The organism is Kitasatospora sp. NPDC058170 (genome assembly GCF_042883905.1).
GTDB lineage: Bacteria > Actinomycetota > Actinomycetes > Streptomycetales > Streptomycetaceae > Kitasatospora.
On the sequence record NZ_JBHVUV010000005.1, the window covers coordinates 31,949 to 89,619 of the forward strand.

Annotated in this window: 18 protein-coding genes (1 of these 18 cut by a window edge); 11 read left to right on the plus strand and 7 right to left on the minus strand. The window is 74.3% G+C overall.

Annotated features, from left to right (window positions below; genetic code table 11):
* Positions 1 to 74 precede the first annotated feature (74 nt).
* Positions 75 to 200: a hypothetical protein gene (locus ACFVVX_RS07820; RefSeq protein ID WP_387942589.1), complete on the minus strand. Its 126-nt coding sequence runs from the start codon at positions 198 to 200 to the stop codon at positions 75 to 77.
* Positions 201 to 309: 109 nt separating this feature from the next.
* On the opposite strand from ACFVVX_RS07820, the gene ACFVVX_RS07825 reads away from it, so the two are divergent.
* The 5 genes from ACFVVX_RS07825 (at position 310) to ACFVVX_RS07845 (ending at position 36,631) form a co-directional block, all read left to right on the plus strand.
* Complete coding sequence (locus ACFVVX_RS07825) at positions 310 to 29,289, plus strand: toxin glutamine deamidase domain-containing protein (protein WP_387942591.1); 28,980 nt, start codon at positions 310 to 312, stop codon at positions 29,287 to 29,289.
* Positions 29,290 to 29,382: 93 nt separating this feature from the next.
* Positions 29,383 to 30,048 (plus strand): type VII secretion system-associated protein, encoded by a 666-nt coding sequence (locus ACFVVX_RS07830; RefSeq protein ID WP_387942593.1) that lies wholly within the window; start codon positions 29,383 to 29,385, stop codon positions 30,046 to 30,048.
* 171 nt (positions 30,049 to 30,219) lie between these two features.
* Positions 30,220 to 31,830 carry a hypothetical protein gene (locus ACFVVX_RS07835; protein ID WP_387942595.1) on the plus strand — a complete coding sequence of 537 codons (1,611 nt, stop codon included), beginning with the start codon at positions 30,220 to 30,222 and terminating at the stop codon, positions 31,828 to 31,830.
* Positions 31,831 to 31,901: 71 nt separating this feature from the next.
* Positions 31,902 to 35,282 (plus strand): right-handed parallel beta-helix repeat-containing protein, encoded by a 3,381-nt coding sequence (locus ACFVVX_RS07840; protein WP_387942597.1) that lies wholly within the window; start codon positions 31,902 to 31,904, stop codon positions 35,280 to 35,282.
* Positions 35,279 to 36,631, plus strand: coding sequence for a S8 family serine peptidase (locus ACFVVX_RS07845; RefSeq protein WP_387942599.1), 1,353 nt, complete (start codon positions 35,279 to 35,281; stop codon positions 36,629 to 36,631). The genes ACFVVX_RS07840 and ACFVVX_RS07845 overlap by 4 nt, the downstream gene beginning before the upstream one ends.
* A gap of 62 nt (positions 36,632 to 36,693) precedes the next feature.
* On the opposite strand, the gene ACFVVX_RS07850 is transcribed toward ACFVVX_RS07845, so the two are convergent.
* On the minus strand, positions 36,694 to 38,337 hold the full coding sequence (locus tag ACFVVX_RS07850) for an AAA family ATPase (protein WP_387942601.1): 1,644 nt from the start codon (positions 38,335 to 38,337) through the stop codon (positions 36,694 to 36,696).
* A gap of 434 nt (positions 38,338 to 38,771) precedes the next feature.
* On the opposite strand from ACFVVX_RS07850, the gene ACFVVX_RS07855 reads away from it, so the two are divergent.
* Both ACFVVX_RS07855 and ACFVVX_RS07860 read left to right on the plus strand, forming a co-directional pair.
* Positions 38,772 to 39,080 (plus strand): hypothetical protein, encoded by a 309-nt coding sequence (locus tag ACFVVX_RS07855; RefSeq protein ID WP_387942603.1) that lies wholly within the window; start codon positions 38,772 to 38,774, stop codon positions 39,078 to 39,080.
* A gap of 241 nt (positions 39,081 to 39,321) precedes the next feature.
* Positions 39,322 to 39,966, plus strand: a complete 645-nt coding sequence (locus ACFVVX_RS07860; protein ID WP_387942605.1) for a sigma-70 family RNA polymerase sigma factor — start codon at positions 39,322 to 39,324, stop codon at positions 39,964 to 39,966.
* Here the strand turns inward: ACFVVX_RS07860 and ACFVVX_RS07865 are convergent.
* Positions 39,855 to 43,004, minus strand: coding sequence for a BTAD domain-containing putative transcriptional regulator (locus tag ACFVVX_RS07865; protein WP_387942607.1), 3,150 nt, complete (start codon positions 43,002 to 43,004; stop codon positions 39,855 to 39,857). The two genes, ACFVVX_RS07860 and ACFVVX_RS07865, sit on opposite strands and share 112 nt — an antisense overlap.
* Positions 43,005 to 43,207: 203 nt before the next feature.
* On the opposite strand from ACFVVX_RS07865, the gene ACFVVX_RS07870 reads away from it, so the two are divergent.
* Positions 43,208 to 46,111: a BTAD domain-containing putative transcriptional regulator gene (locus ACFVVX_RS07870; protein WP_387942609.1), complete on the plus strand. Its 2,904-nt coding sequence runs from the start codon at positions 43,208 to 43,210 to the stop codon at positions 46,109 to 46,111.
* A 365-nt stretch (positions 46,112 to 46,476) separates the two neighbouring features.
* On the plus strand, positions 46,477 to 48,867 hold the full coding sequence (locus tag ACFVVX_RS07875; protein ID WP_387942611.1) for an ATP-binding protein: 2,391 nt from the start codon (positions 46,477 to 46,479) through the stop codon (positions 48,865 to 48,867).
* Positions 48,868 to 48,929: 62 nt separating this feature from the next.
* Here ACFVVX_RS07875 and ACFVVX_RS07880 read toward each other — a convergent pair whose 3' ends face one another.
* The 4 genes from ACFVVX_RS07880 to ACFVVX_RS07895 all read right to left on the minus strand — a co-directional run bounded on the left by ACFVVX_RS07880 (position 48,930) and on the right by ACFVVX_RS07895 (position 53,533).
* Positions 48,930 to 50,273, minus strand: a complete 1,344-nt coding sequence (locus tag ACFVVX_RS07880) for a GH1 family beta-glucosidase (RefSeq protein ID WP_387942613.1) — start codon at positions 50,271 to 50,273, stop codon at positions 48,930 to 48,932.
* 98 nt (positions 50,274 to 50,371) lie between these two features.
* Positions 50,372 to 51,214, minus strand: a complete 843-nt coding sequence (locus ACFVVX_RS07885; RefSeq protein WP_387942615.1) for a carbohydrate ABC transporter permease — start codon at positions 51,212 to 51,214, stop codon at positions 50,372 to 50,374.
* Positions 51,211 to 52,221, minus strand: coding sequence for a carbohydrate ABC transporter permease (locus ACFVVX_RS07890; protein ID WP_387942617.1), 1,011 nt, complete (start codon positions 52,219 to 52,221; stop codon positions 51,211 to 51,213). Before ACFVVX_RS07890 ends, ACFVVX_RS07885 begins: the two co-directional genes overlap by 4 nt.
* Before the next feature lies 1 nt (position 52,222).
* A complete protein-coding gene (locus tag ACFVVX_RS07895) occupies positions 52,223 to 53,533 on the minus strand; it encodes an ABC transporter substrate-binding protein (protein ID WP_387942619.1) in 1,311 nt (436 codons plus the stop codon).
* A gap of 156 nt (positions 53,534 to 53,689) precedes the next feature.
* On the opposite strand from ACFVVX_RS07895, the gene ACFVVX_RS07900 reads away from it, so the two are divergent.
* On the plus strand, positions 53,690 to 54,946 hold the full coding sequence (locus ACFVVX_RS07900; RefSeq protein ID WP_387942621.1) for an ROK family protein: 1,257 nt from the start codon (positions 53,690 to 53,692) through the stop codon (positions 54,944 to 54,946).
* 338 nt (positions 54,947 to 55,284) lie between these two features.
* Positions 55,285 to 57,671 carry the 5' portion of a discoidin domain-containing protein gene (locus tag ACFVVX_RS07905; RefSeq protein WP_387942623.1) on the plus strand. The gene runs 181 nt beyond the window's last position, so 2,387 of the gene's 2,568 nt are visible here — the first part of the coding sequence; its start codon is at positions 55,285 to 55,287; the stop codon falls past the right edge of the window.

Consider the following 57,671-nt stretch of genomic DNA (forward strand, 5'->3'; position numbering starts at 1 on the left):
AAGCCGGAGCCGTTCCCGAACAAGGGTTATGGCCTGGGTGCGGGGGACAAGGCGGCGCGTTCGGACACCGCGAATCAGTTCCTGGAGTCGCAGGCACGGCAGCGGGCGGCGGGTGGTCCGACGGCGGATACGCCTGCTCCGCCGAAGCCCGAGAGCGCGGCGAAGGCGCCGAAGCCGGACTCGAACATCGTCACGCTCACGGATGTCGACGGCAGGGGTGCTGCGGCGCCGAAGCCGGAGCCGTTCCCTGGCAAGGGACATGACCTCGGCGCGGGGGACAAGGCGGCGCGTTCGGACATCGCGAAGTCGATGCTGCAGCGGCAGGAGCAGCTGCGGGCGGCCGGTGGCCCGACCGCGGACACGCCTGCCCCCCCGCCGAAGCCCGAGAACGCGGCGAAGGCCCCGAAGCAGCCGTCGAACATCGTCACCTTCGCGGATGTCGAGCGGAGGAACGCGCAGGATTCCTCCGGCGCCGACTCCAACGGCTCCGCGCGGCGCGATGGCGGCGGTTCGGGGAGCGGTGCCTCCGGGGCGAAGTCCCGCGACGGGTCCACCGGCAGCCACACGCAGGTGGAGTCGGCGCCGACGGGTGACAAGCCGTCTGCCGACACGGCGGCGCCCAAGCCGGAGGCGGAGCACTTCCCCGGCGAGGGGCACCTGGTGACCGACAGCGCTGCCGAGACCCAGCGGAAGACCGACCAGGCCGCGCGGGACGCGCAGGCGAAGAAGCCCTCGACGGCGGAGCAGGCGCCCGCCGTCCCGCCCGGCGGCGATCGCCTCGGCGGGAAGGACGGTACGAAGGCCGGCGACACACCCGACGCGGGCGCCCGGGACCGCCGGAACGAGCACGCCGAACAGCGCCGGAAGGACTACGAGGCGTCCCCGGAGGGCCAGGCCAAGGCCGAGGAGCGGGCTCGGCAGGCCCGGGAGGCCCAGGAGGCCCGGGAGGCCGCAGCGAAGGAGGCCGAGCAGCGGGCGGCGAGGGCGGAGGCCCGGAAGCTGCTGCTGCAGGACCTCCGGGACAAGTCGGGCAGAGAGACCGTCGGCCTGGTCGCGAAGGCCGAGAACGCGGCGCCCAAGCCTCCGACGCTGGTCCTCCGCCCCGGGGCCGCCGACAGCAGCAGCCCCGGCAGGTCTGGGGACGCGGACTCCGGTCCGTTCTCGGGTCCGGGTCGTGAGTTGGGTGCGGGGGGTGAGGCGGCGCGTTCGGACATTGCGAAGCAGTTCCTGGAGTCGCAGGCGCGGAAGCGGGCGGCCGGTGGGCCGACGGCGGATACGCCTGCGCCGTTGAGGCCGGAGGGTGCGGGGAGTCCTGAGTCCGGTGAGGGGCCGGTTCCGTTCTCGGGTCCGGGTCGTGATCTGGGTGCGGGGGGTGAGGCGGCGCGTTCGGATGTGGCGAAGTCGGTCCTGGAGTCGCAGGCGCGGAAGCGGGCGACGGGTGCTCCGACGGCGGATACGCCTGCGCCGTTGAGGCCGGAGGGTGCGGGGAGTCCCGAGTCCGGTGAGGGGCCGGTTCCGTTCCCGGGTCTGGGTCGTGATCTGGGTGCGGGGGGTGAGGCGGCGCGTTCGGATGTGGCGAAGCAGTTCCTGGAGTCGCAGGCGCGGCGGCGGGCGGCGGGTGTGCCGACGGCGGATACGCCTGCGCCGTTGAGGCCTGAGGGTGCGGGGAGTCCCGAGTCCGGTGAGGGGCCGGTTCCGTTCTCGGGTCTGGGCCATGACCTGGGTGCGGGGGGTGAGGCGGCGCGTTCGGACATTGCGAAGTCCATCCTGGAGCGGCAGGCGCAGCTGCGGGCGGCCGGCGGTCCGACGGCGGATACGCCTGCCCCGATGAAGCCCGAAGGCGCGGGGAAGACCCCGAAGCGGTCGAGCATCGTCACCTTCGACGAGGTCAAGCGCAGGGAGCAGGACGCGGCGGACTCCGCCGCGGAGTCCAACGGCGCCCCGCGGCGGGACGGCGGCGGTGTCGGGGCGGGCACCGGCGGTCTGTCGACCCGAGGCCGGTCCACGGGCAGTGAGACGCAGGTGGAGCCCGCACCGACCGATGACGAGCAGTCGGGGGACGAGCGTTCGGGGGACGGCCCGGACCGGACACCGGAGTCGAAGAGCTTCTCCGACGAGGGCTACCAGCTGACGGACGGCGCCGACGAGATCCAGCGGAAGGCCGATCAGGCCGCGCAGGAGGCGCAGGCGAGGAGGCGGCCGGCCGCGGAGCAGCCGCCCGCCGTCCTGTCCGGCGGCGAGCGCCTGGGAGGGAAGGACGGCACGCGGGGCGCCGTCACGCCCGACAAGGCCGCCCGGGAGCGGCAGTACGCCCTGGCCGATCAGCGGCGGGCGGAGTACGAGGCGTCCCCGGAGGGCCTGGCCAAGGTCGAGGAGCGGGCCCGGGAGGTCCGGGAGGCCCAGGAGGCCGCGGCGAAGATCGCCGAGCGGCAGGCGAAGGCCGAGGAGCAGAAGGCGGCGCGGGAGGAGGCCTGGCAGCTGCTGCTGCAGGACCTCCGGGACAAGTCGGGTGGTGGCTCGGGCGAGTCCGGGAACCCGACGCTGCGTGAGGCGAGGAGCCGGGTCGCCCGTCGTGCCAGGGAGATCGAGGCGCAGGACGACGGCGGGGTCCAGACCGTCGGCGGGCGTGGCTCCCGGATGTCCGCCGATGCGGCGGCCACCCGGGCCTGGCACGAGCTGGCGTCCGAACTCGGCATTCAGGTCGCGTCGTTGCGCGACCGCAAGCTGATGCCGGACGCCGCGGACACGCCGCTCGCCCCCGCGGTGCGGCCCGTCCCCGTGCTGCCGCTCAGGGAACCCCCGGTCGCCGACGCCGGGAAGGCCGCGGCTGCACCCGCCAAGGACAAGGCCAAGGACAAGGCCAAGAGCAAGGCCAAGGACAAGAACGAATCATCGGTTGCGCGGGATGAGGCGGCCCAGGAGGAGGCCTGGAAGCTGCTGTTGCAGGAGGGCAGGGACAAGCAGGTCGATGCGTCGGGCGAATCGGAGCATCTGACGCTGCGTGAGGCTCAGGCGTGGGTGTCCCGTCGTGCCGAGGAGATCGTGGCGCAGGGCGAGGGGACCGCCGGACCGGGCTCCCGGATGTCCGGCAACCTGGCGACCGCGAGGGCCTGGCGTGAGCTGATGGCCCAACTCGGCGTCCCCGTCAAGCCGAGTGCCGTCGAGTCGTCGAGCCGCGGTACCCGGACGCAGCAGCTCCGCGACCCGGCGGTCCCGACCGCTCCGGTCCAGGGCACCGTCGCCACGTCCGGCACGACCTCCCACCCCGAGGTGGAGGAATCGGATGCCAGGTGGTCGGCGTCGCAGGCACCGCCGTTCCTGCCGGTGCCGCCGGGCATGCGGCAGAAGTCGGACAGCGACGCCGAGGACGAGAGCGACGGCTGGGGTTCCGAGCCGGAGGGTGCGGGCACGTCGGCTCCGGTGGCGCAGCCTCCCGCGAGGCTGGTCGCGCCGTTCCTGCCGGTGCCGCCGGGCATGCGGCAGAAGTCGGACAGCGACGCCGAGGACGAGAGCGACGGCTGGGGTTCCGATTCAGGTGGCCAGGGGTCGTCGGCCCCGGCGGCACGGTCGACCGCGCAGCCTCCCGCGAGGCCGGTCGTGCAGACGGCCGTCCAGCCTGCCGTGACGCAGGCCGCGCCGGCACTGGTGCAGCTGCCCGCTGTCGACACCCTGGACCTCGGCGGGCAGACGCAGTCCTCGGAGTCGTCCTCTCCGGTGGACGAGCCGCCCCTGCTGGACCTTCCGGAGCTGCGGGACGAGCCGCCGATCGAGGGTCCGTTCACGGCCGGTGAGCTGTGGCGCGAAGGGGACCACCTGCCGGAGTTCATCCTGTACAACGGTGCTGAGGGGATGGTGTGGGACGACCGGGTGACGGACGAGCCCACCGATGCCCAACTGGACCGGATGGCCGCGGTCTTCGACCGGGCGGCCGAGCAGGTCGCCCAGCGGTTGGGGCGGATCGTCGAGCGCGCCCAGCAGGTCCTGGCGGACGGCGGGGCCGGGCGGGAGGCAGCCGAAACGCTGCTGGCCACGCACGAGCTGCTCACCGGTGACGGCTGGGCGCCCGCCTACGTCAGCGAGTTCCTGCGGTTGCAGATGCTGTTCCGGGCCAGTGACGTGCCCGAGCGGTTCCCGCAGGAGCTCGTCGCCTGGCCCAACGGCGACGAGTTCGCCCTCGCCGACTCCGCCACACTGCCGGCTCCCGGCGAGCTGTGGGGCGAGGGCGGAACGCTGCGCGGTCGGGACGGCGCCTCCATGCGGTTCTACGACTGGCTCGACACGGCGGAGGTGGGCGGGAACAGGAGCCACCTCTACGGCTGGGGTGAGGGGCAGGCGGGCGCTTCGGTCTCACGGGACTCGATGCAGGCGAAGCTCCTGCTGGGCTACTCCCGTGTTCCGGCCGGCCGGCACATCGGTGACGAGTACTTCTGGCTGAACGGGTTCGCGTGGCGGTTGGAGGAGGCCCACGGCTTCAGGATCGAGGTCAACGGGAATAGCGTCTACGGCTTCTTCTACGATCCCGGCTATCTGCGCAGCGTGGTCGCCCAGCACGTCTTCACCTACGAGCTGCTGCGCACCGTCCGGATGCCCCGGGTCGACCAGGCGACGGGGACGATCCAGCTGATCCGGCTGGAGCAGCGCGAGGTGCTGGCGAACCTGGACGAGCCCTACGCCCCCGACGAGACCAGGCGGAACCACCAGACGGTCAGCATCCAGCGTGGTCCGGCCGAGTCCTTCAGCATCCTGAACCCCTACAAGGACCCCACGAACGGCGTCTTCTGGCTGACGACGCAGACCGTCCCGATCCAACGGGTGTTCGGAACCTACCTCCAGACCAGGATGGACGGCACTCGCGAGACGTCGCTCTACCTCGGCGAGGACGAGTTCCTCACCATGGTCACCGACCGGGAGGTGGAGTGCTGGGGCGAGGGCCGGCCCCCGGTCACCGAGGAGGAGCTCCGGGTCCACCGCGCCACACTGGCGGCGCAGTCGGCCGCACCGCCCGTCACCGTCGGAGGGGTGGCGGGCCAGGCCGGGGCGACGGTGCCGGCCGCGGAGACCGGACAGGTCTGGTCGGAGTCGCAGGCTCCGCCGACGGATTCGGAGGACGAGTGGAGCACCGGGTCGACCCCCGGTTCGCCGGTCGTCGCACCGCAGCAGGCGCAGGACCAGACGGAGGTCCAGCCGGCTCCGCTGCCGGTCGCGCAGGAGGTGGTGCCGCAGGGGCGGGCGTTCCACGCCGATCTGCTGTGGCGTCCCGAGGACCGGCTGCCGGATGTCGTGCTGTTCGACGGCAACTACTGGATGGTGTGGGGCGACCAGCCCTGGGAAGAACCGGACGACGACCGGCTGGGGGTCGCGGCGGACGAGTACGCGCAGGCCGCCGAGGAGATCGCCGCCCGGTTGGAGCAGATCGTCGCGCAGGCCGAACAGGTCGTCGCGCAGGCCGAACAGGCCGGGCCGGTCGTTCCGGCCGAGCCGGTCGTGCAGGGCGGCGGGGCCCAACCGGCGCCCGGAGCGGCCGACCTGGCGGCCGCCCGGACGCTGCTGGCCACGCACCAGCTGCTCACGGACGACGGCTGGTCGCCCGTGTACGTCAGCGAGTTCCTGTACCTGCAGATGTCCCTGCGGGACAGCAACGTGCCCGAGAGCTTCCCGCCGCGGCTGGTCGAGATGCCGCCGCGGATGGAGAACGGTGCCCAGGTGGGGCACCGGAGCCTGGTCGCTCCCGGTGCGGGGCAGGACGCGGTCCACGGCGGGTCGCTGCGCGGTCCGGACGGTGCCTCCGGCCGCTTCTACACGTGGTTGGGCGCGGCGCCGCGGAACGGGGAGCCGGCCCACGTCGAGAGCTGGGGGGCCGCCCAGGCCTATGGTTCGTGGACCGCCGAACCGGCCGTGGCGAAGCTGATGTTCGGCCGGTTCCGCTCCGAGAACCTGACGGCCGGCTACTACTGGGCGCCCACCCTGAGCGAGTTCCTGGCGAAGATCGCCCACCGCGACGAACCCGACATCATCCGCTACCCCCAGTCCCTGCTGCGCAGCCTGGTCGCCCAGCACGTCTTCACCTACGAGATGCTGAAGGCCGTCGAGCTGCCGAACGTGGACCGCGAGCGCGGCACGGTCAAGCTGATCCGGCTGGAGAACCGGCTGCACGTCGACCCGGAGAACCCGGACCTCCCGCACCCCGACGACTTCACGGACCCGGAGTCCGTGCCGAACCCCGGCCCCGAGATCCCCTTGGTCCTCCAGCGCGGGGCGGCCGAGTCGTTCAGCCTGCTGGAGGCGTTCAAGGACCCGAAGCAGCCTCAGGGCGACGGCAGGGAGTTCTATGTGACGGTCCAGGAGGTCCCGATCCACCGGGTCTTCGGGACCTATGTGCAGGGCCGGTTCACCGAGCCCGACCGGACGCTGTTCTACGGCGAGGACGAGTTCGTGGTGATGGCGGCCGGGACCCAGGCCCTGTACCGCGGTACGGACGTGCCGCTCACACCGGCACAGCGGGTCGAGGCGCTGGCCGAGCAGCTCGCGGGGCAGGGTCTGGAGGGTGGGCAGAATCCGCCTCTTGCTCCGCCGTTGGTGGAGGCGGTGGGGGGTCCGGTGTCGGTGGTGGCGCCGGGTGCGGGTGCGGGTTCGGTGTTGTTGCCGGCGGAGGCGTGGGCGGGGGTGCGGTCGTTCGCGGAGCCTGCGCGGATGTCGACGACGCGTTTCGATCCGTTGGTGGCGGGTCAGGCGAATGGTGGGGTGATTGCGGGTCCGGGGCTTCCCGGGCAGTTCGAGGGCAGGACGCCGGGTGGGTCGCGGCCGTTGGGTGATCTGACGGGTGCGATGACGCGGATCGATTATGACGTGCGGCATTTCGAGGTGCGGCCGGGTCAGTGGGTGCGGGAGTTCACGCTGCGGTTGGACGTGGGGGCGCAGGACGGTTCGGTGGTGTCCGCGGAGCAGGTGGACGCGGTGTGGGCCGGTGCGGTGGCCGCGGTGGATCAGCATGTGAACGGGCGGTTCAGGCTGTCGGACGGGTCGCAGTTCCATCTGCGGTTGGAGCGGGCCGAAAGTGCTGCGGATGCGCATCAGAGTGTGAAGGTGGCTCCGGGCAGGGGTCGGAGCAACCAGCTGCTGTGGCACGCGGAGAGCGCCCCCGGCGTTCTGGTGCACGAGGTGATGCACTTCCTCGGTCTGCCGGACGAGTACGCGGAGCGGACGATGGCGCTGCGGCGCCGGGACCGGTTCGCGGGTGAGCCGGGCGTGATGGGTTCGGCCGCGTACCGGGACGACTTCGAGGTGCTGCCGCGGCACATCCAGCGCATCGAGGACGTCCTGGCCTCGGGTCCGGTGGTCCGTGACCTGACGTTCGGCCGGTACCAGGCCCTCGCGGCGAACCCCGGTGCCATCACAACCCCGGTGCCCTCCCGCTCCGGGGTCGAGAACCCGGACGCCAGGCGGCCGGCACCGCAGGCTCCGTCGTTCCTGCCGATGCCGAAGGGCATGCGGCAGGATTCGGACGACGAGGATGCGGGCGACGGTTGGAGTTCCGAGTCGGACGGCGAGGGGTCGTCGGCCCCGGTGACACAGCCGACCACGCAGCCGGCCGTACAGCCCGCCGTGCAGCCTTCCGTGACGCAGGCCGCGCCGACAGCGGTGGTGCTGCCGCCGATCGGCACCCTGGACCTCGGCGCGCAGACGCCTCCCTCGGAGCCGGCCTCTCCGGTGGACGAGCCGCCCCTGCTGGACCTTCCGGAGCTGCGGGACGAGCCGCCGATCACGGAGGACTTCACGGCCGGTGAGCTGTGGCGCGACGGGGACCACCTGCCGCACTTCATCCTGTACAACGGGTTCGAGGGGATGGTGTGGGACGACCGGGTGACGGGCGAGCCCACCGTGGCCCAGCTGGACCGGATGGCCGCGGTCTTCGACCGGGCGGCCGAGCAGGTCGCCCGTCGGCTGGAGCGGATCGTCGAGCGCGCCCAGGCGGTCCCGGCGGGCGCCGGGGCCGCGCGGGAGGCGGCCGAAACGCTGCTGGCCACGCACCAGCTGCTCAGCGATGACGGTTGGGCGCCCGCCTACATCAGCGAGTTCCTGCGGCTGCAGATGCTGTTCCGTACCAGCGGCGTGCCGGCGAAGTTCCCGCCGGAGCTCGTCGCCTGGCCCGCCGGACGGGAGTTCGCCCTCGTCGATCCCGCCAGCCCCCCGGTACCGGGAGCCCGGATCAACCAAGGGGGGTCGATGTTCGGCCGGGAGGGCGCCTCCATGGCGTTCTACGACTGGCTCGACACGGCGGCGGTGGGCGGCAACAGGCAGCGCCTCTACAACTGGGGTGTGGCACAGGCGGGCACCTCGTCCTCGCGGGAGTCGCTGGGGGCGAAGGCCCTGTTGGCGCACTTCCGCAACCCGGACAGGCTGCACCCGGACGACGCGTACTTCTGGCTGCACGGCCTGAACGACCGGGTGCGGGAGACCCACGACTTCAGGATCGAGGGCAAGAAGTTCGACTCCTACCTGCTGGGCTACGACCCCGGCTACCTGCGCAGCGTGGCCGCCCAGCACGTCTTCACCTACGAGATGCTGCGGACCGTCCCGATGCCCCGGGTGGACCGGGAGGCGGGGACGATCCGGCTGATCCGGCTGGAGCGGCGCGAGGTCCTGGAGGACAGGTACACCCCCGACGAGACCGGGACGAACCACGAGATGATCGCGATCCAGCGCGGTCCGGCCGAGTCCTTCAGCCTGCTGAACCCCTACGCGGACCTCGCGGGCGGCCAGTTCTGGCTCACCACGCAGACCGTCCCGATCCAGCGGGTGTTCGGGACCCACCTCCAGACCAGGATGGAGGACGGTCGCGAGACGTCGCTCTACCTCGGCGAGGACGAGTTCCTCACCATGGTCACGGACCGGGAGGTGGAGTGCTGGGGTACGGACCAGCCTCCCGTCACCCCTCAGGAGCTCCAGGCCCACGGCGCCGTGCTCGCGGCGCAGGCGGTCGTGCCGCCCGCCGTGGTGGAGGAGCCGGCGGAGGAGGCCGCGGAGCCCGCACCCCCGTGGGTGGCCCCGCAGGCTCCGCCCTCGGCCACGGACGACGATTCGGACGACAACTGGAGCACCGGGTCGACCCCCGGTTCGCCGGTCGTCACCGCGAGCGGGCCGGTGGCCCAGCAGGCTCCGGCGCCGACCGAGCAGGAGTCGGCGTCTGAGCCGTCCTCTCCCGTGCTCCTGCCGCTCGTGCTGGACCTTCCGGCGTTCGTGGTCGAGCCGCTGCCCGCGGATTCGTTCCGGGCCGACGAGCTGTGGCGCGCAGGCGACCACCTGCCGTCGCTCACGCTGTTCGACGGCGTCAGCCCACTGGTCTGGGACGACCGGCTGGCGGGCCGGGACGGCGACGAACTGATGACCGGGATGGCAGCGGTCCACCAGCACGCAGTCGACGGGATCACCGGTCGGCTGGCACAGATCGTCGAGCGGGCCCAGCAGGACGCGGCCACCAACCCCGCCGCCCGAAGGCTGGTGGACACGCACCAGCTGCTCACGGACGACGGCTGGTCGCCCGTGTACGTCAGCGAGTTCCTTTTCCTGCAGATGGCCCTGCGGGAGAGCGGTGTGGTCCGGAGCTTCCCGGAGCGCCTGGTCGAGAGGCCGCCGACGATGGAGAACGGCGCCCAGCGGGGCCGCCGCAACCTGGTCGCCGTCGACGCACCGGAGGAGGCGGTCGAGGGCGGGCCGCTGAGGGGTACGGGCGGGTCGTCCGACCTCTTCTACCAGTGGCTGGACGGGCGGGAGGGGGCGTCGGGCTTCATCGACGGCTGGGGGGACCAGCAGGCCAGCAGTTCCTGGACCGCCCAGTCGGCCCTGGCGAAGCTGCTGTACGCCTACTTCCGGTCCGGCGGGGACCTGGAGTCGACCTACCGCTGGGGCAACCTCGGGCTGGGCGGCGTCCTCCAGGGCATCACAGACGTGCGCGGGGGTCCCCACTACGTCAACTACGGCCCGGCCGACCTGCGCGCCGTGGTCGCCCAGCACGTGTTCACCTACGAGCTGCTGACGTCCGTCGAGCTGCCGAACGTGGACCAGGCGAACGGCACGGTCCGGCTGATCCGGTTGGAGAACCGGCGGCACGTGGACGACGACAACCCGGGGCTTCCGGACCCCGGGACCCACCCCGTCCCCGCCACCGGCCCCGCCCCCGGCAGCGGGATCGTGCTGGACCTCAGGCGCGGGGCGGCCGAGTCGTTCAGCCTGCTGGTGCCCTACAAGGACCCGCAGGATCCCCAGGCCAACGGCGGGCCGTTCTACGTGACGGTCCAGGACGTCCCGATCCACCGGGTCTTCGGGACCCACCTGCAGAGCCGTCCCAGCAGCCTCGACCGGTCGCTGTACCACGGCGAGGACGAGTTCCTGGTGATGTCGGCCGGTTTCCCGGCGGTCTACTGGGGCACGACGGTGCCGCGCACGCCTGCCGAGCAGGAGCTTGCGGCCTTGGCCGAGCAGCTCGCGGGACAGGATTTGACGGAGAGTCAGAATCCTTCTTCCGCTCCGCCGTTGGTGGAGGCGGTGGGGGGTCCGGTGTCGGTGGTGGCGCCGGGTGAGGGTCCGGGTGCGGGTTCGGTGTTGTTGCCGGCGGAGGCGTGGGCGGGGGTGCGGTCGTTCGCGGAGCCTGCGCGGATGTCGACGACGCGTTTCGATCCGTTGGTGGCGGGTCAGGCGAATGGTGGGGTGATTGCGGGCCCGGGGCTTCCCGGGCAGTTCGAGGGCAGGACGCCGGGTGGGTCGCGGCCGTTGGGTGATCTGACGGGTGCGATGACGCGGATCGACTATGACGTGCGGCATTTCGAGGTGCGGCCGGGGCAGTGGGTGCGGGAGTTCACGCTGCGGTTGGATCTGCGGGCGCAGGACGGTTCGGTGGTGTCCGCGGAGCAGGTGGACGCGGTGTGGGCCGGTGCGGTGGCCGCGGTGGATCAGCATGTGAACGGCCGGTTCAGGCTGTCGGACGGGTCGCAGTTCCATCTGCGGTTGGAGCGGGCCGAAAGTGCTGCGGATGCGCATCAGAGTGTGAAGGTGGCTCCGGGCAGGGGTCGGAGCAACCAGCTGCTGTGGCACGCGGAGAGCGCCCCCGGCGTTCTGGTGCACGAGGTGATGCACTTCCTCGGTCTGCCGGACGAGTACGCGGAGCGGACGATGGCGCTGCGGCGCCGGGAGCGGTTCGCGGGTGAGTCGGGTGTGATGGGTTCGGCCGCGTACCGCGACGACTTCGAGGTGCTGCCGCGGCACATCCAGCGCATCGAGGACGTCCTGGCCTCGGGTCCGGTGGTCCGTGACCTGACGTTCGGCCGGTACCAGGCCCTCGCGGCGAACCCCGGTGCCACCACAACCCCGGTGCCCTCCCGATCCGGGGTCGAGAACCCGGACGCCAGGCGGCCGGCACCGCAGGCTCCGTCGTTCCTGCCGATGCCGAAGGGCATGCGGCAGGATTCGGACGACGAGGAGGCGGGCGACGGTTGGAGTTCCGAGTCGGACGGCGAGGGGTCGTCGGCCCCGGTCGTGCAGGCGCCCGCGACCCAGGCGCCCGCGACCCAGACTCCCGTCACCCAGACGCCCGCTACTCAGACTCCCGCTACCGTGTGGACTCCCGCCGCTCAGGCCGGGCAGCTGCCGCAGGTCGAGACCCTGGACATCGGGGCTCAGACGCCGCCTTCGGAGCAGTCGTCCCCCGTTCTCCCGCCGGTGCTGCTGCTGGACCTTCCACCACTCGTACACGAACCGTCGATCGCGGAACCGTTCACGGCCGCCGAGCTGTGGCGGGACGGCGACCGCCTGCCGACGTTCATCCTGTTCGACGGCGTCGAGGGGATGGTGTGGGACGACCGCCTGGAGGGTGAACCCGACGACGTCCAGCTGAACCGGATGGCGGAGGTGTACAACCGGGCGGCCGAGCAGGCCGCGCTTCGGTTGGGCCTGATCGTCGAGCGTGCCCGGCAGGTCGTGGCGGACGGCGGCGACCGGCGGGAGGCCGCCGAAACGCTGCTGGCCACGCACCAGCTGCTCAGCGACGACGGTTGGACGCCCGCCTACATCAGCGAGTTCCTGCGGCAGCAGATGCTGTTCCGCGACAGCGCCGTGCCGAGGAACTTCCCGCGGGAACTCGTCGCCTGGCCCGTCGGTGAGACGTACTTCCTCGTCGATCCCACCGCGCCTCCGGCGCTTGGAGCCGACGTCGTCCAGGGGGGATCGATGGTCGGCCCGCAGGGCGCCTCCATGACGTTCTACGACTGGCTCGACACGGCGGCGGTGGGCGGCAACAGGCAGTACCTCTACAACTGGGGTGTGGCGCAGTCAGGCACCTCGGCCTCGCGGGAGTCGCTGGAGGCGAAGGTCCTGCTCGCCCACTTCCGCAATCCGGAGCACCGGCACATCGGTGACGAGTACTTCTGGCTGAACGGCTTCGAGCACCGGCTGAAGGCGACCCCCGGCTTCCAGGTGGAGATCGGCAGGCGCGACGTCTTCGGGTTCACCTACCAACCCGCCTATCTGCGCACCGTGGCCGCCCAGCACGTCTTCACCTACGAGATGCTGCGCACCGTCCCGATGCCCCGGGTGAACCGGGACGCGGGGACGATCGACCTGATCCGGCTGGAGCAGCGCAGCGTGCTGCGGGAACTGCCCGAGCCCTATCACCCCGGCGATGCCGGGACGAACCGCCAGCCGATCAACATCCAGCGTGGTGCGGCCGAGTCCTACAGTCTCCTGAACCCCTACAAGGATCTTGTGGGCGGCGACTTCTGGCTCACCACGCAGACCGTCCCGATCCACCGGGTGTTCGGGACCCACCTCCAGACCAGGATGGACGAGGTGGAGGGCGAGACCTCGCTCTACCTCGGCGAGGACGAGTTCCTCACCATGGTCACCGACCGGGACGTGGAGTGCTGGGGCGAGGACCGGCCCGCGGTCACCGAGCAGGAGCTCCAGACCTACCGTGACACGCTCGCAGCGCAGCAGGCCGCGGCCGACGCCGCCGAACAGGCGGCCGGCCACGCCGCGGAGAACGAGGCGGCGCAGACCCCGGAAGCCTGGTCGGAGTCGCAGGCGCCGCCCAGTGATTCGGACGACGACTGGAGCACCGGGTCGACCCCCGCTTCGCCGGTCCTCACCTCGCAGCAGTACGTGCCCCAGGTGCTGACGACCGGGGCCTCGAACGCCGACGCGCAGACGGCGCACTCGCAGCCGTCCTCCCCGGTGCTCCCGCCGCTCGTGCTGGACCTTCCGGCGTTCGTGGTCGAGCCGCTGCCCGCGGATTCGTTCCGGGCCGACGAGCTGTGGCGCGAGGGGGACCACCTGCCGTCGCTCACACTGCTCAACGGCGTCGAGGCACTGGTCTGGGACGACCTGTTGTCCGACCTCGCGGAGGGCCACGTGGTGGACGGCATGGTGATGGTCCACGACCACGTGGCCGACGGGATCGCCCGCCGACTGGCGCAGATCGTCGAGCGCGCCGGGCAGGAGGCGGACGGCAACGCCGCCGCCCGGAGGCTGGTGGACACGTACGAGCTGCTCAGTGCGGACGGCTGGTCACCCGTGTACATCAGCGAGTTCCTGTACCTGCAGATGTCCATGCGGGCCGACGGCGTGTTCGCGGACCTCCCGGAGCGCCTGGTCGAGCGGCCGCCGACCTTCGACAACGGCGTCGAGGTGACGCGCCGCAGCCTGGTCGCCCCCGGCGGGGGGCTGGTGGAGGGCGGGCCGCTGCGGGGCGAGAACGGGGTGTCCGACACCTTCTACCAGTGGCTGGACCAGCAACCGGGGACGTCGGGCTTCATCGACGGCTGGGGAGCCTCGCAGGCCAGCAGCTCCTGGAAGGCCCATCCGGCTCTCGCGAAGCTGCTCTACGCCCACTTCCGCTCCGGAGGGAACCTGGACTCGACCTACTACTGGGGCTTCTCCGAGCTGAGCGGCGTCCTGCAGAACATCACAGACGTGCGCGGGGGTCCCCACTACGTCAACTACGGCCCGACCGACCTGCGCGCCGTGGTCGCCCAGCACGTGTTCACCTACGAGCTGCTGACGACCGTCGAACTGCCGAACGTGGACCAGGCGAACGGCACGGTCCGGCTGATCCGGTTGGAGAACCGGCGGCACGTGGACGACGACAACCCGGGGCTTCCGAACCCCGGGACCCACCCCGTCCCCGCCACCGGCCCCGCCCCCGGCAACGGGATCGTGCTGGACCTCAGGCGCGGGGCGGCCGAGTCGTTCAGCCTGCTGGTGCCCTACAAGGACCCGCAGGACCCCCAGGCCAACGGCGGGCCGTTCTACGTGACGGTCCAGGACGTCCCGATCCAGCGGGTCTTCGGGACCCACCTGCAGAGCCGTCCCACCGCCCTCGACGAGTCGCTGTACCACGGCGAGGACGAGTTCCTGGTGATGTCGGCCGGTTTCCCGGCGGTCTACTGGGGCACGACGGTGCCGCGCACGCCTGCCGAGCAGGAGCTTGCGGCCTTGGCCGAGCAGCTCGCGGGACAGGGTCTGGAGGGTGGGCAGAACCCGCCGTTCGCTCCGCCGTTGGTGGAGGCGGTGGGAGGTCCGGTGTCGGTGGTGGCGCCGGGTGCGGGTGCGGGTGCCGGTGTGGTGTTGTTGCCGGCGGAGGCGTGGGCGGGGGTGCGGTCGTTCGCGGAGCCTGCGCGGATGTCGACGACGCGTTTCGATCCGTTGGTGGCGGGTCAGGCGGGTGGTGGGGTGGTTGCGGGTCCGGGGCTGCCCGGGCAGTTCGAGGGCAGGACGCCGGGTGGGTCGCGGCCGTTGGGTGATCTGACGGGGGCGATGACGCGGATCGATTATGACGTGCGGCATTTCGAGGTGCGGCCGGGTCGGTGGGTGCGGGAGTTCACGCTGCGGTTGGATGTGGGGGCGCAGGACGGTTCGGTGGTGTCCGCGGAGCAGGTGGACGCGGTCTGGGCCGGTGCGGTGGCCGCGGTGGATCAGCATGTGAACGGGCGGTTCAGGCTGTCGGACGGGTCGCAGTTCCATCTGCGGTTGGAGCGGGCCGAGGGTGTGGCGGATGCGCATCAGAGTGTGAAGGTGGCTCCGGGTAAGGGGCGGAGCAACCAGCTGCTGTGGCATGCGGAGAGTGCGCCGGGTGTGCTGGTGCACGAGGTGATGCACTTCCTCGGTCTGCCGGACGAGTACGCGGAGCAGGCGATGGCGCTGCGGCGCCGGGACCGGTTCGCGGGTGAGCCGGGTGTGATGGGTTCGGCCGCGTACCGGGATGACTTCGAGGTGCTGCCCCGGCACATCCAGCGCATCGAGGACGTGCTCCGCTCCGGACCGGTCGTTCGCGAACTCTCCTTCGACCAGTACCGGAACGCCTCGGCGAACCCCGCCCCCACGACCACCACGCCACGTGCCGTCGACGCCGTGTCCACGCCGAATCCCGCTCACCACGCATCGCAGGCACCAACCGTGACGGTGTATCAGACAGAGCTGCAACAGCAGCCGAAGCCGCACCCGGAGCCGCTGCCGTCGCAGGCCGCCGTGCCGCTGCCGGTCGCGGAGATCGCGGCCCGCGAGCGCACCGTCCTCCAGGACGGGCTGACCATCGAGGGGCAGCCCTTCGAGGCCCTCACCGTGCCCGGTGACGGCGACTGCCTCTTCACGTCCCTGCTGGTCAGCGTGAACCGCCAGTTCGGCGAGTGGGAGTACCAGCACCTGGACACCGCCGGGCTGCGCGATGCCGTCCTGCAGTGGTACCGGGGACCGGACGGCGCCGCCCAGCGGGAGCTCATCGACGAGTGGGGGCAGTCGGTCCTGGACATGCTGATCGCGGACCTGACGCCGCAGGCGCTCTGGCGCGTGATGGGTCAGACGGGAGAGCTGCCCGCCGGCCTGGACGCGTCCGCCCTGATCGAGAACTTCGGCAGCCCCGTGCTGACCGACCTCGCGAACGGGTCCTGGGAACGCCTTCTCTGGGAGCGTCCGGGACTGGCCCAGCCGGTGGTGCTGGACCCGAGCCCGCATCCGCAGTTCCTGGACCCGCAGCGACTGGCAGGCATGCGGCCGAGCGAGGCGGTCGATCTGGCCATCCGCAACCGGGTGCTCTGGAACACGCCCCTCTTCGACGAGGTGCCCCGGATCGCGGCCGGTGCGCTGGGCTTCAACCTCGGTGTCCTCAACGGTGCCGGGCAGTTCTCCAGCTACCTGGCGGACTCCGACCGCCGCACGGTGATGCTCTATCGCCAGGGCTACGAGGGGGCGCACTTCTCGGCGCTGCGGCCCGTCCCGCAGGCGACCCAGACGATCCAGGCGACCCAGGCGGAACTGCCGCCGCTGCCCGAGCCGCCGGCACCGGTACCGGTACCGACGCAGGCACAGGTGCCTGCACCCACGCAGCAACCGACACCGGAACCGACGCCTGAACTGGCACCGGCGCCGACGCAGACACCGACACCGACACCGGCACCGGCAGCGGCCCAGGGGGCCGTGCCGGCGGCGGAGGTCCCGCTCGTCGAGAAGGCGAAGGAAGCGCCGCTGCCCGCGCCGCCGACGCGGCTCACCGACCCCGCCGTCGGCCAACTCAGCGGAGGCGACCGGGTCCTGCCGATACCGGGCCACGCCGATCGGGTGGTGGAGGAGGTCGTCACCGCCCTCACCGCCCTCCCCGCGCTGCTCCCCGCGGACCTGCTGGAGAAGCACGGCAAGGCCCGGGACGAGGCGGCCGCGGCCAAGCAGGGGCACCGGGCGGAGCCGCAGTCGGCGCAGGCCAAGGAGCGGTCGGACAAGGCCGAGGAGCGGTTCGGCAAGGCCGAGGAGCAGCTGGCCGCGGCCCGCGAGCAGCTGGCCCGGTCGGTCAGGGAACAGCTCTCCGGCGCGCTGAACCTCGACGCCCTGCAGCCCGTGCTGTCGGCGATGACCCAGGGCGAGCGCCTCGCACTGCCGTTCGAGCTCGTCGGCTGGAAGGGCGACATCCAGGTCTCCGCCCGGGTCACCAGCGCCACGACCACCGGGGCGTACAAGAAGTTCGAGTTCGAGGACGGCAGCGACTCCTTCGCCACCGCCGGGTCCTTCAGCGAGGGCCGCCGACGGCTCGGCGCAGGCCTGCTGATGGGGGGCAAGTTCGCCCCGAACGCCCCCGACACCAGCATGACCGGACAGGTCGGGGTGGTGAGCGACCGCAGCAAGGCCGGTTCCTCGGACAGCAGGGGCCGGACGTTCTCCCGCAGCAAGACGCCGGAGCCCGCGCTGCGGATCTCCGCCGACGTCCGGTTGGAACTCGACTTCTCCGATGTCCGCAAGGGCGACCGGGAACTGCCGATCGGGGGCGAGCAGCACCAGCTGCCCGTCGACCTGCCGGTTCCGGTCGTCGTGCCGGCCGCCGAGGCCGCCGACGCGGTCCCGCCGGCCGGTCAGAAGCACTACCGTCCGCCGCTGCGCGTCGAGGAGTCGCTGGCGCTCGGCGGGCTGGACGTCGTCAAGAGCGTCCACGTGGTCGACGGGGCCGGGAACCGGGTGGCCGGCGGCGTCCCCGCGCTGCTCGCCGCCGCGGCCCCCGCGGCCTCGCTGCCGGTCGGCGCCACCCGGCAGTCGCTGGAGGCGTTCGGCCAGGCGACCTTCGGCGACGACTGGGCGGCGCTGCGCGCCGAGGTCCTCGGCCGGCTGGACCTGCGGACCCTGCGCACCGAACTGAAGTCCATGATGAGCGGCGAGCCCGTGGAGATCCCGCTCTCCGACGGTCGGGGGAGCATCCTGCTCTCCGCGCGGGTCTCGCAGATGTCGCACCTGCGCAACACCGATCAGACGGAGTTCAACACGGGCACCGACGTGACCCGGACCGTCGTCTCGTCCGTCACCGGCAGTCTGAACGTGGCCGGGGCGCCCTCCGCCAAGCACACGGGCATCGGCCCGGTGCCGATCGGTGTCACGGCCGCCGCGCCGTCCGGTCAGCTCGGCCGCGACCGCAGCGCGATCGACCGGGTCACGGTGCGGGCCGGCAACGCCGTCAAGGTGAAGGCCGCCGGGGTGATCTTCGACGGCAGGGCCGTGCTCACCTTCGAGTACCGGCCGGACGGCACGACCCCCGCTCCCGACGGCCCCCAGGCCACCGGGCAGATCGGCTTCCAGGTGATCTCCGAGGCCCTCGAATCGGTGGCCGTCGACCGGCCGGAGGCCTTCGAACCCGGCCGCAGGGCGCCGGGCGCGGTCCAGGCGCCCCAGCTGGATCCGGGCTCGACCGCCTGGCGGCCCAAGCCCGGGTTCTGGCAGACCGGGCTGCCGGAGAGCGCCGTCGTCCTGGACGTGTTCGCGCAGGCGCACCCGTCCGGGGCCGGTGCGAAGGGCAAGGACCTGCACACCGTCCTCGACGAGCTGGGTGTGAGCGCGTTCGAGGCCGAGGGGTGGGAGGGCTTCCGCGACGCGGTCCGGCACTCCTTCCAGCTGGAGCGGCTGGCCGCCTCGCTGTCCGCGATGAGCCGGGACATCCCGCTCCGGGGCCCGATGCTCAGCCGACCGAGGCACGCGGACACGACGGTGCAGGCCACCGCGCGGGTGGACCGGCTGGACTTCCTGCGGACCATCGACAAGGCCGAGCTGAACGTCCTCAACGAGACGGCGGTGGGCGATGCCGCACGGGACACCACCGGGCTGACGCTCGGCGGACAGGCGCAGGGCGGGGCCCACTACGGCTTCCCCGGCGGCGAGTGGGTGTCGCTCTCGATCGGTGGCGGGCTGGCGTTCCGGCGCCGTACCGGCGACCGCGCGGGGACCGGGTCCAGCACGGTGTCCAGCGCCAAGTTCTCCGAGCCGATGGCGGTCTACCTCGCCACCGCCAAGGTGAACGTCCGGCTGGCCGACAAGGGCGGTCTGGACGCCACCGGCGATGGGTCCGACCCCGCGGTCCGGTTCATGGTGGCGATCCCGCAGTCCCAGGTCGAGAAGTACGTGACGGCGGGCGAGCAGCCGGAGCGGGCGACGTTCGTCCGGCCGCCGACCCCCGTCGCGCCGGCCAAGCCCGTCGCGCCCGTCGCGCCGGTGGTGCCGCCCAAGCCGGTGGTGCCCGCCAAGCCCGTGGTGCCGCCCAAGCCCGTGGTGCCCGGCGGGGACACCGCCAAGCCCTCGTCCGACACCGCGAAGGACACCGAGACCCTCACCCACCAGCCGCCGGAGCGGGTGACCCGGGACAGGCAGCTCGGTTCGTCCGACGCCGTTCTCGGGATCACCGACGGCCTGGCCGTGATGAACGAGCTCCGCCAGGTGCTGAAGCCGGTCTTCGGCGCCAAGTGGGACCAGGTCTCCGCGGACCTGGTGCCGTTCTTCGACCCGGTGGCGCTCCGGCCGATGGCGGCCGCGCTGACCACCGGCCGCACCTGGGGGACGTCGGTCTCCGCCAAGGGGGTCCGGGCCGACATCCGGATCACCGCCGCGGAGGCGAGTGCCAAGGAGTACCTGAAGTCCTACACGGACTTCGAGTTCGAGGTCGGCACCGAGTCCTCGACGTCCACCGGCGCGATGCACGACGACCGGACGAGGACGACCGAGACCGTCGTCCTCGCCGGAAAGCTCCCGAACGTGGCGGGGGCGCTGAGCCACGCCTGGAACTCCGACAACGTCGTCGGCGGCACCCAGGACGTCGGCAGCAACGCCGTGACCAAGGGGAAGACCGTCGAGCCGGCCGCGGTCTTCCGCGGCGACCTGAGGTTCACGATCGAGGTGGACCTCTCCCCCCGGTTCGGGCTCCCGAAGACCCTGAAGCCCCTGCACGCCACGACCGGGGCCGAATTCGCCTTCCCGGTCCGCGAGCTGCCGACCGCCCCGGGGGAGCGCCGGCCGGTCCCCGCGACGCCGCGGCAGGTGCCGCGGCGGATCATGCGGTCGCTGGTGCTCAGCGCCACCGACATCGTCCTGCACGTCTCCCCTCCGCCCGGGGCCGAGCAGACCGCGGTGCCGCCCACCGGTACGCCCAGGGCCGGTGCCGACGCGCACCGGCCGGAGCAGCCGAAGCAGCCGGAGCAGCGGGAACGGTCGGAGCAGCCGGAGCAGCCGGGGGACATCCCGCTCGCGCCGCTGCCCGGCGGCCCGGCCAAGTCCGTTGCGGTCGAAGGGAACGGGGCGGCCCCGAGGCGCCAGCCGGGCGCCGAGGAGGTGCTGAGCCAGCTGGACGCCACCGGCCGGGCCGTGTTCGGCTCCGACCGGAACTGGCAGCGGGTGAAGCGGGAGCTCGCGCCGAGGTTCACCGCCGAGGCGCTCCAGCAGCGGCTGCGGTCGCTGATGGCCGGCCAGGGCTGGACCGTCGGCGTGCCCGGCGGCACCGTGACCGTCCGGGCCAGCGTGCAGGCGATGGAGCACGTCGCCGACACCAAGGCGACCGAGTTCAACAGCGGAAACACCGTCGGCCACTCCAGCGGTGGCACGGACGGTCTGACCGCCTACACCCGGAGCACCAGTCAGGCCACCGCCCTGCGGCTGGTCGGCACCTCCGACCCGATCGGGGCGCTCCCGGCCGCGGTGGTGGCCGGCGGCACGCTGAGCCACGTCAGCGGGCACGACCAGATCGCGGAGACCGCCAGTGCCGTGGGCACGGGCGTCGGCACCAAGAGCAAGGTGGGCGGCAGCGTGTTCGAGGGCACCGCCCTCCTCCACCTGGAGTTCCGCCGCAACCTGCGCCTGTGGGGCCGGACGGTGGACCGGTCCGTCTCCCGGGAGGCGCGGGAGGAGCAGCGGCGGGTCGACGCGGTCCAGCAGTCGTTCGCGGCACGCCAGAAGGCGCTGGCGCAGCGCGAGGCCGAACTCGGCCCCGAGGCCTTCGAGGCCGCGAACAGGAGGCTGGACGACGAGCACCGGGCGGCGCTCAAGCCCCTGCTGGACGAGCAGCAGCGGCGGATCGACGAGTCCGTCGTCCGGAGGTGGACGTCGGACCTGGAGCAGTTGGACAGGCGGATCCGGGAGCTGGGCGACCGGCCCGCGACGAAGGAGCTGCGCGACCGGTACCTGGCCGAGCGGGAGCGCCACCAGCAGCAGATCGACCAGCTCAGGGCCGCCCCCGGGCTGAAGCCCGGGACCGGGCCCGGCAGCGACCGGACCCCCGAGCAGATCGCCCCGATGACGAAGACCTCGTTCGCCGTCCGCCGGAACGCCTTCGGCTACGCGAAGGTCGGGTTCCAGGTGCTGGTCGAGGCCGCCGAGGCCCACCCGGTCACCGGCGGGGCCGCCGCCCGGTTCGAGGCGCCCGGGCCGGTCACCACCAGGGCCGGCAGCGCCGCGCCCGTGCGGGACACCGAGCCGAGGACGCACGCCGTGCCGCCGGCCGCGGTCTGGACCGGCGGCCTCGCCGCGACCCATGTGATCCGCGACCTCACCGACGTCGGCTCGCTGCACAGCCTGCTCGACACCGAGGGGCGGCGGCACTACCCGGGGGTCTGGGACAGCCGGGTGGCGGGCGGCGGGCGACGCTCCGAGCGCGTGATGAACGAGTTCGGACGTGAGCGGCTGATGGCCGCCCTGCCGCGGCTGACCGCGGGCGGGACGCTCACCGGCACGCCGTTCCGGGTGAACGGCCGCCGCTCCTGGGTGTCCGTGACGGCCGAGCTGCTCGACCTCGCCCACGACCGGGAGGAGGCGGGCGCGGAGCTCGCACTGGTCGGCGAGTCCTCGGCGCGGTACAGCGAGCGCGCGCTCAACTCCCGGCACGGCCAGTTCATGGGCCAGCTCGGCGCCGAGTTCTCCAAGCTGAAGAGCAAGTTCTCGGTGTCCGCCACCTTCGGCGGCGGATACCGCCGGCGCCAGGGCGGGGAGCGGTCCGCCGGTGGGCGGACCATCGCCAACTCGAAGGTCCCGGTGCCGCTGGAGCACTTCGACGGCCATGTGGCCTTCCGGTTCACCTTCCACCACGGGGAGGAGCGACCGGGAGCGACCCCGGCCGTCGGCGGGGTGGTCCCGTTCGCGGTCTCCGTCCCGAAGGAGGAGATCACCGAGAAGGTGACCGCTCCCGCGGACACCTACTTCACGGCCGACCACCCGGCAGGCCGGCAGTGGAACCCGCAGCCGAAGCAGCCCGCGGAGACCCTGCCGACCCCGCCGGCCCCGCCGCAGGCCGGGGGAGAGCCGTCGGTGCCGGCGATCGTGGTGACGCCTCCCCCGGTGCCGCAGGCGCCGGCCGGGCCGAAGAAGGCTGAGGGCGCGCCCGAGGCTGAGGCTGGGGTCGTTCCCGGGTTGCCGGTGATCGTGGTGACGCCTCCGTCGGTGGAGGAGTCGGTTGTTGAGGTGCCCGTGGCGGGGGGTGGGCCTGTGCCGGGGTATCTGTCGGTGCCGGAGGTGGAGGTTGCTCCTGCGTCGGCGTTGTTCGTCGGGGGTCCTTCGTCGGGGCCTGCGTCGAAGAAGGCCGAGGGCGGGGTCGTTCCCGGGTTGCCGGTGATCGTGGTGACGCCTCCGTCGGTGGAGGAGTCGGTTGTTGAGATGCCTGCTTCGGGAGACACGCCTCTGCCGGGGGCGGATGCCGGGCGGTACCTGTCGGTGCCGGAGGCCGAGGGCGGCGGGCTCAGGGCGGTCCTGAACGCCGACGAGGACCAGGCGCCCACCGCCCCCGGCCTCCACACGCCGGCACCGGCGGCCGCCGGAGCCGGCCAGGAGTCCGCCTCCGTACCGCCGTTCGTCCCCGCCGCGGGGGTCGACGGCCGGGACCTGCACACGGTGCCCGGTGGTCCGCGCGTGCAGAGCCGACCGCTCCAGGGCGGGGACGGCTCACGCGCGGTGGGGCGTGCCTACCTGCGGCCGGAGGACTTCGTGGCCCTCGACGCCGCGTACGAGCCCGGCAGCTCGGAGCTGGCCGGGTTCCGACCGGGGGCCGGGGACTTCCGGCACGCCCTGGTGGATCCGGGCCGGTCCGCCCGCGAGCCGGGCTACCTGCGCCGGGACCTCGGGCGCTTCGACCTCCCCTGGGCGAGCGGTCCCCAGCCGTACTTCGTGATGGCCTCGTCGCTCGGCCGGGAGCTGCGCCTGACCGGTGAACACGGCCAGGCCGTCGGCCTCGACCAGGCGAGGTTCGCCGCCCTGGTGGCGGCGGACCCGGTGCTGGCCGGGCTGCCCGAGGGCGTCCCCGTGGTGCTGATGATGCCGCGCGGCGGCGCCGGGACGCTGGAACTCCCGCGTCTGATCGCCTCCTTGACGGACCGCACGGTCTTCACGCCGACCGGCGACACCGAGCGCGTCCCCCACGCCGAAGGCGGTTGGGAGCTGGGTCTGCGGGCTCCGGCGGTCCTCACCGATCCGGACCCGGAGGCGAACGGCCTGGCCGATCCGCGCGGCGGGTTCATCCGGGTCGAGCCGCCGACCCGGGGCGGAGCCGTGCCGGTGTCCGAGGGAGCGCCCGGCAGCGTGCGGACGATGGACGGCCGGACCGTGCCCGACGCGCTCGTCCACACCCAGACCGTCACCTCGCTGAGCGGACAGCGGCCCATCGGGCGCGCCTCGTTCAGCACCCGGGAGTGGGGTCTTCGCGAGGGTCCGTACCGGCAGCTGGACACGCTGGCGTCGTTCGAGCACCGGTCGGGCGACCTGCTGGACCCCGGTCCGAGCGAGCCCCTTCCGTACGACCCGGCCCACGCCTACTTCTTCGCGGCCCACGCGAACGCGCGGGGCATCGTGCTGAACCGGCTGCCCGATCCCACCGCCCCCCACGCGACGGACGCCCCGGCTGCTCCGGCCGCGACGACGGTGCGGGTCAGCGGGGCGGAGGCGGGCCGGTTCCTGGGCCGCCGGCCCAGCATGCAGGCCCTGCAGCGGTCGGCCGCCGAGGGCAACCCGGCCTCGGTGGTGCTGCTGGGCTGCAAGTCGGTCGGGCACGCCCAGGACATGGCGAACGAGCTCGGGCTCCCGGTGCACGCGCCGACCAACTCGGTCGGCGTGGTCGCGGGCGGCGACCCGTTCCAGCCGTACGACGTCTCGGCGCCGGCGACCCTGCTCATGCAGTTGTCTCCCGGCGATACCCAAGGTGCCTTCCGGACGTTCCGCCCGAAGCGGGCCGCCGATGTCGACTCCGACGTCGAGATGACGACCCCGGCGCCGAACACCCGGACCGGGGGAACCGGCCCCGCCGGGCAGCCGGTCGCCCAGCAGGCCCAGCAGGCCCAGCAGGCCCAGCAGGCCCAGCAGGCCCAGCAAGCGCCGCAGGCCCCCGCCTCCGGCTTCGGCCACCTGTTGAACGCGGACGACGACAGCGCCTCCGCACTACCGACCGGCCTGGCCGGTGCGGTGGCCGGAGCGGTGGCCGGTGACCCGGCGGTGGTGCGGGTGGGCACCGTCCCCTCCGGCCGCGGGCGGGTGCGCCACGTGGCCGAGGACGTGCGGTTCGTGGAGGTGTCCCCGCAGTACGCGGAGACGGCTCTCGGGGTCCCCGTCCGCAACCAGGAGAAGTTCCAGCGGATGGCGGACGAGCGGGGGATCGTCATCGAGCTCCGGCCGACGAACCCGGACTCGGTGCCGCACCTGGACGCGGGCGCGCTGCCGAAGCCCAAGGCGATCAAGGCCAAGACGGTCAACGCGGAGGACATCTGGCTCGGGGCCAGGCCCGAGGACAAGGGCCTGGTCGGCTTCTTCCGGCCGGAGCTGTCCGAGCGTCCGGAGGGGATGGGGGACGACCAGTGGAACCGGGTCCTCGACCGCTTCGAGCAGCGGACCAAGGAGTACGCCGAACTCCTGCCGGTCATGGAGTCGTTGGCCGGGCAGTTCCGCGTGGTGCGCGGTGTGGTCGAGGGGTTGGACCGGCAGGGCGTCTGGAAGCCGATCACCGGCGATCACGACATCTTCGACATGCAGGACGCCGAGGGCTACCGGATCGGGACCGACGAGTACGGCGAGGCCGTCGAGGAGATGATCGGGCAGGACATGGGCGTCCAGCACGGTGCCCACATGTTCTGGCAGCCGGAGTCGGCCTTCGACAGGTCGATCTTCGAGAAGATCGTGCGGAGCCACGAGGCGGGCGGCGAGGCGCTGATCCGCTTCGTGCCGGGGCTGCTGCGGCCCATCCTCGGGACGGCCGAGCCCGAGGCGCCGGTGACGACGCAGCCGGGGCGGGTCCATCTCGGCAGCTTCGCCGGCGACCCGCGGCGCCACGCGCCCGAGGCCGTCGGGAACGCCTGGGCCGGCGTCGTCGGCGAGCCCGGTTGGGAGAGCCTCCAGGGTGACCTGGTGGAGGGCACCCCCCACGGCGATCCGGCGGAGGTGACCGCCCCGGTCGAACCCCGGGTCGAGCCCCTGGTGGACGCCCCGGTGGTGGCCCCGGCCGGGAAGCCGCTGCCGCCGCTGCCGGTGGGCGAGGAGCCGTGGACGGAGGACGCCCCGGTGGCGGCCCCGGCCGAGAAGCCCCTGCCGCCGCTGCCGGTGGGCGAGGAGCCGTGGACGGAGGACGCCCCGGTGGCGGCCCCGGCCGAGAAGCCCCTGCCGCCCCTCCCGGTGGGCGAGCAGCCCAGGGCCGAGCAGCCGCCGGCCAGGCGGCGGGAGCCGGCCGCAGGCCCCTCCCGCCGGTCCGTCGGCGACGACATCTTCAGCGTGCTGGTGCCCGCCCCCAAGCGGCGCGCGGAGGAGGAGGACGACGACACGGTCCCGGAGCTGCCGGAGCCCAAGCGCCCGCACACCATGGACCGCCACGTGACCCCGGCCGCCGACCGCCACCTGGTCGCGCTCACCGAGGAGCAGGAGCAGGCCTGGCGCGACAGCGCGCCCGGGGGTCCGCTGGTGCCGGGTACCGCCCCCCGGCTGAGCGAGGCCCTGCTCGGCCACATCAACCCCGACCGCTCGACCGTCAACTGTGTCGACGCCAACCTGGCGTTGTGGGACACCATGGACGGCGACCCGCACCCCGCGGGGACCAGCACCGACGGCCGACCCGAGCGCGACGCGGTCTGGGAGGTGACCAGGCGCCTCGGCCCCCCGTGGCACTACGGCTCGGGCACCGCGGCCCTGGACAGGGTCGTCGCCCTGGTCCGGGACGGCGGCGCGGGAGCTCGGGCGCTGGTCCTGTTCGCCGAACAGGGGCAGGTCGGCCATGCCCGGACCCTGCTGCACACCGGCAGCGGCGGGCTGCTGTGGATCGACCCGCAGCGGGGCGAGTTCCCGGAGCACGCGCCGGAGCTCTCCGACGGCGCGGGCGTCTGGGCGTACGCGGAGAACGCCGGGTCCGACCCGATCCGCGGCGACGGGGAGCGCGACGGATCGCTCTTCCACGACCCGGCCACGGGAGAGCCCGGCCGGACCTTCGGCATGGCCGGCCCGGAGCGGCTGTTCAACCGGCACCCCATCGCCGACCAGCCGGGCTGGATGGAACGCGCCGAGGCCTTCGAGCGGCGGGTCGGCGAGCTGGCCGTCGCCGTCGTGGCGCGCGAGGGCTCCGCCATCGACCGCGCCCTCAACCGCCTGGTCGCCGTCCTCGTCGCCGACCACGGACCGAACTGGAACGAGGAGGTACACCTCAGGGAGGTCTTCACCCGGGACGACGTGACCAGCGCGGGGCAGATCGGCCACACGGGCCTGACCACCGAACAGATCGACAAGATGATGGAGTACGGAAACGTCCGGGAGAAGCTCACCGCCTTCTACAACGGCGCCTACTACCGGCCCGACCAGGGCGACGGGGCCGCGTACATCGGCGGGTTCAAGGAACTCCTCCTCCGGGTGTTCCAGGAGCCGGAGATGACCACGGCCCGGACCCTGGGCCTCGACGTGGACCGACTGCGGCCGTACCGGGACCACCTGCAGAGCAGGGAGCGACGCGTCGTCCACCGCGTGCTGGCGGCCGTCTCCTCCCCGCAGGCACGGAACTTCTCCGAGGACCCGTTCGCGCTGGGCAACCTCGTGCGGTGGAGCGCCGATCCGCTCGACAACACCACGGAGCTGGGGCAGAGCCAGCGGATCCGCACCCAGCGCGCGGACGAGATGCAGGCGCCGGACCGGATGACGCCGGCCCAGCTCAGGCGGGCCGGCATCGAACTCAGCCGCCGCGAGCTGGCGCTGCTCCGGGAGCGCGAGCTGCTGCCGATGTCGGCGACCGTCACCCGGGACCTCGACACCGTCCCGCTCACGCCGGAGGGGGAGCCGGACACGGCCGTGATCTTCCCGCACTGGCAGACCGTGTCCGAGGTGCGGATGACGACGAACGCCCCTGACGCCCAGGGGCGCGTCACCACCACGGTGACGGCCACGGCCTCCGGCCGGACCGACCTCCGGGCCGGCGACCTGACGGAGATGACGCTTGAGGAGATCGCGGAGGCGATCGCGAAGAAGACCATGAAGCCGACCGACCCGATCCCGCAGCGGCAGGGGCCGGAGTTCCCGCTCGGATCGATCGAGGGCGCCGCCCGGTTCCGACTGGACCCGGACTCCTCCTGGAGCCGCGACCTCGGCCGACGGGGCGTGCCCGGCATCGGCGGCCTGTCCGGCACGGCGGCCCGGATGCTCAGCACCTTCGACTGGCTGAACGTCCCGGAGGCGCGGCGCGAGGAATTCGTGATCGGCCTGATCGGCTGGATGCGCCTGCACAACGACCACTCGCTCTACGAGATCCTGCGGGGCGTCCAGGTCGCGGGGTTCCACGGCGTGGAGGGCAGGACCTTCGACCTGACCGACGCGGTGTCGATGTACCGGAGCCTGGACGCGCTCGGCCCCGAGTTCAGCAGGGCCGCACTGCGCTCGCTCGACCCGAGGGGACTGCTGCCGCACGAGCGGCTCTACTTCGACCGCCTGGTGCTGAACGGCGACGAGGGCGGTTTCCACGCGCTCTCCAGCGCCGACGTGTTCGAGGCGAGGGAGTTCCACCACCGGCAGATCGCCAGGCCACTGGGTGGCGCACCCACCGACGTGCCGCTGAGGCGCTGGCTGAACGCCCACCGGATCCCCGTCCCCGAGATGGGCGAGCGGCTCGCGGAGTTCACGGTGGCCCACCTGATGGCGGTCCGGGTCTACAGCGGACACGACCACGTCCTGATCAACCTGGTCGTGGAGCGGACCCGGGGGATCGGCGGCGGACTGCCCTTCGACGTGGTGGCGACCGCCATGCGCCGGGTCCTGAAGGAGATGATCTCCCTGATAGACGAGAGGGAGTCCTTCGTCGAGCCCAACATCTTCTTCCAGGACGACAAGGTCGCCGACCTCATTCAGAAGCGCGGCGAGCTGGCACCGGGCGCACGGCGGGACATCGACGCCGAACTGGACCGCAGGATCACCGAGCTGCTGCCCTCGGTGGTGGCCGAGTCCAGGCTCCACGCCGCCATGCTGTTGGAGGCGCTCGACGCCCTTCCGGTCGCCGACGAGATGACCGTCTACCGCGGGGCCTGGGAGTGGGGGAACGACAGCAACGCGAGTGCGTTCGTGGCGGGCCTCTTCACCAGGGACCACATCGAGTTCGACACCTACGCGAGCACCAGCAAGAAGTTCCCCACGGCTCACGGCTTCGCCACCAGGGAGCCGGTCGGCGAGTTCCGGCACCGTGTGGTGTACATGCTCTCGCTGCACGGAGTCAGCGGGCGTGACATCACCCCGTTCTCCCAGAAGCGGCACGAGGCCGAGGTGCTCCTCATGCCGGGGGCCCGCTTCCGGGTGACCTCCCGCAAGCTGATGCCGGATCCGGGTGGTGACAGCTCCAAGGACTACGTCCTGATCGAGGCGGAGGAGGTGGTGCCTCCCACTGCCACCACTGCCACTGCCACGACCACCACTGCTGCTGCGCCTGCTGCGACCCCCGTCACCGCTGCGCCCCCCGTCACCGTCGGGGCGCCGGCCGGGGCCGTGCCGACCGCCGTGCCACCGGCGCAGGAGCCCGCGCTGCCGCCCGGTCCCGAAAGCGACGGAGAGGACGAGGAGGACGACGGCTCCGTGTCCTCCGACGCGTTGGGCGAGATGGTCTTCACGTTCTTCGACGACGAGCAGCCGGATTCGGAGGACGAGGAGGGGACCGGTTCGGAGAACGGTGAGGGCTCGGAGTCCGGTGAGGGTTCGGAGTTCGGCGAGATCGCCATCGTTCTGCCGCCGCACGGCTCGGACGAGGAAGAGGACGAGCACGAGGACGAGGAGCAGGACGAGGAGGAGCAGTCGGATCCGGAGGACGAGGAGGAGAGCGGTTCGGAGAGCGGCGAGGGCTCGGAGTCCGGAGAGGGCTCGGACTTCGGTGAGATCGCCATCTTCCTGCCGCCGCCGTCGTCGCACGGCTCGGACAAGGAGGACGAGGACGAGGACGAAGACGGAGATGGGGACGAGGACGAGGACGAGGGCGGAGACGAGGACGACGGCTCGGACTTCGGTTTCGGCGAGGAGGTGCCCCTCATCCTCGGGTGAACGCAGGGCCGGGCGGCGGCCGTGGAACGGGAAAGCGGCGCGGTCGGAGCGGCCGCGCGAGGCGGACGAGTGGACGGGAGCGGTGCGGTGACCGTGACGGACGAGACACAGGCACCGGACCCGGTCCCCGAGGCACCGGAGGCAGTGGAGCCGGTGGAGGTGCCCGAGCACATCCGGACCGCCGCCAGGCTGGCCCCCGGGCAGTGGATCGGGCTGGTCGACCCCAGCTGGGCGGGGGAGGGGCCGCCGCCGGCCTGGGCGGTGATCGGCCAGTGGCGCGCGGGCGAGGACGGCGGCGTCGAGGAGTTCGCCGCGAACGAGGAGTACCGGGAGTCGCCGCTCGCGCTGGGCTGGCCCGTGCCCGCCGATCCGGTGGACGCCGCCGTCCAGGCGTCCGCGACCGGGTACGGGCCGCCGGAGGCGGTCTACCGGGCGCTGGCCGGGGCGCAGGTCGCGGTGCCGCTCGACAGCGGGGACGGCGACGGGGACGGCGTCGGCGTCGGGGGCATCGACCTGCCGGACGGGGAGACGGCGGCCGTCGTCTTCACCGCGCGGTCGTGGCTGGCGGCCGCGGGCGCTCCGGGCCACGCCCTGCTCGGCGCCGCCGACCTGCTGGAGTGGCTGCCGCCGGGGTGCCGCCTGGTGCTCAACCCCGGTGCCCCGGTGGTGATGCGGCTGGAGCCGGACGTGCTGCGGGAGCACCTGGCCGAGCGGGCGCGGACGGACGGCCCCTCGGCGCCGCTGCGTCCGTTCGACTGAGCCGGGCGGTGTAGGCCCCCACCCCTCCCGGACGGCCGGGAGACCGCCTTCCGGATGGCTGAACCTGCCGCGGTGCGCCATCCGTCGAACCGGGAGGGATGGTCTATCGCCCGGTCGCCGAGGGCGGATCGGCGGCCTCCCGCGAGCGTTGTCGTCTAGGGCCAGGGGGCCATGGTGGGCAAGAACCGGAACGGGCGCGGAAACCAGCCGGTCGGCGAGGGGTACGAACTGCCGGCGGTGGCGTGGGTCGTGCCGCAGCCGGCGGCGGCCGCCCCGGCCGCGTCGGCAGGAGCGTCCGGCTCGTCGGAGGTGGCGGCGGCCGCCGCGAGCGAGGAGCCCGCGAGCGAGGCGGCCCCGTCGGCCGATCCCGCGAAGGCGCCCGCCGCCGGGTCGGCCGCGACGCCGTCCGGCGCGGCGTCCGAGGCGGCCTCCAGCACGGCTGCAGGCAAGGAGTCCGCCGCGGCCTCCGCGACCGCGGCGGCCCCCGTCGGCCCGGTGCCGCCGGTCACCGGTGGAGCGTCCGGAGCCGCAGCGGCTGCCGAGGCGGTCGCGGCCGAGGCCCCGGGCGGTGTCGTGGTCGCCACCCAGGAGCTGGAGCCCCCGGAGCCCGGGGAGAGCGGCCCGCGCCGGATCTCCAAGCCGATGATCGCCGCGGCGGCCGTCGCCGGGCTGGTCCTGGTCGGGTTGCCGCTGGTCTTCTCGAACCTCGGCGGCGACGACCCGCACCCGGGCGCGGACGGCCCGCCGCCCGCCGGGTACACCCAGCAGGACGGCGGCGGCGACGGGTTCGTCCCCGGCGTGGACGCGCAGGGCAACGTCACCATCCCCGTCCCGCAGACCGCGGCCGATCCGGCGGCCCCGCCGACCGTGCCCGCGGCGCCGCCCGCCGATGCCGGTGCGGCCGCCGCCGGTGGCACCGGTCCGGAGCAGAACGCCGTCGTGCCCGGTCAGCCGGTCGGCCAGCCCCGCCCCGCGCAGTCCTCCGCGGCCGCCGGGAAGTCCTCCCCGCCCGGTGTGCCGGCGGGTCAGGGCGCCGCCGCCACCGGCGGCGGCGCCGCGAGTGGCGGTTCCGCCGGCGGTTCGGCGGGTGGCGCGGCCGGCGGGGGCGCCGCAGGTGGCGGTGCGGCGGCCGGTGGCGCGGCAGCCGGAGGCGCGGCGGCCGGAGGTGCGGCAGCCGCGGGCGGCGCCGCCCAGCCCGCCCCGCCGCCGGCCCCGGTCCAGCCCCAGGCCGCGAAGTCCACCCCGCCGCCGGCTCCGGTCTACAACGCCGTGGCCGGCCTGTGGTGCAGCCCTCCCGGCAACACCACCACCACCCAGCAGTACGGCCGGTACGACAAGGGCCAGGAGGGCTGGGTGACCAACTCCGGCGGCTACTCGGCGGACGGCTGCAACGGCAAGTACGCCTCGGTGCCGATGTCGGGGGCGGCCAACTCGGACGACAACAGCAACTCGGTCGTCTGGACCTTCAACACCGCCCCGGTCGTCAACGGGAGCTGCAAGATCTCCGTCTACGTGCCGGCCAGCGGTGACATCAAGGACGTCGGCGGGGCTCCGACGTACTACACCGTCCAGTCCAAGTCGGAGCCGGGATCCGGCACCGTCGGCAACTTCATCGTCAACCAGGTCGGCAGCAGGGGGACGTGGGTCTCGGTCGGGACCTTCCCCGCCACCAGCGGCAAGATCGCCGTGATGATGCACAGCCGGGGCGAGGACTGGAAGGGCGGCACCCAGACGTTCGCCCACCACGCGGCCTCGGCCGTCCGGGCCAACTGCACCGGCTGACCGACCGCGGGGCGGTGCCCGGCACCGCCCCGCACCCGGGAAGCCACCAACGACGGAGGAGAACGAGCGCGATGACGCGCCATGTGCTCAGTGTGTGCGCGGAGCAGCGCGACGGCGGCTACCGCACCATCGGCGAGGCGCTGGAGGCGGCGCGCAGCGGCGCGGTGATCAGTGTCCGCCCCGGCCGGTACGAGGAGAACCTGGTCATCACCAAGATGGTGACGATCACCGCCGAGGAGGCCCGGGGCAGCGTACGGATCTCGCCGCGGCGCGGGGCGGTGGTGCAGGTGGTGGCCGAGGCCGTCCAGCTGACCGGTCTCGTCCTCCAGGGCCGGGACGAGGAGCTGCCCACCGTCGACGTCCCGCGCGGGCAGGCCGCCCTGGAGGACTGCGAGGTGGCCGGCAACTCCTGGACGGCGGTGCTGACCCGGCAGCAGGGCTCGCTGGCGATGCGCGGCTGCCGGGTCGTCAACCCGGCCGGGGCGGGCATCGTCGAGACCTCCAGCGGGACGAGCATCATCGAGGACTGCGTCATCGAGCACCTCGGCAGCTCCGCCGTGGTGATCGGCGAGCGGGCCAACCCGGTGATCCGGGACTGCGTCATGCGCGACGCCCGGGGCAACGGCATCTGCGCCAACGGCGAGGGCCGCGGCTCGATCGAGAACTGCGAGATCTCCGCCACCGACAAGCCGGGCATCGCGCTGGAGGAGAACAGCACGACCCGGGTGCTGGGCACCACCGTCCGGGACACCTCGATCGGCGTCTACCTCAGCTCGGCCGCCCGCGTCGTGCTGGAGGACTGCACGGTCAGCGGCACCCGCGGCCACGGCATCGTGGTGGCCGCCGGCACGGACCCGCTGGTGCGGCGCTGCCGCACCGAGCGGACCAAGGGCCACGGCCTGCGGGTGACCGGCCGCTCCCGGGGCACTTTCGAGGACTGCGAGGTGGTCGGTGCGGAGCAGGCCGGCATCCTGGTGGACGAGTCCTCCAGCCCGTCCCTGACCCGGACGGTTGTCCGCGGCGGCGGGGCGGCGGGGGTCGAGCTGGTGGGCGAGAGCGCCGCCGAGTTCGACCGGCTGGAGATCCGGGACGCGGCGGGCGCCGGAGTGAGCGTGCGCGACGGCGCCAACCCGCTGCTGCGCCGCGTGGAGGTCTCCGACGTGCGCGGCCACGGCGTCGAGGTGCTGCGGGAGGGGCGCGGCCGGCTGGAGTCCTGCACGCTGTCCTCGACCGGCAGGTCCGGGCTGCGGATCGCCGACGGCGGCAACACCCAGGTCGGCGGGACCACCGTGCGCGGCAGCGGCGCGGCGGGCGTCGAGGTCGGCGGGGACGGCATCGCCTCGCTGCGCGACTGCGACGTGTCCGACAACGCCACCGACGGCGTCTGCGTCGAGGACGGCGGCGACCTGACGATGGCCAGGTCGCGGGTGCACGGCAACCGGCGGCACGGCGTGCTGCTGGCGGCGGGCGCCAGGGCCACGCTGAACGGCTGCGAGATGGCGGACAACACCGTGGACGGGCTGCGGGCGGAGTCCGAGGAGCCGGTCCGGATCACCGGCTGCACGGTGGCCGGCAACCGCGGTTCCGGGCTGCGCCAGACCAGGCCCAGCACCCGGTTCGCCGTGGAGAACCTGATCAGCCGGGACAACGCCCGGGCCGACGCGCACGGCACGGCGCCCGCCGAGAGCGGCCGCGGGCCGGAGTCCGCCGCGCCGGAGCCCGGGGAGCCCGGTGAGCGGCCGCCGGCCGCCGCGGACCCGGCCGACCCGCCACCGCTCGACCCCGACGGCCCGCAGTCCGCGCTGGAGGCGCTGGTCGGCCTGGAGGGCGTCAAGGCGCAGGTGGCGACCCTGGTCAACCTCAACAAGCTGGCCAAGCGCCGGGAGCAGGCCGGGATGCCGGTGCTGCCGATGGGCCGCCACCTGATCTTCGCGGGGCCGCCCGGTACCGGCAAGACCACGGTGGCCCGCCTCTACGGCGCCATCCTGGCCGAGCTGGGCGTGCTGCGCAGCGGCCACCTCACCGAGGTGGCCAGGGCCGACCTGGTCGCCTCGATCGTCGGCGGGACGGCGATCAAGACCACCGAGGTCTTCCAGTCCGCGCTGGGCGGGGTGCTGTTCCTCGACGAGGCGTACACGCTCTCGGCCGGGGCGGGCGGCACCGGCCCGGACTTCGGCCGGGAGGCGATCGACACCCTGGTCAAGCTGATGGAGGACCACCGCGACGACATCGTGGTGATCGTCGCCGGGTACTCCGAGGAGATGCGCGACTTCCTCGGGTCCAACCCCGGCCTCGCCTCGCGGTTCAGCCGCACCATCGACTTCCGCAACTACTCGGCGGAGGAGCTGGTCACCATCGTCGGGCGGGCCGCCGCCGGGCACGGCTACGAGCTGGCCGACGCCACGCAGGAGGCCCTCCTCGCGCACTTCGAGCGGATGCCCAAGGGCGCCGACTTCGGCAACGGCCGGGCCGCCCGCAAGGTGTTCGAGGAGATGGTGGACCGGCAGGCCTCCCGGCTGGCCGTCCTCGCCGAGGTCGCCGACGCGGACCTGGCCCTGCTCGTCCCCGAGGACATCGGCGAGGAGGCCGCGGCCGCCGTCCGGCGGGCCGGGGAGGGCGCCGAGGAGGCCCGCACCGACCTGCTGGACCAACTGCGCCGGATGGTCGGCCTGTCGGCCGCCAAGGAGCAGGTCGAGGACCTGGTCAACCTGATCAAGCAGGCCCGCCGCCGGGAGGAGGCGGGGCTGCCCACCGCCAAGATCAGCCACCACCTGGTCTTCGCCGGGCCGCCCGGTACCGGCAAGACCACGGTGGCCCGCCTCTACGGCGCGATCCTCGCCGAGCTGGGCGTGCTGACCGGCGGCCAGCTGGTCGAGACCGCCCGCGCCGACCTGGTCGGCCGCTACATCGGGCACACCGCCCAGCTCACCAAGGAGGCCTTCGAACGCGCCCGCGGCGGCGTCCTGTTCATCGACGAGGCGTACACCCTCACCCCGCGCGGCGGGGGCGGCAACGACTTCGGCCAGGAGGCCGTGGACACCCTGATGAAGCTGATGGAGGACCACCGCGACGAGGTCGTGGTGATCGTGGCCGGCTACCACGAGGAGATGCAGGGCTTCCTCGGCTCCAACCCCGGTCTGGCCTCCCGCTTCCCCCAGCAGGTCGCCTTCGAGCACTACACCCCCGACGAACTGGTCACCATCATCCGGCTCCAGGCGGAGGAGTCCGGCTACGTCTGCGCTCCGGAGACGCTGACCGCGCTCGGCGAGCTCTGCACCGTCGTCCCCCGGGACCGCACCTTCGGCAACGGCCGGTTCGCCCGCCAGACCCTGGAGGCGATGGTCACCCGGCAGGCCGGCCGGCTGGCCCGGCTGGACGTCGGCGACCTGTCCGAGCTCAGCCTGCTGCTGCCCCGGGACATCCCGCCGCTGCGCCAGGGGAGCCCGGTGTGAGGGGCCGTCGACCGGCCGCCGCGGCGCTGCTCTGCTGCGCCCTGCTGACACCGGCCCCGGCGGCGCTGGCCGCCGGACCGGCCGCCCCCGGCACCGCCGTCCCGGCCGTGCCCGGGACGCCCCTGGTCGGTGCCCCCGGCACGGCGGTGCCGGGGGCACCGGCGGCGGGCGGGGCCCCGGCGGGCGGGGCCGATCCGGCCGGCTCGCTGCCCGTGATCGGCCAGGGCATCACCAAGTCGAAGCAGGAGGGCTGCACCAAGCCCTCCGACAAGGGCACCGAGCGGACCCCATGGGCGCAGACCTTCCTCCGCCCGGAGGCGGCCTGGCAGTTGAGCCGGGGCGCCGGGGTGACGGTCGCGGTGGTCGGGTCGGGCGTGGACGCGGCCTCCGGCGTTCTGGAGGGCAGGCTCGCCCTGGGCCCGCGCGAGTTCGGACCGGGTGGCGCCGGGCGGGACTGCGTCGGCCACGGCACCTTCGTCGCCGGGCTGATCGCCGCCCGGCGGCAGGACGGCGTGGGCTTCGCGGGGATCGCCCCCGAGGCCAGGATCCTCGCGGTGGCCGTCACCGACGAGGCCGGGATCACCACCCCCGACCTGCTGGCCAAGGGCATCCGGCACGCCGTCGACGGCGGGGCCCGGGTGATCGCCGTCGCGGTGCCCGTCCCGGTGGGCGGCGAGGACCTGGCGGGCGCGGTGCAGTACGCACGTGAGCGGGGGGCGCTGGTCGTCGCCCCGGCCGGGACCGACCCGGGCGGCTCCGCCGGATCCGGCGGCCAGGCCTTCCCGGCGGCCTACCCGGACGTCCTGGCGGTCGCCGACCTGGCGCCGGACGGCAGCGTCGGCGGCGGGTCCGACGGCGCGGGCCCGGCCGGCCGGGTCGACCTGGTGGCCCCCGGGGACGCGGTGATGAGCGTCGGCCCGGGCGGCAAGGGCTACTTCACCGGCTCCGGGCCGAGCTTCGCCACGGCCATGGTGGCCGGCAGCGCCGCGCTGGTCCTCGGCTACCGGCCCGAGCTCACCCCCGCCCAACTGCTCGACCGGCTGAAGGCCACCGCCTACCACCCCGGCACCGCCCTGCCGGACCCCCGGATCGGGTACGGGATGGTCGACCCGCTGGGCGCCGTCGGCGCGGCGCTGCCGGGCGGCCCGGCCACCGCCGGTACCGCACCGCCCGCCCGGGCCGGTACGGCCGTGGCGGCGGTCCAGCCCCCGGCCCCGGAGCCGGCCGGCGGACAGGCGGCGGCGGTGGCGGGCGGCGCACTCGGGGCGGTGGTCCTGATCGGCGGCCTCGGGTTCGTCCTGTCGAACGGCAGACGCCGGGGCTGGCAGCCCGGCCGCTGGACCGGCTGACACCGAAACCGGCCCGGCCCCACCAGGGGCCGGGCCGGTTCCGCGTCCGGTCGCCGGACGCGTCAGGCCAGGCCCAGGCCCAGGGCTTGGGCGGTCGGCCGCGCGGCGACGGCGGCGGGGCCGGGCAGGTACGGGACCGCCGCCGTCGGAAGGCCCTGCGGGCCGGGCTGCCCGGCGGCCATGCCCTCGCCGACCGCGGCCGCGAGGTCCAGGTACGCCCGGCGGGTCTTCGGCCGCAGCTTCGCCGGGTCGAACTCCCCGCCCACGGCCAGGTGGTCGTCGAAGGGCACCACGACCACACTGCGGCAGCGGGTCTCGAAGTGGGCCACCAGGTCGGCCTCCCGGATCAGCCGGCCGGGCCCGCGGATGCTGGAGACCACCGTCACGCTGCCCCGGGCCAGGGCGTCGTACCCGTGGGTGCTCAGCCACTCCAGGGTGCTGCTCGCGCTGCTCGCGCCGTCGACGCTGGTGGTGGCGGTGACCACCAGCTGGTCGGAGAGGTCCAGCACGGCGCGCATCGAGCTGTGCAGCAGGCCGGTGCCGGTGTCGCTGAGGATGACCGGGAACTGGTTGCCCAGCACGCCGATCAGCCGGTGGTAGGCCTCGCCGTCGAGGCCGCCCTCGCCGGCCGGGTCCTGGGCGCCGGCGAGGACCTCCAGGCCGCTCGGGGCCTGCGAGGTGAAGCGCCGGATGTCCATGTAGCCGGTGATCGAGGGGGCCGCCGCCAGCAGGTCGCGGACGGTCGCGGTGGTCTCCGGGCGGACCCGCCGCCCCAGGGTGCCCGTGTTCGGGTCGGCGTCGACAGCGATGACCTTGTCGTTGCGCGCCTCGGCGAGGACGGAGCCGAGGGCCATGGTCGTCGAGGTCCGGCCCACCCCGCCCTTGAGGCTGATCACCGCGATCCGGAAGCTGTGGCGCAGCGGCGTGCGGATCGCGGCCGCCGTCCGCTGGCGCTCCCGCTCACCCTGGCCGAAGGAGAGGCCCAGCCCCCGGCGGCCGCGCTGCGGTGCCGTCTGCGGCGGCTGTCCCGGCTCCGGCGCGAGCGGGGCGGACCGGACGAGGGGCTGCTCCGGGTGCCGGAGCGCCGGGGCCGCGGCCGGGGCCGGGCTCGGGACGGTACCGGTCGGCGGAACGGTGGGCGGGACGACGGGCGGGACGGTCGGCGGAACGACAGGCGGAACGGCCGGCGGGCCCGTGACCGCGGCGGTGGGCGGGAGAACAGGCGGAAAGGCGGGCGGAACGGCCGCCTGCGGCAGCGTCGGCGCCTGGGCCAGCGGCATCAGCTGTGCCGGTGCCGGAGCCGGCTGCGGAGCCGGGGTCGGGACCGGGGCCGTCGGTGCGGCGGGTGCCACCGGTACCACCGGTACCACCGGGGGAGCGGCGGCGTACCCGCTCTCGCCCGGGCGCGCCTCCGGGGGCACCAGGACCGTGCCCATCGCGTCCAGCGGCTGCGACCAGTACGGCAGCTGCACCGGCTCGCCGACGGTCCCGGCCGCACCCGCTCCGGCACCCGCACCCGGACCGGCAGCCGCAGCCGCGGCCCCGGGGTCGCCGCCGCCCGCCGGGCCGACCGCCTCCCGGGGACCGGTCTCCTGCGGAGCCGCGGCCGGCCAGGTGGTGGGCGTGTAGTCGGGGGCGAGGTCCCGGTCCGGGCCCTTCGCCAGTCGCTGGACGTGTTCCACTGCGCTGCTTTCCTCGGCCGCCACGCGCCCGCCTCCTGTCGCCACGTCGGCCCCTTTCCCGCGTACCGGTGACGTGCCGCCTCCCCCAGGGCCGCCGTACGGGCCGTCCGATCAGGAGAACGGCGCCGGGCGGGAGAGCGGTTCAATTGGTTGCACGGTGAACCGTTGGCGGCGGCGGGCCCGTTGACCGGGGCAGGACGGCAACCGCCGGCGATTCACTGGAGGACGACATGCAAGAACCGGCGAGGACGACCGGCGGCCGCCCGAACACCTGCCATTCGCCTGCCGGAGCGGGCCTCCACTCGGTACCGTGCCTCCCGGACGGCACGTCCGCCGGGCGGCGTGCCGGCTCGACCGATCAGACCGGCAGATGAGCGGAAGTCCCGCGTGGAGCGGGGAGAGAGGCACCAATGTCACGGGACGGGTCGTCAGTGGATCCGCGTCGGCTCATCGCGTCCTTGCTGGCCTGGCAGCCGGAGCCGCTCCCCGGGCCGCCGGTGCTCGCCGTCCCCGAGGCCCCCGCGGCCGAGGTGATCGCGGCCGTGCGGCGGCTGGTGCTGCCCGACCTGCCGTTGGAGCGGCCGCATCCGGCCCCGCAGCCCGGGCTGCTGCGGGTGGCGACCGCGCTGGTGGTGGACGAGCACCCGTCCGCTCCCGCCTGGTCGGTGGCGGACCGTGAGCTGCTGGCCGCCTGGGTCGCCGTGCTGATCGAGCACCGCGGCGAGGACGGGGTCCAGGAGCTGGTCCGGGCGCTCAACCGGACCTGACCGGACGGACTTCCGCCGGGAGTTCCGCCGGGAGTTCCGCCGAGACGTCGGCCGGGACCTCCGCCCGGACGCCGGCCCGGACGCCGGCCGGAACATTGGCCGGGACGTTGGTGGTTGCTTGGCGCAATCTTGGCGCGGCCCGACAGCGTAGTGGTGCCGGGATCGGAGCCGTCCGCCCGGCCCCGTCGGGCCGCCCGTCCGGCCCACATCTCGACGCCGTCGGATTTCCGAGAGGTAGCGCGTGTCCATCCAGCCCTCCGCCCCGCCCGTGCCCGCAGCCCTGCCGCTCGCCGCGACCGCCCGGACGGCCGCGCGCCCCACCCTCGACCCGGGCACCCTCGCCGAGCTCTACCGCCTGCACGGCGGCTACCTGCTGCGCGCCCTCCAGCGGGTGACCAACGGTGACCGCGGCAAGGCCGAGGACATCCTCCAGGAGACCCTGCTCCGCGCCTGGCAGCACCCCGACGCGATCGCCGCCGGGCCCGAGCAGAGCCGCCCCTGGCTGTTCACGGTGGCCCGCCGGATCGCCATCGACCACTACCGGATGGCCGCCGCCCGGGCGCAGGAGGTGTCCGGCGACATGCTGGAGGACCGCCCGCTCGCCGCCGACCCGTACGAGGAGGTGGTCGCCCTGCGCGACATCGAGCAGGTGCTGGAGCAGCTGCAGCCGCACCACCGCGAGGTGCTGGTCGAGCTGCACCTGAAGGACCGGTCCGTGCTGGAGGCCGCCGAGCGGCTCGGGGTCCCGCCGGGCACCGTCAAGTCGCGCAACTTCTACGCGATCCGGGCGCTGCGCCCGGTCCTGGCGGCCCAGCCCGGGTACGCCCCGGTCGAGTCGTCCGGCCCGTCCGCGCCCGCTCCGGCCGTGCTGCCCGGCGCTGCCTGATGGGGCACCGGGACCGGTCCGCGGGCGTCCCCGAGGGGTGTCCGCCGGGGCGTCCCGTGCGCCAGTGCGCGCTCGATCGCCTCGGGCGTCCGGGGGATGGAACCGGCCTGGTGCCCGTGCAGCCGGTACAGCCCGACGGCCGCGCGCAGGTGTTCCAGCGCCTCCGCCTCGCGGCCCAGGGTCTGCAGGAAGGCGGCGTAGGCCTGCTCGGAGACGGCGTGCAGGTGCAGGAAGCCGGCCTGTTCGCAGGTGACCAGCAGCCGCGCCCAGGCCAGCTCGGAGGCCTCGGCCAGGCCGAGGGCCTGCAGCGCGTGCGCCTCGGTCAGCATCGACCAGGCGTGGATGGTGGCGGCCGGGCGGTCGGGCAGCAGGGCCCTGGCCTTCCGGGCCCGGCGCAGCGCGCCCTCGGGGTCGCCCGCCATCAGGGAGGCCGAGGCCGCGTAGCCGAGGGTGAAGGAGAGCTCGTGCGGATCGCCGGACTCCTCGGCCAGCTCCACCGCGGCGGCGGCCAGCGCGGCGCCCCCGGCCGGGTCCCCGAGCAGGCCGGTGCTGAGCGACTGGGTGGCCAGGGAGCGGGTGTGCGCGAAGCCGTCGGCCGGGGTGGTGTCGTCCACCGCCCGCTGGATCGCCACGGCCGCCTCGGTGCGGCGTTCGAGGCCCAGCAGCGCGTTCGCCGTGGCCTCGCGCAGCAGCGCGATGGCGAGCCGGTCGCCGCACTGCAGCGCGGCGCGCTCGCCCGCGCGCAGGCAGCTCAGCCAGTCGGTCAGCCGACTGGACCCGTAGTACAGCGCGCTCGACGACATGGCCAGCCGCCAGGCCCGCTCGGGGTCGGCCGCGGTGGCGGTGGCGACCAGCGCGCGGATCGTCGACTGCTCGGCCCGGAACCAGCCGAGTGCGCTGCGGGTGTCGGTGGCCGGGGGCAGCACGGCCGGCGGGTGGACGCGCTCCCCGTAGCTGTCCTGGCCCGGTTGCAGGTGGTCGCCGCAGTGCTGGACGGCCGTCACGTAGTAGTCCAGCAGCCGTTCGAGGACGAGCCGGCGGGTCTCGTCGGGCTGCTCGGCGAGGAGCTCGACGCTGAACAGCCGGATCAGGTCGTGCCGGCTGTACCGCCCCGGTGCGCTCTCGCCGAGCAGGTGGTGGGCGGCCAGTTCGCCCAGGGCGGCCCGGGCGGCGGCCGGGCCGGCGTTCAGCAGTGCGGCGGCGGCGGGGGTGTCGACGTCCCGGCCGGGGTGCGCGGCCAGCAGGGTGAGCAGGGTGGCGGCCCGGGCGGAGAGGTGGCGGTAGGTCAGCATCAGGGCGCTGCGGATGCTGACCGCCCCGTCGGCCTCCAGGGCGAGCAGCCGGGTGCGTTCGTCGGCCAGCTCGGCGACCAGGTCGGCGATCGTCCAGTCCGGTCGGGCGGCCAGCCGGGAGGTCGCGATCCGCAGGGCCAGCGGCAGGTGGTCGCAGAGTTCGATGAGCTGCTCGGCGGCGGACGCCTCGGCCCGGACCCGTTCGGGGGCCAGGCTCCGTTCGAGCAGCCGCAGCGCGTCGCCGTCGGGCAGCGCTCCCATCCGCAGCATGGCGGCGCCCTCGGTCACCACCAGGTCCTCCAGGGTGCTGCGGCTGGTCACCACGGTGGCGCAGTCGGGCCCGGCGGGCAGCAGGTCGGCGATGTGGCCGGCGTTGCGCGCGTTGTCCAGCAGGACCAGGAGCCGCAGGTCGGCGGTCCGGGCGCGGTAGAGGGCGGCGCGGCCCGCCGGGTCCTCGGGGACGGTCGACTCGGGCACGCCCAGGGCGAGCAGGAACTGGCCGAGGACCTCGGCCGGGTCCACCGGGCCGGCCGGGTCGAAGCCGCGCAGGTCGACGAAGAGCTGGCCGTCGGGGAAGCCCGCGGCCGCCTGGTGGGCCCAGCGGACGACGGTGGCGCTCTTCCCGGTGCCGGCCGGGCCGACCACCACGGCCAGTCCGTCGCCGGTGCGCTCGGGGCCGCACTCCTGGTCGAGCCAGCGTGACTCCGGGGCGCGCCCGACGAAGCCCGCGGGCTGGCGGGGGAGCTGACGGGGCGCCGACGGTTCGTCCGGGTCGGGCTCGTGCCGGGGTGCCGGCTCGGCCGCCGACCCGCTCCGCACCGGCCCGCCGCTCCCGGCCGCCGCTCCGGCGCCGGACAGCGCCTCCGCCAGGGACGGCCCTTCCGCCCGGGACAGCCCCTCCGCACCGGACAGCGCTTCGGGTCCGGCCGCAGCTTCGGGAGCTTCGGGCCGGGCGGCCGCTCCGGGCCCGGCCGGTCCCGGGTCGGCGGGTTCCTCGGTCAGCACCTGGGACAGTGCCGCCTGCAGCTCCGCGCCGGGCACCATGCCCAGTTCGCGGTCGAGCAGCTCGCGGGCGTGGTGGTAGACGGCCAGCGCGTCGGCCGGCCGGCCGGCCTGGTGCAGGCAGCGGATCAGCAGCGCCACCACCTCCTCCCGCAGCCCGTCCGCCCGGACCCGCTGTTCCAGCGCCGGGACGGCGGCGGCCCCGGAGCCCTGGCGCAGCCGCAGCCGGGCCCAGTCGATCAGGGCCCTGGTCCGGTTCTCCTCCAGCCGGCCGGCGAGCGCCCGGCGCAGCTCGGTGTCGGGCAGGTCGGCCAGCGCGGCGCCCGTCCACAGGCCCAGCGCCTGTTCCAGCCGCCCGATCGCCTCGGCGTCCCCGGCCCGGCCGGGGTGGTCGGCGTGCTCCGCGGCCAGCGCGGCCAGCGTCTCGAAGCGCAGCCCGTCCACCTGTTCCGGCGGGCCGGTGAGCAGATAGCCGGGTGCCCGGGTGCACAGGTCGAACGGGGTGTCGGCGAGTACCTTGCGCAGCGCGGCGATGTGCCCCTGCAGCGCCGCCCTGGCCCGGGCCGGCGGCTCCTCGCCCCAGAGCAGCTCGAAGAAGCGCTCCACGGCGACGACCCGCCCCAGCCGCAGGGCGAGCAGGGCCAGCACCGCACGCCGCTGGGGCCCGGGCAGCGCGACGAACCCGTCGGTCGCGGTCCGAAGCTCCACCGGGCCGAGGAGTTGGATGCCCACGCGGTCGCCCAAAGTCGCCCCCACGGCGGTCGAGCCTGATATCGGGCTGCAGTGTATCCGCGCCGTTTGTCCGGCTTGGAAACCCGACCGCCCACATGCTGCCCGAAGGGGTGCCGTAGCGTTGCCCCTTCGGGCAGTCCGCGCTCCGCGGTTCGGCGTTTTCCGGCCGGATCGGTCAATATGCCGTTGGCTGACATATGGGCGAAGGAGGCCGGATGCGGATCGATCTGCTCGGTGCTGTGACCGTCCGCTACGACTGCAGCACAGCGGCCACGCCCTCGGCGCCCAAGCGCCGCGCGCTGCTCGCCGCCCTCGCCGTCGAGCTCGACCGGGTGGTGCCGACCGACCGGCTGATCGAGCTCGTCTGGGACGGCAGCCCGCCGGCGACGGCCCGCGCCGCGCTGCAGGGCCACGTCACCGCGCTGCGCCGACTGCTCGACGACGGCCTGGTGCTGGCCACCCGGGGCGCCGGCTACGTGCTGACCGGCGACCCGGAGCAGGTGGACGCGCTGCGCTTCGAAGACCTCTGCGACCGGGCCGGCGTCCTGCTCCCCGGCTGTCCGGATGCCGCGGCGGCGGCGTCGGCGGACCGCCCGACCGGACACGACGACCCGGCGCTCCCGCTGCTGCGCGCGGCGCTGGACCTCTGGCGCGGCCCGGCCCTGGCCGACTGCGGCTCCGCCCTGCTGCGCGAGCGGGCCGCCCCCCGGCTGACCGATCTGCGGCTGCGCGCCCTGGACCGGCTCGCCGAGGGGCTCTGCCGACTGGACCGCGGCGCCGAACTGGTCGCCGAGCTCGTCGAGGCGGTGCCAGCCCACCCCACCCACCAGCGGCTGGCCGTCCGGCTGATCGAGTGCCTCGACCAGGCCGGGCGCCGGGACGAGGCGCGGGCCTGGTACGACCGGGTGACGGCGCAGCTGCCCACCGCGCCCGGGCCCGCCCTGCGGCTGGCCGGCGAGCGGCTCGCGGGCCGCCCGGCGGCCGGACCGGCCGCCCGCGCCGCCACCGCCGCACTCGGGCCGGCCACCGCCGCACTCGGCCCGGCCACCGCGGCGGCCCGGCGGCCGCACCCGGTGCCTTCGCAACTGCCGCGCGCCAACCGGCGGTTCGTCGGCCGGGCGGCCGAACTCGGCCGGCTGGACGGGGCGGTCGCCGCCGGCCGGGAGGCCCGCCCGATCCTGGTCACCGGCCCGGCCGGGGTCGGCAAGACCAGCCTGGTCCAGCACTGGGCCCACCGGGTGGCCGCCCGCTTCCCCGACGGCCGGCTCCACGCCGACCTGCGCGGCTTCGACGCGACCGGCCCGCGCGAGCCGGCCGAGGTGCTGGCCGGGTTACTGACCGCCCTCGGGGTCGCCGCGAACGCCCTGCCCGCCTCGCTCGACGGCCGTTCGCGGCGCTTCCGCGAGCTGGTGGCGGGCCGCCGGCTGCTGATCGTGCTGGACAACGCGCGCTGCTACGAGCAGCTCGCCCCGCTGCTGCCCGACCCGCCGCCGGAGGCCGCCGCCGCGGACGGCTCCGCCGGCTGGGCCGGGCCCGTCACCGTCATCACCAGCCGCAGCCGACTGCGCGACCTGCTGGTTTACGAGGGCGCCACCGCGCTCCCGCTGGACACGCTGTCCCCCGCCGAGGCCCGGGACCTGCTGGCCAGGGTGGTGGACCCGGCCCGGGTCGCCGCCGAACCGCAGGCCGCCGCCGAACTCGCCGAGCAGTGCGACCGCCTTCCGCTGGCGCTGCGCCTGGCGGCAGCCCGGCTGGCCGCCCGCCCGGACTGGGCGCTGAACGACCTGGTGGCGGAGCTCTCGGCCGAGCGGGCCGGACTCACCGCGCCCGCCCGGGCCGACCTCGGGTCACCCGGCGTAGGGGTGGCCCTCGACCTCACCTGCCGCACCCTGACACCGGCGGCGACGCGGCTCTTCGTCCTGCTCGGACTGCACCCCGGCGCGGTGATCGACCCCGTCGCCGCCGCGGTCCTCGCCGACGTGTCACCGGCCGCCGCCCGCGGCCTGCTGGCCCAACTCGACACCGTCCACCTGGTGGAGGAGAGCGCCCCCGGCCTCTTCGCCCGGCGCGAGCTGGTCCGCCTGCACGGCGCCCGGCTGGCCGCCGAACTCCCCGCCGACCAGCGGCTGGCGGCCCTGGACCGGCTGATCGGGCACTACCTGACCGCCACCGGCGCCTGCGTCGGCCCGCACCCCGGCGGTGCGCCGCCGCCCGCCACCAACCCGCCGACCGCCACCGCCCCACCGCCCGCCGCCACCCCGCCGACCGGGCACGGCCTGCCGCTGCCGGCCGACCCGGCCCAGGCCACCGACTGGTTCGACCGTGAGGAGCCCGCGGTGCGCGGCACGGTGCTGCGCGCCGAGCAGCACGGCCGGTTCGCCGAGGCCTGGCAGCTCGCCCACCGGGCCGGGGCCCTCTACGCGAGGACCGGACACCGCCGCGCCGAGTGGTGGACCACCGCCGAGTCCGGCCTGCGGGCCGCGCGCGCCTGCGCCGACCCGGCCGCCGTGGCCCGGCTGACCACCGACCTCGCCGTGATCCTCGTCGACCGGCGGGACTTCCGCGCCGCCGCCGACCTCCTGGACCGGGCCCTCGCCTCGGCCGACGAGGTCGGCGACCCGGTGCTGCGCCACCACTGCCGGGCCCGGACGGCCGACGTCCTGGTCAGAGCCGGTCGGCCCGACCGCGCCGTGCCGCTGATGACGGACATCGTGGCCCGCGCCCGCGCCCTGGCCGACGACCGCCTGCTCGCCCGGGCGCTCAACGACCTGGCCGGCGCCCAACTGGTCGGCGGCACGCTCGAACCGGCGCTCTCCCACGCCGACGAGGCCGTCCGCATCCTCGCCGCCCACCCGGACGCGGCCGAGACCGTCCGGGCCACCCACACCCGTGCCGAGGCGCTCCACGCCCTCGGCCGCTACGGCGACGCCCTCACCACGGCCCGGCTGGCCATCGCCCTGGGCCGCACCCAGGCCGACCCGGCGATCGAGGCCCGGTCGCACGCCCTGATCGCCACCGTCCTGCACGCCCTCGGCCGCACCGCCGAGGCCGTGGCGGAGGAGCGCCGGGCCGCCGCGGCCGCGCAGCGCCGGGCCCCGACCGGCAGCCCCTGTCCGTAAGCCCCTTTTCTGTGGCACCCTGCCCGCAGCACCCTGCCTCGAGGGCCCTGCCTGCAGCACCCTGCGCGTAGGGCCCTGCCCGTAAGGTCCTGCCCCGATGGGCGGAACGAGCACACCCGCACAGGGCACGACAGGCAGAACCACAGGCGGAAGTACCGGGCGGATCCGGAGCCCGGGGTGCGGTTGCGCACCGCGTTCCGTCCCCGCGGCGCCGGATCGGACGGACCACCGGGCCCCCCGTGAAGGCGGTGCCGGCGGCGGGCCCGGTCATCTGTCCGTTGCTTTGACGCGGTCTTGACCAGGCATACTGTCTGACCTCGACGTGTCCGGTGAAGAGACCGACACCGTGGGTGACAGGGGTGGCGATGGGCGCGACAGGCATACCGGCAGGCACACCGACAGGCGATTCCGGCACGGCCGACGACTTCTGCCTCCTGCTGGCCCGCCTGCGGGTGCTGGCCGGTCTGACCCAGGCCGAGCTGGCCCAGGCGGCCGGGGTCAGCCTGCGCGCGTTGGGCGACATGGAGCGCGGCCGCACCCGCGGACCGCAGCGGCGCACCGTGCAGGCACTGGCCGCCGCACTGCGCCTCGACCAGGCCCAGGCCGCCGCGCTCGACCAGGCCGCCCAGAGCGGACGCCCCCGGCGCACCCCGGCCCGGGCCGGGGCCGCCGCGCAGGCCGACGCCGCCGCGGCCGACCCCGGTGCCGACAGCGCGGCCGGCCACCCGGCGAACGCGGACCGGCCCGGGGAGGCCGTGTACTCCGCACTCGCGCTGCCCCGGGACATCGCCGACTTCACCGCCCGCGAGGACGCCCTGGACCGGCTGCACCGGCTCGCCCGGGACGCGGACCCGGCGCACCCCCGCATCGTGCTCGCCTACGGGCAGCCCGGCCTGGGCAAGACCGCCTTCGCCCTGCACGCCGCCCACACCCTGGCCCCGCTGTTCCCCGACGGCCAGCTCTCCCTCGACCTGCGCGGGATGGCCCCGACGCCGCTCGCCCCGCGCGAGGCCCTCGCCCAGATCCTGCGCGCCCTGGGCGTCGCCGACCGCTCGGTGCCCGCCGACACCGAGGAGCGCGCCAGTCTGTTCCGCACCCTGGTGCGGGAGCAGCGCCTGGTCCTGATCCTCGACAACGCCGCCGACGAGGCGCAGGTCCGCCCGCTGCTGCCCGGCTCGGGTCCGGCCCTGACCATCATCACCAGCCGCCACGTCCTGCCCGGCCTCGAATCGGTGCACCGCCTCCCGCTGGACGTGCTCGCCCCCGCCGAGTCGGCGGCCCTGCTGGCCCGCATCGCCGGCCCCGACCGGATCGCCGCCGAGCCCGACGCCGCCGGGGAGCTCGCCCGCCTGTGCGGCCACCTGCCGCTCGCCCTGCGGATCGCCGGACAGCGCCTGGTGGCCCGCCCGCGCCAGCCGGTCAGCCACCTGGTCCGGCAGCTCGCCGCCGAGGAGTACCGCCTCGACGTGCTGGAGGCCGGCGACCTGCGGGTGCGCACCGCCTTCGCGCTCTCCTACCGCAAGCTGCCGGCCGCCGCCGGGCTGGTGCTGCGCCGCTGCTCGCTGACCGCGGGGGAGGACTTCACCGCCGCCACCGTCGCCGCCTACGCCGACCTGCCGGTCCAGCAGGCCGACCGGTACCTGGAGGAGCTCACCGACGCCGGGCTGCTGCAGCCCGCCGCCACCCCGCAGCGCTACCGCCTGCACGACCTGGTCCGCCTCTACGCGGGCGAGCAGCTCACCGCCGACGACGGTCCGCAGGCCGTGGACGCCGCCCGCGAGCGGGCCGGTGACTGGCTGCTGCGCCGGGCCGCCGCCGCCGGGCTGCGCTTCGACGTGGACCGCGCCGAGGGCGAGCCCTCGGGCGACCCGGACCCGGCCGGCGCCCCCGCCACCCTCGCCGACGCCCGGCGCTGGCTGGAGGAGGAGCACCCGGAGTGGCTCGCCGCCCTGCACCACGCGAACGCCACCGGCCGGCACCGGCAGGTGGTGGAGACCGCCGAGGCCATGCACTGGTTCTCCGACAGCCTCCTGCACTGGGACGTGTGGGACCAGGTCTTCCGCCTCTCGGTGGACTCCGCCCGGGCCGTCGGCGACCGGCTCGCCGAGGCCGTCCACCTCAACTACCTGGCCTGGTCGCACATCACCTGCCTGCACCGCTACCAGGCGGGTCTGGCCGTCGCCCAGGAGGCCCTGGAGCTGGCCCGCCGGATCGGGGACGTCCAGCAGGAGGCCTGGGCCCTCACCTACTGCGCCACCGCCCTGCGCCGGCTGATCCGCTCCGACGAGGCCATCGAGGCCTACCGGCAGGCCGCCGAGGTGTTCGCCACGCTGGAGGGCCGGTCCGCCGAGGTGGGCCGGGTGGTGGCGCTGCGCTGCGTCGGCGGCTGCCTGCGCGAGTCCGGGCGGCCGCAGCGCGCCCTGGAGGCCCACCGGTCGGCGCTGGCCGAGGTCCAGGAGTGGCTGGACGACTCACCCTCGCACATGTTCCACCTGATGGCCGGGTTCGGCTTCCACGAGGTCGGCCTCGACCAGGCCGCGCTGCAGGACTGGGCCGGGGCCGAGGCCGCGTACCGGCGGGCCCTGGTCCACTTCGAGGCGGCCGGGCAGCCCGACAGCATGACCCAGACCCTCACCGAGCTGGGCACCGCCCTGATCGAGCTGGACCGCGCCGACGAGGCCCGCGAGCTGCTGACCACGGCGTTGACCGACCTGACCGCGGAGGGCGTCCGGGGCGGCCACCGGCGGGCCGGCTGACGGCGCGCCGCCCGCCCGCCCGCCGCCGGGCGGGCTCGGCGGGCCGGCTCGGCGGGGCGGGCTCAGCGCGCGCGGTGGGCGGCGATCAGCTCCGCGTAGCGCCGGCCGCTGGTCTTCACCGTCCGCCGCTGGGTGGCGTAGTCGACGTGGACCAGCCCGAAGCGCTTGTCGTAGCCGTAGGCCCACTCGAAGTTGTCCAGCAGCGACCAGGCGAAGTAGCCCGCCAGCGGGGCCCCCTTGGCGACGGCCCGGGCACAGGCGGCCAGGTGCTGTTCGAGGTAGGCGGTGCGCTCCGGGTCGTGGACGCTGCCGTCCGGTCCGACGGTGTCGCGGTAGGCGGAGCCGTTCTCGGTGACGTAGATCCGCCGCACGCCGTACTCGTCGGTGAGCCGCAGCAGCAGCTCCTCCAGGCCGGGGGCGTGCACCTCCCAGGGCATGGCGGTGTGCTCCGGACCGGGGCCCGGCAGCTGGCGGAACCGCGGCCCGGGGCCCGCGCCCGGGTCGTCGGCGACGATCTGGCGGAAGTAGTAGTTCAGCCCGAGCCAGTCCAGCGGGGCCGAGATCAGCTCCGCATCGCCGTCGCGGACCGGTAGTTCGACGCCGTAGGCGTCGAGCATGTCGGCGGGGTAGCCGCGGCCGAGGACCGGGTCGAGCCACCAGCGGTTGACGTGGCCGTCGGCGCGCACGGCGGCGGCCCGGTCCGCCTCGGAGCCGGTGGCGGGCTCCACGGTGCTCAGGTTGTTGACGATGCCGATCTGCGCGCCCCGGACGGTCTCGCGCAGCACCTGGACGGCCAGGCCGTGGGCGAGGTGCAGGTGGTAGGAGGCGCGGACGGCCGCGGTCAGGTCGGTCACGCCGGGGGCCATCGCGCCGTCCAGGTGGCCGATCCAGGCCGAGCAGAGCGGCTCGTTGAGGGTGGCCCAGTGGGTGACCCGGTCGCCCAGGCGGGCGGCGACCGCGGCCGTGTACTCGGCGAAGCGCTCGGCGGTGGCGCGGACGGGCCAGCCGCCGCGGTCCTGCTGGGCCTGCGGGAGGTCCCAGTGGTAGAGCGTGGGGAAGGGCGTGATGCCGGCGGCGAGCAGGGCGTCCACCAGGCGGTCGTAGAAGTCGAGTCCGGCCGGGTTGACGCGGTCGTCGGCCAGCGGCACCACCCGGGGCCAGGCGATGGAGAACCGGTAGGCGCCCAGGCCGAGCCCGCGCATCAGGCCGAGGTCCTCGGGCCAGCGCCGGTAGTGGTCGCAGGCGGTGTCGCCGGTGTCGCCGCCGGCCACCCGGCCAGGGGTGTGCGCGAAGGTGTCCCAGATCGAGGGGGCGCGGCCGTCGGCGTCCGCCGACCCCTCGATCTGGTAGGCGGCGGTGGCCGCGCCCCAGAGGAAGTCGTCGGGGAGGGCGCTGAGGTCGTTCACGGGGTGCCTTTCCGTACGGGGGGCGGTCGAAGGGGCGGCGGGGTGAGCGGCGGCGGGCGCAGTGGGGTGGGCGACGGCGCGCACGGTGGCGGGCGCGGTCATTTGACGGCCCCCGCGGTCAGACCCGCGACCAGGTAGCGCTGCAGCAGGAGGAACCCGGCGACCACCGGCACGCTCACCACGAGCGAGGCGGCCATCACCTGGTTCCAGTACACGTCGTTGAGGGTGGCGTAGCCCTGCAGGCCGACCGCCAGGGTGCGGGTCCGGTCGGTGGTCAGCACGGAGGCGAAGAGCACCTCGCCCCAGGCGGTCATGAAGGCGTACACGGCGACCGCGACGATCCCCGGCACCGCCGCGGGGATGATGATCCGCACCAGCGCCCGTACCGGTCCGCAGCCGTCGACCAGCGCGGCCTCGTCGAGGTCGCGCGGGATGGAGTCGAAGTACCCGACCAGCATCCAGACCGAGAACGGGAGCGAGAAGGTGAGGTAGGTGAGGATCAGGCCGCCGCGGCTCCCGTACAGGGCCACGCCGGTCGCGTTGCCGACGTTGACGAAGATGAGGAACAGCGGCAGCAGGAAGAGGATGCCGGGGAACATCTGGGTGGAGAGCACCGTGACGGTGAACAGCCGCCGCCCGCGGAACCGGTAGCGGCTGACCGCGTACGCGGCGAGGATCGCGACCAGCACCGAGAGGACGGTCGAGGCGCCGGCCACGATCAGCGAGTTGACGAGGTAGCGGCCGAGCGGCACGGTCCGCCAGATGTCCAGGTAGGGGCGGACGGTGACGGTGCTGGGGATCCAGCGGAACGGGCCCTGGACGTCCCGCAGCGGCTTGAGCGAGCTGCTGAGCATCACCAGCACCGGCACGAGGGCGAACACGGTGAGCGCGGCCAGCACGATCCGCCGGACCCATCGGAAGGACGCGGTCGCGCCGATCATCGCGGACTCCTTCGGCGTGAGGTGAGCAGCAGGTAGCCGGCCGTGACCAGCAGCAGGAACAGCAGCAGGAGCACCGACATCGCGGAGCCGGCGCCGAAGTTCCAGGTGATGAAGGAGGACTGGTAGATGTGGATGGACACCAGGTCCGCCGCCTCAGGTGCGGACCGGCCGAACAGCACGTAGGGCGTGTTGAAGTCGTTGAACGTCCAGAGGAACAGCACCAGCAGCAGGACGAGGTTGACCGGGCGCAGCGAGGGCAGCGTGATCCGGCGGATCTGCTGCCAGATCCCGGCGCCGTCCAGGGCGGCGGCCTCGTACAGCTCGCGCGGGATGTTCTGCAGCCCCGCGGTCAGGGTGAGGAAGGCGAACGGCCAGCTGCGCCAGACCGAGACGGTGACCAGGGCGGTGAAGCTGTTGTCGCCGAGCAGCCAGAAGGGCTTGTCGTCCACGAGGTGGAGCTGGTCGTGCAGCACGTGGTTGACCAGGCCGGTGTCCCGCTGGAACATGAACGACCAGGTGATGACGGCCGCGTAGACCGGCAGCGCGTACGGCAGCAGGAAGGCGGCGCGCAGCAGCCCGCGGCCCCGGAAGGCGTCCTGCATCATGATCGCGGCGACGGTGCCGGCCAGCCAGGCGAGGCCGACGGCCAGCACGGTGAAGGCGCAGGTGACCCAGAAGGAGTGCAGCAGGGCCTTACCGACCGGGGCGTCGAAGTCCACCGCCATGCGGTAGTTGGCGAGTCCGGCCCAGGGGGCGGCGGACCAGTCCCGGATGAAGAACTGGGTGAGCTGTTTGAAGCTCATCACGATGCCGACCACCATCGGGGTGAGGTGGACGAGCAGTTCCAGGACCAGGGCGGGGAGCAGCAGCAGGTAGGGCAGGGCGGTGCGGCGGGTGCGGGTACGGGTGCGGGTGCGGGTGTGCCGCGGGCGGGCCGGCGGGAGGGCGCGCGGCCGGGGCCGCGGCCGGGCCGGGGCGGTGGCGGGGGCGGGTGGCGTCGGGGTCACGTCAGCCGGCCGGCATCTGCTGCTGGGCGCGGGTGAGTTCGGCCTTCACCGACTCGTCGGTGACGGGCTTCCCGGCGGCGGCCCCGGCGAGCAGGTTCTTCACGGCGGTGCCGACCAGGGTCTCGAACTGGCTCTCGTCGGCGACCTGCGGCAGCGGGGCGGCGCCGGTGGCCAGCACCTCGGCCAGGGTGCGCAGTTCGGGGGTGGCGAAGGCGGGGTCGGCCTGCGCGTCCTTGACCGGGGGGATCGAGCCGTAGGTCCTGTTGAGCTTCGTCTGCTCCTCGGTGCCGGTCATGAACTTCACGAACTTCAGGGCGCCGTCGGTGTTGTGGGTGTTGCGGAAGACCGCGAGGTTGATGCCGGCGACCATCGAGGTGGTGGCGCGTTCGCCGGTGGCGCCGGCCGGGGCGGGGACGGGGGCCACGCCGTAGTCCTCGGGGTTCATGCCGTGGGACTTGAGGTTGGCGCCGGCGGCCTGCCACATCAGCATGGCGGCCTTGCCGGTGGCGAAGTCGGTGACGGACTGGTTGTTGGCGTACTCGGCGTTGCCGGGGGCGGCGATCCGCTCGGTGCCGAGGAGGCCGACGTACTGCTTGACGGCGGCGACGGCGCCGGGGCTGTCGAAGGCGGGCCGGCCGGCCGGGTCGAAGAAGTCGGCGCCGTGCTGCTTGGCGAGGACGAAGGCGTGGTGGACGTTCTCGGAGGGGTTGCCGCCCTCGATGGCGAGGCCGTGGCGGTCGCCGGTGGTGAGCCGCCTGCCGTCGGCGACCAGTTCCTCCCAGGTGGCCGGCGGCCTGTCGATCCCGGCCTCGGCGAACAGCCGCTTGTTGTAGTACAGGCCGTAGGCCATGGAGTAGAGCGGGACGGCCGCCGGGTCCTTGCCGGGGGCGCCGGCCGAGGCCAGGGCGGCGGGCAGGAAGCGCTCCTTGCCGCCGATCCGGTCGAGGGCGGCGGTGTCGAAGGGCAGCAGGGCGCCGGTGGCCTGGAGCGAGGCGGACCAGGTGTTGCCGATGTTGAGGACGTCGGGGCCCTGGCCGGAGGTGGTGGCGGCGAGGATCCGGTTCAGCAGGTCGGACCAGGGGATCACCTCCAGCTTCACCTTGATGCCGGTCTGCTGCTCGAAGGCCTTCAGCTCCGGCTCCAGGACCTGGCGGTCGTTCTCCAGGCTGGTGCCCTGGTTGGAGGCCCAGTAGGTGAGCGTGCCGGGGCTGCTGTTGTCGCCGCCGGTGCCGGATCCGCCGGAGCAGGCGGTGGCGGTGAGGACCAGGGTGGCGGCCAGCGTGGTGGCCGCGGTGCGGCGTCTGATGGGCATGCCGGTGACCCTCTCGGGTGGGAATGGGCGTGGATGGGCCGGTTCTGTGGTGAAGTAGCCTGACCAGAGGCTTACTTCAAGGCGTGATTTAACGTCCGAGGAAAGCTTCCGTCAAGGGTTCGGGCAACGGTAGATTCGGGTCAGGAGGGAGATCCCATGACCGCGCAAGGCAAGAAGACGGTGCGTGACCTGCGCAGGGGCAGTCGTTCGACGCTGCTGCGGCGGCTGTACTTCGACGGGCCGCTCAGCCGCCAGGAACTCGGCACGCTCACGGGGCTGAGCGCCGGATCGGTCAGCAACGTGACGGGCGAGCTGCTCGCGGACGGGCTGATCGAGGAGTGCGGCTCGGTGGAGTCGGACGGCGGCCGCCCCCGGATCATGCTGCGGGTCGCCCCCGGGCGGGCCCATCTGGTCGGGGTGGACGTCGGGGAGACGCAGGTCCGGGTGGCCCTGTTCGACCTGGCCCGCACCGAGCTGGCCGCCAGCGACCGGCCGCTGTCGGACTGCGGGCACGACGCGGACCACGTGGTGGAGCTGATCCTCGCCGGGCTGGCCGAGGTGCTGGAGCGCACCGGCACCGACCCGGCGAGCGTCCTCGGCGTCGGCATCGGCGTGCCGGGCATCGTCGAGCAGGGGGATCCGGCCTCGGACGGCCTCGGCATCGTCGTGCACGGCCAGACCGTCGGCTGGGACGCCGTCCCGCTGGGCCGGCTGCTGCGGGCCGGCACCGACCTGCCGCTGTTCGTGGACAACGGTGCCAAGACGCTCGGCCAGGCCGAGATGTGGTTCGGGGCCGGGCGCGGGGTGCGGCACGCGGTGATCGCCCTGTTCGGCTCCGGGGTCGGCGCCTGCGTGGTCGCCGACGGCGCCCGGTTCCGCGGTGCGACCAGCAGCGCGGGGGAGTGGGGCCACACCAAGGTCCACGTCGGCGGACGCCGCTGCCGGTGCGGGGCCCGGGGCTGCCTGGAGGCGTACGTCGGGGCCGAGGCGCTGCTGGAGCGCTGGGAGGCGGCGCCGTCCGGCGTCGGGGAGAAGGCCGGGATCGCCGCCCTGCTGGCGGCCGCCGAGGCGGGTGAGCCCGCCGCCGCCGAGCTGCTCGCCGAGGCCGCGGAGTACCTCGGCGCCGCCATCGCCGACCTGGTCAACCTGTTCAACCCCGAGCGGATCGTGATCGGCGGCTGGGCCGGCCTGCTGCTGGGCCCCCGGCTGCTGCCGGCGATCCGCACGGCGGCCACCGCGTACGCGCTGCGCTTCCCGCGGGAGCAGACCTCGATCGTGCTGGGCACGCTCGGGCCGGAGGCGGTCACGGTGGGTGCCGCGACCCTCCCGCTGACCGAGTTCCTGGAGTCCGGCGGCGAGCCCCCGCGCCGGTCCGCCGACCTGCCACGGGCCCTGCCCACCGGCCGGTCCTGACCTGGAGGGCATCGCCAACTCGCCCTGCCGATAGCTAGTTCACGGTGTGAGGAAAGTCCGCCCGAAGGGTTGACACCGCGGATCGCCAGCCCCGAGACTCCGGTCGGGGGCGCTCCCCGGGTCAGGCCGCGTCAGGCCTGCCACGGCCCGGTGGTGATGCTCCGTCACGACTCCGGCGCCGCCCCACCCCGGCGGTCCGCGCCGCGCCGACTCCCGACCCGTCCGTCGGCGCGGACCGGAGGCTCGTCGTCCCCCCACCACCCGGCGCCTGCGTCGCGCCGGGTGCGGACACGTGGTGCGCCCCCGCTCCCACCCACCCCCCACCGCAGGAGAAGCCCATGAGGCTCGCTTCAGCACGCCCCCGCAGGGCACCGGCCGCACTGCTCGGCCTGGCCCTGCTCTCCGGCACCGCCCTGGCCCTGCCCGGGCCGGTCGCCCATGCCGCCGACACCCTGATCTCCCAGGGCCGGTCGGTCACCGCCTCGTCCACCGAGAACGGCGGCACGCCGGCCGCCGCCGCGGTGGACGGTGACACCGGGACTCGCTGGTCCTCCGCCGCGAGCGACCAGCAGTGGCTCCAGGTCGACCTCGGCGCCGTCGCCGACCTCACCAAAGTGGTGCTCAACTGGGAGGCCGCGTACGGACGTTCGTACCAGATCCAGGCCTCCGACGACGGCGCGAACTGGCGGACGCTGTACACCGCCGCGAACGGCGCCGGCGGCACCGAGGCGCTCGCCGTCAGCGGCAGCGGCCGCTACGTCCGGATGAACGGGCTCACCCGGGGCACCGGATACGGCTACTCGCTCTGGGAGTTCCAGGTCTTCGGCACCTTCGCCCCGGCCGGCTCCGACTGCGCCGCCGCGAACGCCGCCCAGGGCCGGCCGGTCACCGCCTCGTCCACCGAGAACGCCGGCACGCCGGCCGCCGCCGCGGTGGACGGTGACACCGGGACTCGCTGGTCCTCCGCCGCGAGCGACCAGCAGTGGCTCCAGGTCGACCTCGGCGCCGTCCGCCCGCTCTGCCGGGTGGTGCTCAACTGGGAGGCCGCGTACGGGCGTTCCTACCAGATCCAGGCCTCCGACGACGGCGCGAACTGGCGGACGCTGGCCGGCATCGCGAACGGCCGCGGCGGCACCGAGACGCTCGCCGTCAGCGGCAGCGGCCGCTACGTCCGGATGAACGGCACCGCACGCGGCACCGCCTGGGGCTACTCGCTCTGGGAGTTCCAGGTGAACACGGCCGACGGGCCGACCGTGCCGCCGGTGCAGGGCGGCGGGGACCTCGGGCCCAACGTCCTGGTCTTCGACCCCGCCACCCCCGGCATCCAGGCCAAGGTCGACGAGGTCTTCGCCCAGCAGGAGTCCAACCAGTTCGGCGACGCGCGCTACGCGCTGCTCTTCAAGCCCGGCAGCTACCAGAACCTCAACGTCCAACTCGGCTTCTACACCTCGGTCGCCGGGCTCGGACTCAAGCCCGACGACACCCTCGTCAACGGCGACGTGACGGTCGACGCCGGCTGGTTCAACGGCAACGCCACGCAGAACTTCTGGCGCTCCGCCGAGAACCTGGCGCTGAACCCGGTCAGCGGCACCGACCGCTGGGCCGTCGCCCAGGCCGCCCCGTTCCGCCGGATGCACGTCAAGGGCGGGCTCAACCTCGCGCCCGCGGGCTACGGTTGGGCCAGCGGCGGCTACATCGCCGACAGCCGGATCGACGGGAGCGTCGGCAACTACTCCCAGCAGCAGTGGTACACCCGGGACAGTGCCGTCGGCGGCTTCTCCAACGGCGTCTGGAACCAGACCTTCTCCGGCGTCCAGGGCGCCCCGGCACAGAGTTTCCCCAACCCGCCCTACACCACGCTGGACACCACCCCGGTCTCCCGGGAGAAGCCCTTCCTCTACCTGGACGGCAACGACTACAAGGTGTTCGTCCCCGCCAAGCGCACCAACGCCCGCGGGGTCTCCTGGGACGGCACCCCGCAGGGCGCCTCGCTGCCGCTCGACCGCTTCTACCTGGTCAAGCCCGGCGCCACCGCGGCGACCATCAACGCCGCCCTGGCCCAGGGCCTCAACCTGATCTTCACCCCCGGCGTCTACCACGTCGACCGGCCGATCGAGGTCACCCGCCCGGACACCGTCGTGCTCGGCCTGGGCCTGGCGACCGTCGTCCCCGACAACGGGGTGACCGCGATCAAGGTGGCCGACGTGGACGGCGTCAGGCTGGCCGGGCTGCTGGTGGACGCCGGCCCGGTCCGGTCCGCCGCCCTGGTGCAGGTCGGCCCGGACGGCTCCGGCGCCGACCACTCCGCCGACCCGACCAGCCTCCAGGACGTCTTCATCCGGGTCGGCGGGGCCGGCCCCGGCTCCGCCACCGCGGGCATTGTGGTCAACAGCGACGACGTCCTGATCGACCACACCTGGATCTGGCGCGCCGACCACGGCGCCGGCGTCGGCTGGGACACCAACCCCGCCGACTACGGCCTGCTGGTGCGCGGGGACGACGTGCTCGGCACCGGCCTGTTCGTCGAGCACTTCAAGAAGTACGACGTCGAGTGGTCCGGCGAGCGCGGCCGGACGGTCTTCTTCCAGAACGAGAAGGCCTACGACGCCCCGAACCAGGCCGCCGTGCAGAACGGCCCCACCAAGGGCTTCGCCGCCTACAAGGTCGACGACTCGGTGACCGTGCACGAGGGTTGGGGCCTCGGCAGCTACTGCTACTTCAACGT

What these genes read in the sequence shown, in the direction of transcription:
- ACFVVX_RS07825 (WP_387942591.1), top strand. Translation starts at nt 310, where the DNA reads ATGCTGCAGCGGCAGGAGCAGCTGCGGGCGGCCGGTGGCCCGACCGCG.
- ACFVVX_RS07835 (WP_387942595.1), top strand. Translation starts at nt 30,220, where the DNA reads ATGGTGGGCAAGAACCGGAACGGGCGCGGAAACCAGCCGGTCGGCGAG.
- ACFVVX_RS07840 (WP_387942597.1), top strand. Translation starts at nt 31,902, where the DNA reads ATGACGCGCCATGTGCTCAGTGTGTGCGCGGAGCAGCGCGACGGCGGC.
- ACFVVX_RS07870 (WP_387942609.1), top strand. Translation starts at nt 43,208, where the DNA reads ATGCGGATCGATCTGCTCGGTGCTGTGACCGTCCGCTACGACTGCAGC.
- ACFVVX_RS07875 (WP_387942611.1), top strand. Translation starts at nt 46,477, where the DNA reads ATGGGCGCGACAGGCATACCGGCAGGCACACCGACAGGCGATTCCGGC.
- ACFVVX_RS07885 (WP_387942615.1), bottom strand. Translation starts at nt 51,214, where the DNA reads ATGATCGGCGCGACCGCGTCCTTCCGATGGGTCCGGCGGATCGTGCTG.
- ACFVVX_RS07895 (WP_387942619.1), bottom strand. Translation starts at nt 53,533, where the DNA reads ATGCCCATCAGACGCCGCACCGCGGCCACCACGCTGGCCGCCACCCTG.
- ACFVVX_RS07900 (WP_387942621.1), top strand. Translation starts at nt 53,690, where the DNA reads ATGACCGCGCAAGGCAAGAAGACGGTGCGTGACCTGCGCAGGGGCAGT.